We start from the raw sequence: 57671 nt of genomic DNA on the forward strand, positions 1-57671 counted from the left end.
GCGGCAGCGCCCTGCACGGCGGCGAACATGCCGTAGGCGGTGGCACGGCGTTCGCGTGGCACCAGGTCGGCGACGACCGCCTTCACCGCGGAGTCCTGAACGCCGACGGCGGCGCCCCACAGCAGGATTCCGGCGACGACCGGAAGCAACCCGGTGCGGAACGAGAGGGCCGCGGCCGTGGCTACCAGGAACGGCAGGATCGTCAGCGTCCGGCCGCCGGCCCGGTCGTAGATCAGGCCGGTGGCCAGGGCGGCCAGGGCGCCGGCGCCCATCGCCGCGGCGTACAGGACCGGAACCAGCGGCGCGGCCACGATCTGTGCCTCGACCAGGTGGAAGCCGATCAGGCCGTAGGTGACCAGACCCGCGGTGCAGAGCGCGGTGGCCGTGGCGAACCACCAGAAGCGCCGGGGGAGGGCGGCCGCCATCGCGGCCATGCTCTCCCGGGGCGCCGCCGCTGCGGCATCCGCCACCGCGCCGTCTCGGGCCGTGGTGTGGTGTGGTGCGTTACCCGCGTCGTCGTCTCGGGCCGCGCCGCGGTGTTCTTCGCTGCCCGCGTTGTCGTCTCGGGCCGTGCTGCGGTTTGCTGAGCTACGCGTGTTGTCGACTCGGGCTGTCGTTTGGTGTGCTGCTTCACCCGCGTTGTCGGTGCCGGTGCGGGCCCGTAGGACGAACAGCAGGATCATGGTGATCGCGCCCGGCACCGCGAGGACGGCGAGGGCCGGCCAGAGCTGGCCGGCGGCCGCCACCACGATCGCGGCGACCAGCAGCGGGCCGGCGAATGCTCCCACCTGGTCGAGCGCCTTGTGCACGCCCAGCCCGCGGCCCATGCCCACCCGACCGGCCGCGTCGGCGAGCAGCGCCGATTTGGCGGGGCTGCGGATCGCCTTGCCCAGCCGCTCGGCCAGGATCAGGGCGGCCGCCACGAACAGACCGGCCGCCCCGAGCGCCGGGGTGACCGCCAGCAGCGGCACGCAGACGGCGGTCAGGGTGTATCCGGCCACGGTCAACGTCCAGTAGCGACGGCTGCGGTCGGCCAGCGGCCCGGACACCAGCCGCAACAGCAGGGCGGCGGCCTCCCCGGCGCCGGCGATCAATCCGACCGCCACGGCCGACGCGCCGAGCGACGCCAGCAGCGGGCCGTAGATCGACCGCGCACCCTCGTAGACCATGTCGGCTGTCAGGCTGACCAGCCCGAACGCGACCACCGTACGCCACGGCGACCACGCCCGTGCCTGCCGAGTACCGACCGTCACCGAGATCCGTCCTCCGTGTTCGACTCGTCCCCGGTAGGCGACCCTACCGATGCTGATCCGCCCACCCCCGGCCGCCTCGGATGCTCCGGGACAGCGCCCACGACCAGCCGGACAGGATCGACCACCGGTGGGGATGGGGCGGCCCCGAAGCGCCGGGCGTTCGTCCGCATCCGATGGCGGCAAGCGTGCCTTCGGCCGCCGGGCCATCGTCCGATGGCGTGCGATCGGCGCGGAGCGCAGGGGAGCCGGCCTCGGATGGCGTGCGAGCGGCGTGGGAGGTGGGGGAGCCGGCCTCGGATGGTGTGCGAGCGGCGCGGGACGGTGGGGAGCCGAAGGAGGAGCGGGCGCGGCCCCAGCGGGCCAGGAGTTCGAACGCGTCCAGGATCATCGGGGGTCGCTGTCCGGGAGAGTGGTGGCCAGGTCGGCGAGTGCCTGTAGGGCGGTGGTGTGGGGTTCGAAGTAGCCGTCGTGCCCGTCCACGTCGTCGCAGGGCAGGGCAAGCGCGCCGAACTCGGGGTCGGAGGGCAGGAGGCCGTGGCCGAGGCCGAGGATCCGTACGCCCGGGACGCGGCGGATCCAGTCGCCGGGGGAGGCGCAGGCCCACACCCGGGCGCCGGTGTGCAGGCCGGATCGGTCGGGGACGCCCATGCCGGGGCTGCCCAGCGCGACGATGTCGGTCACCTGTGCGGGTAGCCCGGGTGCGGCGAGACCGGCCACGGTGGAGCCGTAACTGTGCCCGACCACGACGATCGACCGGTCGGCGTGGCCGAGCGCCAGGCCGTCGGCGAACCGCTGGAGGGCCAGTGCCCCGGCGGCCGCGCGATCCTCCCGTACGGCGTCCCGGCCGACGCCCTCGGGCGGGTCGTATCCCAGCCAGGCCACCACGGCGACCCGCGCGCCCGGATTGTCGGCCCGGATCCGGTCGTGGAGCTGGCGGGCCTGCCACGCGGGCGCCCGGCGCCGGACGCCACCGAGGCCGGTGTCGAACCTGGCCAGATCGGTGTCCACACCGGGCACCAGGATCACCACGCGGTCGGCGGTGTCCAGATCGCCCAGCACCTCGAGGATGCGCCCGTCGGCCCGGTCGTCGAACCCGAGGATCTGCCGGGCCGCCGTCTCCGGATGTGCCAGCCGGTTCGCCAGGTAGCGCAACTCCGTCGGCACGCCGTCGAGGTTGCCGGTGACCTGCGGGAAGCGGCGGGCGAGCGTCGTGGCGTCGGCCGGTGCGAGGCCGGCGAAGAAGGCAGCCACCCGGGCCGGGGTGGCGGTGACGGGGTCGGGTGGGGCGAGCGGGTCGGCGAGCCAGCCGGCGGCCCCCACCGGGGTCGGCGGCGGTGTCGCGCGGGCCGGGCCGAGCACGGAGCCGCCGAGGAGGGCCAGCCCGGAGAGGGCGGCCGCGAGTACGGTTCTACGAGGGGTGACCAGTCGGCGAGGCATGCCGTTCAGCCTGGTCAGAGCCGGGGTCCGGCACAGTCGGGCGAGCCCGCTCCCGATGGTGCGGAAAACCGGCCGGTCGGGCGGCAGGTAACCCCATGGCGCGGGGTTGCGCCGAGCGGGAATGCTGGCTGGCGATGAGAAGGATAGTGACCGCCATCGTCGAGCCGCAGTCGTGGCGCGAGGTGGCCTACCTGTTGCTGGTGCTGCCGATCGACCTGGTCAGCGCCGTACTGCTGATGTACGCGACCGTGTTCGGCGTCATTCTCTCGATCACTCCGCTGGGGCCGTGGCTGCTGGCCGGGGTGCTGCGGGCCGCGGCGGGCCTGGGCGCCAGGCGGCGCGGGCTGGCCGCGCTCCTGATCGGCGAGCAGGTGCCGGCGCCGGTCCGGTCACCGGCCGACCCGGGTGCGTTCGGTTGGCGGCGGGCCGTGCTCAGCGATCCGGCGGGCTGGCGGGCCCTGGCCTACCCGCTGGCCAAGGTGGTGGTGGCGCCACTGTCCTTGCTGGCCGGTGCCGGCTTCTACGCGTACGGATTCTCGACGTTGACCTTCTATCCGTTTCAGGAGCACGACTTCCAGGGGTGGGTGCCCGTCACCTGGGTCTTCGGGCTGGTCATCATCCTGCTCGCTCCCTGGATGGTGCGGCTGGTCCTGGTCGGTGAGCGGATGCTGATCCGTGGGCTGCTCGGGCCGAGCCGGTCGAGTCAGCGGATGAGCGACCTGAGGGAGTCCCGGGACCGTGCGGTGAAGGACGCCGACGTCACCCTGCGGAGGATCGAGCGGGACCTGCACGACGGGGCGCAGGCCCGGCTGATCGGGGTGGGGATGCACCTGGCGATGGTCCGGGAGCTGATCGCGGCCGACGCGTCGCCGGAGAGCGTCGTCGAAGCGGTCGACACCGCGCAGGACACGCTGGCCACGGCGGTTTCCGAGCTGCGGGATCTGGTCCGCGGGATCCATCCGCCGGTGCTGGACAACGGCTTGGACGCGGCGCTGGCGACCGTGGCGGCCGGCAGTCCGGTGCCGGTGACGGTCGAGGTCGGCCTGCCCCGGCGGCCACCGCCGGCGGTGGAGAGCATCGCCTACTTCACGGTGTGTGAGCTGCTCACCAACGCGGGACGGCACAGTGGGGCGGCCGCCGCTACGATTCGGGTCGATCTTCGGGGGGATGTTCTGCGGCTGCGGGTCCACGACGACGGGCGCGGTGGCGCCTTCCTGCGGGCCGGTGGTGGGCTCGCCGGGCTGTCCGAGCGGATCCGGGTCGTCGACGGGCGGCTGTCGCTGGACAGCCCGGCCGGCGGGCCGACCACCGTCACCGTCGAGATCCCCTGCCCAGAGAGGCCGTGACGAGACATGCGCATCGTGATCGCCGAGGACTCCGCGATCCTTCGGGAGGGCCTCGCTCAACTGCTGACCGTTCGGGGGCATGAGGTGCTCGCCGCGGTGGAGGACGTTCCGGCGCTGTTCGAGGCGGTCGCCGCGGAGCCACCCGACGTGGCGATCGTGGACATCCGGATGCCGCCGAGCCACACCGACGAGGGCCTGCGCGCCGCGGTCCGGCTCCGCCGGGACTGGCCCGGCACCGGGGTGCTGATCTTCTCGCAGTACGTGGAGACGGCGTTCGTGGCCGAGCTGCTGGCGAGCGGCTCCGACGGGGTCGGCTACCTGCTGAAGGAGCGGGTCGCCAAGCTCGACGACTTCGTGGACGCCCTGCACCGGGTGGCGGCCGGCGGCACCGCGCTCGACCCGGACGTGGTCACCCAGCTGTTCGGCCGTACCCGGCACCGGGACCTGCTCGCCGAACTCACCCCACGCGAGCGCGAGGTGCTGGCGCTGATGGCGCAGGGCCGCACCAACACGGCGATCGCCGCCGCGATCCGCGTCACCGAGCGGGCGGTGGAGAAGCACGTCACGAACATCTTCGGCAAGTTCGACCTGCCGCCGTCCGACACCGACCACCGCCGGGTGCTGGCCGTCATCCGCTACCTGCAGAACTGACTCCGGCGTGGCGGACCGCCACGCCGGAGTCGCCAGGATCAGCCCTTGAGGCCGTGTTCGATGGCCTCGATGATGCGCGGGCGCAGCTCGGCGGTGCTCACGATGGCGTCGACCGAACCGACCTCGACCGCCCGCTGGATGCTGTGGACACGGTCGAACTCGGCGGCCACCTCACCCAGCTTCTCGGCCCGCACCGACTGCTGGACCTCGGCCAGGCGGGTGTTGAGCGCGGAACGCTCGGCGCCGCCCGCCACCGCGACCTGGGCCTGCAGGGAGCTGACCCGCGGGTCGTTGGCGGTGCGGTTGTTGACCTCGCCGGAGAAAACCACCGCGGCGGCCGGGGCGCCACCGAGCACCGAGGCGAACGAGCCCTCCAGGGCGAGCACCGTCATGTTCGGGTTCAGGGCCTTCGAGAAGACCACGAACGCGCCGCCGTGGTAGCGGGAGATGACCGTGAAGACGATCGGGCCCTCGAAGTTGACGATGGCCCGGCCGATCTCGGCGCCGTACTCCAGCTGAAGGTTGCGCATCGACTCGGGGGAGCCGTCGAAACCGGACAGGTTCGCGAGGACGACCAGGGGGCGGTTGCCGGAGGCGGCGTTGATCGCCCGGGCGGTCTTCTTCGACGAACGCGGGAACAGGGTGCCCGCGGTGTACGTGTCCGGGCCGTCGGTGGGCGGGAACCCACGCCGGGCCACCGACTTCGACTCGATGCCGATCAGGCAGACCGGGCGGCCGCCGATGTGCGCGTCCTGCACCACCGACGTGTCCGCGTCGGCCATGCCCGCCCACCGCTCCAGCACCGGGTGATCCTGGTCGGACACGGCGCGCATGACCGTACGAATGTCGAAGGCCTTTTTGCGGTCCGGGTTGTGGGCCGCCGAGAAGATCTGCCCGACCGTCGCGAAGTCGCTGCCGGCGACCGTGTGCGGGAAGCCGGAGACGTCCCGGCTGCTCGGGTCGGACGTGGTCGCCGGCCGCGGACCGGCCTCGCCGGGCGCGACGTACGTGTGGTCGTAGTGGGCCATCAGCACGTCACGGGCGGCCGGCAGGCTGGGCGCCCAGTACTGCGCCTGGCCGTTGGGACCCATCACCCGGTCGTAGCCGCCGATGCCGAAGTTGTCCTCGGCCGACACGCCGCCGGAGAAGTCCAGCGACTGCTTGCCGGTGAGCACCATGGCCGAGTCCGGCGTCATCACCAGGATGCCCTTGGTGTGCATGAGCATCGTGGCCTCGGCGTTCCAGTACGGCTGGGCGCCCACGTTGATGCCCGCCACCACGATGTTGATCTCGCCGCCGGCCTGGGTGAACGTGACGATCCGCTTGAGCGCGGCCGCCACCCAGTCCATGTTCTCGGTGCCGGAGGTCATCGAGATCCGGGCGCCGGCGGACAGGGCGAACCACTCCAGCGGCACCCGCATCGTCTCGGCGAGGTCGAGGGCCGCGATGACCCGGGCACACTCCGGCTCGGACAGCGCGCCGAGCGACTTGGTCGGGTCGCCGAGCAGCACCACGCGGGTGACGCCCTCGGGGTAGCGCTCGGTCGGCGTGGTCACCACACCGGCGACGAGCGCGGCCGAGTTCCTCCCCTTCGGCCGGTCGACCGGCTCCAGCACGCCGGACGAGGAGAGGTCGTACTCGGTGAAGCTGCCCAGCAGACCGGTCAGCTCGTACGGGTACACCGCCCCGCGCCGCGCCGCCCGCAGCACCTTCTGCCGGTAGTCGTCGAGCGGCTGCACCGGCTCGGTCGACGGCTCGCCCACGTGCAGCTGCGCCCCGTTGCCCGGTTCCAGGGTGATCCGCACCGACACCTCGGTGAGCTCCCCGCTGGAGCGCCGCTGCCGGGCGATGAACTGCACCTCCTCCAGGCCCGCGCCGCTGGCGGTCGGCAGGATCCGCTGGACCAGCGCGTTCAGTTCGTCGAGCGAGAGTTCGGTGACCGGCCAGACGTACATCATGATCCGGTTGGTGTCGAACCGCTTGTTCTGCGGACGCTGCGCCTGGATGTTGCGGATCGCGTCCAGGGTGAGCGTGACGCCCTGCTCCAGCGCGGGCAGCGCGACCAGGCGGCCGTCGGTCTCGCGCAGTGCGGTGAGGTCGCGCACCTGGTACATGGCGATCAGCCGCTCGTCGGCCGGGTTGCTCTTGGCGACCGCCTTGAACAGGTACATCTCCTCGTCGGTGGAGGGGAGCCTGGTCAAATCGAACTCGCGGAGCCGTTCCAGTTGGAGGCGCAGCGCGATCTGCGGGTGCAGACCCCGGATAAGCCGATCCTCCACGAAATTGCCCGAGTTATCGCGACGGAAGGTGAAGTGGTGGTGCATGACCGCGCCGCTCGTGCCGGCCACAGTGGTGGTGACCCGCCGGACCCCGGCGACCGGGAGCGAAGCGAACAGCGAACCGAGGTGGTGCGCCATCTCCTCGGCGGAAGGCTGCGAATCCCAGGCGACGTAAATGTCGGCCACATCAGCGTCAATAGGCCCGAGCGCGGCGATCGAATCCGACAAGTCGGAGATGTCGATGGCGGTGGCGGCCACCCGAGTCACCCGGTCAGCGGTGTGTGCTGTCGTGACGAAACGGATGTTCCCCACCGAACGCGTCTCGAAAGACGTCAGCCCACGATTGTCGTAGTAACGACGAGTCAACACCTCGAGCAGCGGAACATGGTCCCGCCCGGGCCGCCCGATCCGCTGCCCCAACAGCCGGACCAGCGGCTCCGAACAGGCCACCATGCTCTGGATCCGGGCCGCCCGGTCCGCGGCGTCCGGGTGGTGGTCCAGGTGCCGCAGGTCGGCGCGGACCGAGGCGTAGACCTCGGCCCGGGTACGCCGGAGCAGCGGCTGCGCGTACCACCGGAACACGATGCCCCGGGCCAGGTCGGACACCGACGGGAACCGCACCTGCGTCGCCTCGATCAGGTGCTCCAGCGCGATGCCGGACCGCTCGAACAGCGGCTCCTGCGGCGGGTTACCGGCGATCCACTGGCGCAGGATCTGCGTCACGATCCCGACGCTCGCCGCGGACCGCTGCAGGGCCAGGAAGATCCGGAAGACCGCGTCCTCCAGAGCCGGCGTACGCTCCAGCCCGTCCACCCCGTAGTGGGCCAGCACCCGGGTGAGCCGGTCCTGGAAATCCTGGGTGACCCCGGCCCGCTCGGCGTCGAGACTCTGCAGGTACGTGTGGAAGTACTCCCGGGGGCTGTGCACCGCGTCGCCCGGCTCGGGGTTCCAGCCCTCGCCCGGCTTGTTGCGGCTGAGTTCCAGCAGATCGGCGGCGATGGTGAGCAGCTCGATCTCACCGGCGAGCGGCCGGTGGTTCTCGACACGGGCCGCGAGGTACTCCTTCACGGCATCCGGCGAGACGTCGTAGCCGAGCAGCAGCGCCCGCAGGTCCGCCAGCCCGCGGTCCACCGAGTATCCGGACGCGGCCGGCAGTTCGATCTCGACGGCGGCGCCCGCGTCGGCGGCCTCCTCGGCGGCGGAGTCGTCCAGCGGCTCCAGGCGCATCAGCGGCGCGCCGGTCTCCACCTGGCTGCCCACGGCCACCGGGCACTCGCGGACCCGGGCCTTGAACGGAGCCCGCAGCACGTTCTCCATCTTCATGCTCTCCAGCACGAGGATCGGCGCGCCCGCCTCCACCTCGTCACCGACCGCCAGCGGCGTGGCCACCACCAGGGCGGGGGCGGGGGAGCGGACCACACCACCCTCGTCCCGGCTGACCCGGTGCGTGACGCCGTCCACCTCGATCGTGTGGATCGGCCCGTGCGTGGCCGTGACCAGCCGGAACCGGTGACCGTTGACCAGCATCTGGCCGCTGTGCGCGTCGAAGCGGTCGCTGACCACGTCGGCGTACACGAAATCGCCGCCCGCCGAGATGCCCACCCGGAACCGCTTGGCGCCCAGCCGGGACACCTGCACCCGGTAGCCGACACCGCGCAGCTTCAGGTCGAGCGGACGGCCGGTGTCGTGCTGCACCTGCGGACGGCCGCCGTGGGCCGTGGTGAGCAGCCGCCGCCGGGAGACGTCCTCCTCGTCCTGGTACGCCTCGATGCCGGCCGCGGCCAGCGCGATCGCCGAGTGCCGGTGGCTGACCAGCCGGCCCTGCGCGCGGACCCGGTCGATCCAGCCGGTGTCGGCGGAGCCGTCGATCACCTCGGGCTGGTCGAGCAGGTCCAGCACGAAGCTCTTGTTGGTGGATCCGCCCTCGATGATGACCGTGGTCTCGGCCATCGCCCGGCGCAGGCGGCCGAGCGCCTCGTCACGGTTTCGCCCGTACGCAATGATCTTGGCAATCATCGAGTCGAACGCCGCCGGAATGGTGTCGCCCTCGCTGACCCCGGTGTCCACCCGGATGCCCGGGCCGGCCGGCAGCTCGAGGCGGGCGATGCGGCCCGGCGACGGCGCGAAGTCGCGGTCCGGGTCCTCGGCGTTGAGCCGCGCCTCGACGGCGTGCCCCTGCTCGGGCGGCTGCGCGCCGGTCAGCTTGCCGCCGGAGGCCACGTGCAGCTGGAGTTTCACCAGGTCGGTGCCGGTGGTGATCTCGGTGATCGGGTGCTCGACCTGGAGGCGGGTGTTCACCTCGAGGAAGGCGAACAGCTTCTCACCCGGGTGGAACAGGAACTCGACCGTGCCCGCGCCCTTGTAACCGACGGCCAGCGCCAGCCGCACCGCGGACGCCTTCAGCTCGGCGGCCTGCTCCGGCGCCATCACGACCGAGGACGACTCCTCGATGATCTTCTGGTTGCGCCGCTGGACCGAGCAGTCGCGCACCCCCAGCGCCCACGCGGTGCCCTGCCCGTCCGCGATGACCTGCACCTCGACGTGCCGGGCGCCGGTGACGAGGCGCTCCAGGAAGACGACGCCGGAGCCGAACGCCCGCAGCGCCTCCTGACTGGTCCGCTCGTAGGCGTCGGTCAGATCCGCGCCCGAGTCGACCCGGCGGATACCGCGGCCACCGCCGCCGGCGGTCGCCTTCAACATGAGCGGATAGCCGATCTCGTCACCGGCGCGCAGCGCGTCCTCCAGGGTCGCGACCTCGCCGCGACTCCACGGAGCGACCGGAACGCCGACCTCCTCGGCGATCAGCTTTGAGCCGATCTTGTCACCGAGCTTGCGCATCGCCTCCGCGCTCGGCCCGACGAACGTCACCCCGATCCGGTCACACAGCTCCGCGAACAACGGATCCTCCGCGACGAAACCCCAGCCCACCCAGGCCGCGTCCGCGCCGGTCGCCCTCAGTGCCTCTTCGAGGAGGCCATGATTGAGGTACGGGCGGGCAGCCGCCGGACCGAGCGAGTAGGTGACGTCGGCCGCTCGCACGAACGTCGCGGTGCGGTCCTCATCGGTGTAGAGGGCGACCGTCTCGATCCGGGTCCCGGTCTCCGCGGACAGATCCCGTACGGCGTGGATGAGGCGCATCGCGCTCTCTCCACGGTTGATGATCGCGACACGCCTGAACACTTGCCGAGCCTCCCTGCAGCCCCGTCAGAATCCTTCGCCTCAACCTTCTCGGCTACTGTCCGTTCGAGCCATACGCCGGATCATGCATGTCGGGCACCGTAGTTTGTAGGAATCCCACAAACAGCGTTGTGCCTGATGGCCAGACCGGGGTGCAATCGTTCGATCGTCCAGACCCGGATCCGATGCACGGCCCATACCGGGAGCAGCGGAAACACTATCCCGCACCGGCGGGTGTCCGCGGCCCCTGTCGATACCCCTCAACCTGGCGGGCCCCTCACCCTGGGTGCCTTCACCGAAAAGCCCAAAACCCACTTTTCGTACGCTCCGGGCACCCCACAACCGCACGTCCCCCGCCCCGTGACCCGCCACGCGACCCTTCCGGCGGCTCCGGGCCCCCAGCGCGCCCGCCGACTGAATCGCAGCGCAAGCGCTGACGCGCAACCTCCCCCGGATGCCCCCGGCACCCGAATCACCCACTCCGGGCCTTGAAGCCGCTCGCCCTGTGCGGGTGGTCACGCTCTTGCTTCCCAGGCACCCGGGTTGCCCACTTCCGGCCGTGACGCCGCTCGCCGGGTGCGGGTGCTCGCATTTACCCGAGGGTGGGCGCGCACAGCGGTGGTGTTGTGGTCGCCTGCGTGACAAGGTCGCCTTCGCCCGGCCCTGGGGTTTCCCCATGCCGGACGGGACGGTGCCGGTGGGCGTCTGGTACGGCAGCGACGACCAGGCCGTGCCCGGCGAGCACGCCCGGTGGCTGCTCGACAACATCCCCGGAGCGCGGGAAAGCCGGTACACCGGCGGGCACGTGCCCGGCCTCGAGACCTTCCGGCAGATCTACGACTGGCTGCGCGCCCAGGCCGGGTGAGCGGGTGGTGGGAACGCGTTTCCAGGTGCAGGCGGCTGCGAGCAGGCAGGACAGCAGTCCGATGCCGACGGCGGCGATGCCCGCGAACGGGACCGCGACCGCCACCGTGACGCAGAACGCGAGATAGCACGGCAGGCTGCGGATCAGCCCGGTCAGGGTGTGCACGCCGGCCGCCGCGCCGTCGCGGGTGACCGCGACGACGGTCAGGATCGTGCACATCGTGGGGAACGCGGCGACCGTTCCGGCCGGGTCCGGCCCGGCCAGGCGGCTGGTCAGCACCGCCGCCGCGACGATGAGAGTGGCTCCGGCACAGGTGAGGGCGACGATGCGTCGGCTGCGAGGTGACGCGGGGCGCAGCGGCGCCGCTGGCATCACGCGCGGGGCAAGGCACAGCACGGCGACCGCAACGGCCACTGCGAGTGCCGCGGGCACCCCTGCGATCAGCAGCGACGCCGCGATGTAGGCGGCCAGGCCGGCGGCGAAACCGACGGCCAGGCCGCGGCGGCGCAGCACGTGGGCGAAGACCACGCCGAGCGCGACCTGAGCCGGTACGTGGGCGGCCGCGCTGAGCGCCATCGCGGCCGCCGCGCCGGGACCGATGTCGACGGAGACCGCGATCACGGCAACCGCGAAGGCGGCCGGCAGCGCGCCGACCCAACCTGCCGCAGACGGGCCGAGACGCTTTTCGATCAGGGTGGCGACGGCCATGACGGCGGGTGCGAGAAGGAGCGGGATCAATACCACGGGTCCAGCGTCACGCAGGTTATCGTTCGTTTCCAGTTCCGGTTCACGAACACGATTCGTAGGAGAATCCGAATGATGGAGCTGCGCCGACTTCGCCTGCTGGACGCGCTGGCCCGGCTCGGCACGGTGGCCGCGGTGGCCGACGCGCTGTCGTACAGCCCGTCGAGCGTCTCCGTCCAACTGGCCCAGTTGGAGGTCGAGGCCGGGGTCAAGCTGCTGCGCCGGGTCGGGCGTACCGTCGAACTGACCCCGGCCGGAAGGCGCCTCGCCGACCACGCCGCGGAGGCGCTCGCGTCCGACGAGGCGATTCGTGCCGAACTCGCCGGAATCGGCGACGGGCCACGCGGACGGCTGCGCATGACGATCGTGCAGACCCCGGCGCTCGCCCTGCTGCCGGCGACCCTGGACCGGCTCGCCGTCACCGCCCCCGATCTCCAGGTCGAGGTGTACCAGCGGGAGACCGCGCCCGCCCTCGACGAGCTACGCGCCCGCACCATCGATCTCGTCGTCGGCATCGAGTACGATCCCGTCCCCGTGAGCCGCCACCACGACATCGACCGCCAGGACCTGATGCGCGAGGATGTCCTCCTGGCCGTCCGGCAGTCGACCCCCGTCTCGCTGACCGATTATGAACAGCAATCGTGGGCCACCGGCCACCGCGGCACCGGCCTCGACGCCGTCCTGCGCAACGTCTGCAACCGCCTGGCCGGGTTCGAGCCCAGGATCCGGCACCGCAGCGACGACGGTCTCGTCCTCGGCGCCCTCGTCGCCTCCGGCCGTGCCGTCGCCCTGCTACCCGCCCTCCTGACCACGGCGTTACCGCAGATCACCGCCCATCGCATCGTCGAGGAACGCCTCCAGCGCACGATCTTCACCGCCACCCGCGCCGCCGCCGCGCACGCTCCCGAAATCGCGGTCACCCGCGCGGCGCTGCGCATGGCCGCGGCGACCATCGCCACCCGGCACGGCGATCTGGTCACCGTCTGAAAACCCTTTCCGGTACGCGCGACGCCCGTTTTCAACCGCAACCCACCCCGTCCCGCCCTGCCCCGCGAGCACCTGCCACTCCAGACCGTGCCGCGCCCGCCGGGCTCAGATCGGTGGCCGGGCATGCCCGGCTTCGCTCCGCCACCGGCATCTGCCGCCGGTCACGGGACTCACCCACCCAGCCCTGCGGTCACCCTGGGCGGGTGGTCGCGCTCTTGCTCCCAGGCGCGGGGGTTGCCCGCTTTCGGTCGTTGCGCCGGTCACCCTGGGTGGGTGGTCGCGGTTCCACCAGGGTGGGTTGGTGCACACGCTGGCGGTGTCGTGGTCGTCCCAGTGGCCTGTAGCCGCGGGGCCGCACACGTGGCGTCTTTCGTGTGCGCCCGCCACGGCTTCGGCCGCTCGAACGTGGGCGCCCGCCCGCTGTGGAACTCATTGTGTGCGCTCACCTCGGAAAGCCCGACCGGCCGCGACTCCGCGTGAGCAAGGAATCCCGCTCACCGGCTCATGGGGAAGTTGAAGTAGCCAGGAGGGCGTGTTTCTCGGGTGTGGATGGCCGCCATGCCAAGTCGCGCATTCGGATGGATGCGGCGTTACCGCGACTCGTTGACGATCTTGGGTGATGATGGCCTTCGGGCGGATCTTGATTCCTGGTCGCTATCCGGCGCTCAATCATCAGCCATGATCCATTCGCCCTGGAGGATTCTGGGCGGCGGGCGATCGGTGGATCGCTTAGCGTCGGCGGCTATGACCGAGACGATGGTGGCCGCCGGGCCGTTGCGCCTGTGGACGGAACGGACCGGGGACCCGGGTGACCCGGCCGTCCTGCTGATCATGGGGGCGTCGGCGCAGGGCTTCACCTGCCCGGACGCGCTGGTCGGCCGGCTCGTCGACCGTGGGGTGCAGGTGATCCGGTACGACCATCGCGACACCGGGCTCTCCAGCGTCGTCGACTTCGACCGGCATCCGTACGGGCTGTCGGACCTGGCCGCCGACGCGCTGGCGATCCTCGACGCCTACGGGCTGTCGTCCGCCCACATCGCCGGGGTGTCGATGGGCGGCATGATCGCGCAGTGGCTGGGCGTGCACGCGCCGGACCGGGTGCGGTCGCTGACCCTGCTGTCCACCACCCCGATGGGTGCCCGCCCCGGCGACCTGCCACCACCTGACGACCGCTTCCTCAAGCATCTCGCCGCCACGGCCGGAACCCGGCCCGGGGTGGAGTCCGACGTGGCCCTGTTCCGGGTGATGAACGGCGACGTCCGCCCGTTCGACGAACCGGCCTGCCGGGCGATGCTGGAACGCTGCTGGGCCCGGGCGGTCGACCCGTCGGCGGCCGCCCATCACGGGCCGGCCTGTCAGCGGGACAGCCCGGACCTGCACGCGCCGCTGTCCACGATCACCGCGCCGACGACGATCGTGCACGGCGACCAGGATCCGGTCGTCACGCTCGCCCACGGTGAGGCGCTGGCGGCCGCGGTCCCGCACGCCGAGCTGCGTGTCGTGCCGGGCATGGGGCACGTCTACTGCTCGTCGGGACTCCCGGAACTGCTCGCCGGCCTGATCCGGCTCTGAGCGGTGGCGGAGTCGTGCCTTGGCGTGACTCCGCCACGGTCAGGTATTCACCGGCGTCGACCGTACCGATAGAACTCCTTGCATGTCTTCCCCCTTGATGCGGCGCCGGCTGCTGGCCGCCGTCGCCGCGGCCGGTCTGCTCAGCGGCGCAGCCGTCGCGGTGCAGGCCCCCGCCACCGCGGCCTCCCCCGGAACACCGACGAAGACCGAAACCACCACCGCCACCCACACGATCACCCTGATCACCGGTGACGTGGTCACCGTGCGAGGCTCCGAGACCGTCGACGTCGAACGGCCCGACGGCGCCCCCGGTGGCGTCCGGCTCCAGCGCAGCGGCGGCGACCTGTTCGTCCTGCCCGACGAGGTGCTGCCGCTGCTCAGCGCCGACCGGCTGGACCGCCGCCTGTTCAACGTCACCGACCTGCTCGAGATGGGGTACGACGACGCGAAGACCGGCGTCGTACCGGTGATCAGCACCGTGCCCGCCGGTGCGGCCCGCACCGCCGCACCGGCCGTCCCGCGCGGCGCGAAACTGGTCCGCGACCTGCGGACGGTGGGCGCCGCCGCGCTCACCGTGGACAAGAGCCAGACCCGCCCGTTCTGGACCGCCCTGGGCGAGAAGCCGGGCAAGCTCTGGCTGGACGGGAAGGTCACCGCCAACCTCGCGGACAGCGTCCCGCAGATCGGCGCGCCCGAGGCGTGGGCGGCCGGCTACGACGGCTCCGGCGTGAAGGTGGCGGTCCTCGACACCGGCATCGACGCCACCCACCCCGACCTCGTCGACCAGATCGACGACAAGGTCAGCTTCGTGCCCGATCAGGACACCTCCGACGTCAACGGCCACGGCACCCACGTCGCCTCGACGATCGTCGGCACCGGCGCCGCCTCCAGCGGTGTCAACAAGGGTGTCGCGCCCGGCGCGGACCTGATCGTCGGCAAGGTGCTCGACGACAGCGGCTCCGGACTCGACTCCTGGGTGCTCGCCGGCATGCAGTGGGCCGCCGAGTCCGGCGCCGACATCGTCAGCATGAGCCTCAGTGACCCGACGCTGTCGGACGGCACCGACCCGATGGCGGTCGCGGTCGACACCCTGTCCGCCAGGTACGGCACCCTGTTCGTGATCGCCTCCGGCAACAGCGGGCCGGAGACCATCGGCACCCCGAGTTCGGCGGCCAGCGCGCTCACCGTCGGCGCCGTCGACAAGCAGGACAACCTGGCGTACTTCTCCAGCACCGGCCCGCTGATCCGCAGCGGCGCCCTCAAGCCGGACATCACCGCGCCGGGCGTCGACATCAACGCGGCCCGGTCGCAGCAGATGACCAGTGGCAGCGGCCTGTACCGCAGCATCAGCGGCACCTCGATGGCCACCCCGCACGTCTCCGGCGCGGCCGCGATCCTGGCCCAGCGGCACCCCGGCTGGACCGGCCCGCAGCTCAAGGAGGCGCTGATGAGCAGCGCCAAGGCGCTGCCCGACTACACGCCGTACGAGGTCGGCACCGGCCGGGTCGACGTGGCCGCCGCCGTCGACGGGCAGGTCCGGGCGACCGGCTCGGTGTTCTTCGGCAACTTCGACTGGCCGCACGAGCCCACCGACGAGCCGGTCACCAAGCAGGTCACCTTCACCAACACCGGCACCACCGGCGTCACCCTGAACCTGGCCGCCACCGGTCCGTTCGAACTCGGCGGCACCTCTGTGACGGTGCCCGCGGGCGGCACCGCCACGGTTCCGGTCAGCGGCGACCCGACCAAGCCGGGCACCGGCCGCTACACCGGCTACCTGGTCGGCACCGATGCCGCCAGCGGCGCCGCCGTCACGCGTACCTCGCTGGGTTTGATCAAAGAGGACGAGCGCTATGACCTGAGCGTGAAGTTGATCGGCCGGGACGGCAGGCCCGCCACCGCGAACGTCGTGATCAAGCAGGAGGGCGAGTACTACCCGTACGTTCTCACCGTCACCGGCGAGCAGACACTGCGGATGCCGCCCGGCACCTACACGGTCGAGTCCTTCCTCGAAGGGCGGGGTGAGCGGGCCGACTCCCTCGGCTACGCCATCCTGGTCGACCCGGAGACCGTGCTCGACGGCAAGTCCGCCACGGTCGTGCTGGACGCGAGCAAGGCCCGCCTGCTCGACACCACCACGCCGCAGCGCACCGAGAACCGGCAGCGCAAGGTCGACTACACGGTCACCTACCCCAGCGGCGACAGCTTCCGGGACGCCTTCCTGATCCCGACCCGGTTCGACGACGTCTACGTCTCGCCGACCGAGCAGGTCGAGGACGTGACGTTCACGATGGTCAACCGGTGGCGCAAGGGTGAGCCGCTGCTGACCGTCAGCGCGCTCGGCCTGCCGCCGCTGGACGTCACGGTCCAGCCCGGCAGCACCCTCGACGCGGGCCGCGACGTCCTGCCGCTGGTCTACGCGGGCACCGGCGCCCCCGGCGAATACCCGGACACCAAGGGCAAGGCGGTCGTGGTGACCCGCAGCGACGCGATCAGCGCCGTCGACCGGGCCGCCGCCGCGGTCGCCGCCGGAGCGAAACTGCTGCTGGTCGTCAACGACGGCGTGGGCACCCTCAACGAGGTGGTGGGGGACTCGCCGATCCCGGTCGCCACCGTGCACCGCGACGCCGGGGCACGTCTCATCGACCTGGCGAGGTCGGGCCGGCGGCACATCGCCGCCCACCAGGTGCCGTACGCCACCTACCTCTACGACCTGACCCGCACCTACACCGGAAAGGTGCCGAACAGGCCGCTCACCTACCACCCGCGCGCCACCGACCTGGCCCGGATCGACGCCCGCTACCTGAACCCGACCGAGCCGGTGGAGGGCAGCGGCGGCCGGTACGACGTGACGTTCCTCCCGGGCCTCGGTTTCCCGGAGCGGGAGTGGCACCCGTCCACCCGTACCGAATGGGTCACCCCCGGCCAGGACTGGGCCGAGGTCCATGCGCAGGGCACCTGGACCGTCTCGACCAACCGCCACGCCTACGCCAAGGGCGCCACCCGCCTGGACTGGTTCGCCCCGGCGATCCGGCCCGCGTTCAGCCGCACGTTCGCGGTGCAGAACAGCCGCTACCAGGACTACATGACCATCAACGTGCAGGCGTGGACGCCGTCCGGGGACACCCTCGAATACGGCGGCAACCTGGAGTGGGGTTCGGTGCCCACCAACCTCAAGCTCTACCAGGGCGGCAAGCTGCTGCACGAGAACACGCTGTCGTCGTCGCTGCAGTGGAAGGAGGTGCCGTCCGGGACACTGCCGTACCACCTGGTTCTGGACGCGTCCCGCCCGGCCGAACAGTGGCGGCTCTCCACCCGCACCCACACCGAATGGGACTTCGTCTCCAGCTCCAACGACTCGGACAACTTCGAGCCGATGGCGCTGCTGCAGATGGAGTACCGCCTCGACACCGACCTGCACGGCGACCTCCGGGCCGGCGGCACCCAGAAGATCCGGGTGAAGCCGATCCCGCAGGCGGGTGGCGGCCCGGGCACCGGCACCGTCACCTCGGTGGGCCTGGAGGTGTCCTACGACGACGGCGCCACCTGGCAGAGGGCGGCGCTGCGTAAGGACGGCGGCTGGTGGGCCAGCACGCTGAAACTGCCGAGGCGGCCCGGCGGCTTCCTCTCGGTGCGCGCCTCCGGGGCCACCGACGCCGGGTTCAGCATCAACCAGGAGATCATCCGGGCGTACGGCCTCCGATGATCCCACTCGCGGGGCCCTGGGACGGCGACGTCCCGGGGCCCGGCATATCCTCTCCGCACCCCCGGGTGGAGAGGAGACGGCCACCGATGCTCGCCGCTCTGGGCCTGAGCCCCGACCACGAGTCGGTCTACAGTGTCCTCGCCGGTCGCGCCCAGGCCGACCTGGCCGAGCTCACCGTCGCACTGCAACTCCCGGTCGAGGTGATCGACGACGCGCTGTGCCGGCTGACGGCGTGCGGGCTGGTCAAGTCCACACCCGACGGCGTCTTCGCGGCGGCGCCCCCGGCAGTCGCGCTGGGCGCCATGATCAGCGAACGGCGGGCCGAGCTGCGCAACGCCGAACTGGCCCTGGTCACCCTCGCCGAGGAACACCGCAAGGCGATGGCCGGCCGCACCATCAGCGAGCTGATCGAGGTGGTCACCGGGGTCGAGGCGATCCGGCACCGGTTCGCGCAGGTGCAGCACGCCGCCCGGCGACAGGTCCGGAACTTCGTCACCACCCCGTTCGTGGCCGTGCCGCCCGGCGCCAACCCGGTCGAGTCGCAGATGGTGGCCCAGGGGGTGCGCTACCGGGTCGTCATCGACCAGCCGGCACTGGCGGCCCCCGGCATGGTCGCCGAGACGACGGAGTCGCTGCGCCAGGGCGTCGAGATCCGGGTGACCGAGTCCCTGCCGATCAAACTGATCCTCGCCGACGACGAGCTGGCCCTGGTGCCGCTGACGGTCGCCGCCGGTGAGGAGCCGGGCGCCGTCCTGCTGCACCGGTCCGGCCTGCTCACCGCCATGGACGCGCTCTTCGAGACGGTGTGGGGCCACGCCCACCCGCTGGATCTGGCGGGCCTCGGCGAGCCGGCCGCGGACGTCATCACGGCACTGGACCGGACCATCCTGGCGCTGCTGCTCGCCGGGCTCACCGACCAGGCCGTCGCCACCCAGCTCGACCTCTCGCTACGCACCCTGCAACGGCGCCTGCGGCACCTGATGGACCTGGCCGGCGTCCAGACCCGCATGCAACTCGGGTGGTACGCGGCCCGCCACGACTGGACCTGACGGCGGCGCCCTTCATCGCGACTGCCGGTTGAACAGTGTCGCGATTCGGTGCTGCCAGGCCGGCATGAACCGGGGAGGGCGGGTGGGTGCGTGGTTCCACCGGTGGTTGAGCGAGAGGTGCGGGGTGGCGCCGGGTCGCCGGTCGGCGTGCGCGGGAACTCCGGTCACCGCCCGAGCCGGATCAGCACTGGCGGGGCTGGTTGAGCGGCCTGGCCGAGCGGCTGCGCCGAGCGCTGCTCGCCCATCCGGACGGCGCCCGGGTGGTCTCCGCCGCCCAGCTCTCCCGCGCCATGGCGGCGATCTCCGAACTGGCCATGAGCACTCTCGTGGCCCGCGGCGTGTCGCTGCATCAGGATCGCGTGATCGTCCTGACCGTCGAGCGCTTCACGGTCGGCCATGTCCTCGAGGAGCAGGCCCCCGCCCAGCCCCCGAGGCGCTGAAAGGCTTCGACATGGACACGTTCACGCGGCGGCACCCGACCGTGGTCGCCGCGATCGACGAGTACTTCCAGCCCGGCCGCACCGTGGACGACCTGTTCCGTGACTGCCTGGAGGTGGTCATCGAGGGCGCCGCGGTCAAGGTCACCTGACGGGACGGGCTTCCTATAAGGTACAAAAGTGGTATATCTGCTGGCTGTCGGTCTGGCCGCGATGGTGACGACCGGGCAGCCGCCGTCGAGCGATCTGAACGCGCTGGTCAACCTCTCGGCCGAGCGCCTGCTGCTGGCCGACCGGGTCGCCGCCGCCAAGTTCGGCACGGACCAGCCGATCGAGGATCCGGTCCGCGAACGGCAGGTCCTCGATCGGGCCGCCGCGATGGCCGCCGAGGCCGGGCTGGACGCTACCGAGACGGTCGCCTTCTTCCGGGCGCAGATCGAGGCGAGCAAAGCGGTGCAGCGCGGCCTGTTCGACCGGTGGGCCCGGCACCCGGAGCGGGCCCCGAAGCATCGACCCGACCTGGCCGCCGAGGTCCGCCCGCACCTGGACCGGATCACCGCCGCCTTCATCAGCCGGCTTGCTGCCGCCGAGGATCTGCGCGCCGCCACCCTCCGGTGCGGTGAACTGCTGGTAAGCGCGAAACGGGCGGCCGACCGCCGGCACCGGCTCGACCCGCTGCACGAGCGGGCCCTTCACGGCGCGATCGCCCCGGTCTGCACCGGTTGATCCTCTTGGCCCACGCGTGCAGGTCGCGCCGCCGACGAACTGGTGGCATCAGCCGATGACGGTGACGGCGAACGACGGCGTCTCGGCCGCGACATCGGCGCCCACCCTGATCACGATGTCGTCGCCGGGCATCGTCCCGTGCCCGGTGACCTGAGCGCCCGCCGTCTCGTTCCAGACGGCGACGATGGGACGCCCGCCGAGGGTCGTCGGGTTCTTGAAGCGGAACTCCACGAACTGCTTGCCGCCGTCGGTCACCCGATCCCCGTCAGCGGTGTTGATCAGTATCGAGAACCGCAGTACCGGCGCCGGTCCGGTGACCTCGAGCCCTTTCGTCATCGAAAACCTCCGTGGAAACCCCCGGCTTCAGCCGTGGGGAGGAAACGGATTCCCTGCGGAGCAGGACGGGGAGAGCCGGTTCGCCGCCGAGGCGGATCCGGCGTCCCACCCGTGGGGCGCAAGTGAACAGATGTGCTAACGTTCGGCACGTCCGGCCGGTGAGAACCAAACCGGCTGGAATGAATGCGTGTTGTCGAAGTTTTGCCACGGCGGAGCGTGACCGTGCCAGTGCTGCGGCTCGACTCTCTTCGGGGTGGTGGGTCGGATGCGGTCTGAGCTGGGAAATCCCCCGGATTTATCCGTGGGGATGACGTTAACTCCCGAGTGTGCCGGTTGTCGTCACCTTACGAAAGCGGAACCGTCCGGGATGCCGGACCGCGCCTTCACCGTCCTCGTCCCGCTATCCGCGGCGGCCGGCGGTGGAGGCCAGGGTGTCGCCGACCGCGGCGAGCAGTTCGACGGCGGTGAACGGTTTCGGCATGATCCGTGCCGAGTCGTCGAGGTGGTAGCGGTAGCGCAGGTCCCGTTCGCTGTAGCCGGACATGAACAGCACCCGCAGGCCGGGGTGGTGGCGGCGCAGGCGGGCGGCGACCTCGGGTCCGGAGCTGTGGCGCAGCGCGATGTCGGCGATGAGCAGGTCGGCATCGTCCAGGACGGCGGCGATCGGATCCTGTTCGTGCAGGACGGTGGTTCGGAAACCGTTCTCCCGCAGTATCCGGACCACCGCGTCGCGTACGAAATCCTCGTCCTCGAGAACGACCACGTGCTCACCGTGACCCGGCGACGGACCCGCCGCCGACGTCCCGGCCGCTTCGAGGGCCCGGCCGTCGGCCCGCGGCAGCTCGATGGTGAAGGTGGTGCCCGCCCCCGGCGACGATTCGACGCCGATGCGGCCGCCGGCGTCCTCGACGATGCCGTAGACGGTGGCCAGGCCGAGCCCGGTGCCCTGGTCAGCGGGTTTCGTGGTGAAGAACGGTTCGAAGAGCCGGTCGCGGACCTCGGCGGTCATCCCGCAGCCGGTGTCGGTGACCGACAGCCGCGCGCCGCCGTCGGGTGTCTGGTCGGTCCCGACGACGATCATGCCGCCGTCGGGCATCGCGTCGCGGGCGTTGATCACCAGATTGAGCAGGATCTGGTCGAGGCGGCCGCGGTTCGCGCGTACCGGAAGGGGCTGGTCGTGGGTGCGGCAGACGAGCCGGATGTTCGTGCCGATGCTGCGGCTGAGCAGTTCGCTGGAGCTGACGACGACCTCGTTGAGGTCGACGTTCTCGACCTGGGTGGGTTCCTGCTTGGCGAACAGCAGAAGTTGGCTGGTCAGGGAACGGGCCCGGTCGGCGGCGTCGCGAATGCGGTCGAGATCCCGGCGGCCGTCGGCGGTGACCTCCTCGGTGAGGAAGTCGGCGTAGTTGAGGATGATGGCGAGCAGGTTGTTGAAGTCGTGCGCCACCCCGCCGGCCAGTTGTCCCAGGCTCTCCATCCGTGCCGCCTGGACGGTCCGCTCCAGGGCCTGCCGTTCCTCGGCCTCGCGCCGCTTTTTGGCGGTGATGTCGCGTTCGGTGGTCGCCGAGGCGATCACCTCACCGGATTCGTCGCGGATCGGCGCCGCCGCGACCGACACCAGGAACTCCGTGCCGTCCCTGCGTATCCGCCGCGCCTCGTCCTGGATCACGTGTTCGCCGGCGTTCAGTTCGGCGAGCGATCGCTCGTAGTGCGGCAGCCGCTCCGCCGGCACCATGCGGGTGAATCTTTCGCCGACCATCTCGACGGCCCGGTAGCCGTAGAGACGTTCCGCGCCGGCGTTCCACTTCAGCACCGTGCCGTCGAGGTCCAACATGATGATCGCGTCGGTGGACTGCTCCACGATCGCGGCGAGCATGCCCCGTTCGCTGGCCGCCTCCGCGGCGGCCCGCAGCAGCAGTCGCAGGTTGGCGGCGATCACCCAGCTGATCGGGATGATCCCGGCGACCAGCAGCAGCCGCAGGATCTGATCGGGGGTGCCGAGCATCCCCTGCCAGGTGGAGACGGCGAAGGCCGCGGCGAACGCGTAGCAGCCGACGGCCAGCACCCCGCGCGGGTTCGCCGAGGCGGCGGCGAAGGCGGTTCCGATCGCCACCATACCGAAGAGGAGCATGTGCGGCGGTGACAGCGCGGAGACGACGGCCAGCACGGTGACCGTCACGAAGGCCACCATGAGGTGCGTCGAACGCGGGCCGGCCGATGCCTCGGACGCCGGTCTCAGAGGCCTCATGTCGGCAGCCCTCCGCCCCCAGTCTCGCCGGATACCGGAAGACTATTCCCGCCTCACCGCACCCGCCGGGAAACGGCCGATCGTGTCAGCTCGCCTCCTCATCCCACCGGGATGATCCGGGAACGGTCGCCGGACTGCGACGATCGCCGCATGAACGGATGGCTGATGTGGGGACTGTTCCTGCCCCTGTTGCTGGTGGTCGCGGGCGTGGTGGTCATTATCCGCAAGCGCAACGACCGCCGCTGACATGCGGGCCCGCGTACCGATCCTGCTTCTCGGCGGGATTCTCGCGGTGACCGGATGCGGCAGCGGCGACGGCGACGCCCGGGTGACGGTCGCCGAACGGCAGCTCGCCGACGCGCAGGAGGCCCTCGCCGGGGCACAGGCCGAACTGGCCGGCCAGATCGAGGCCTTCTGCCGGACCGGCTCCTCCTACGTGACCGCCCTGGACCGGTACGGCGACCTGATCACCGGCACGGCGCCGACCGTCGGCGACGTGAAGGAGGCCGGCGCGGACCTGGCCGAACCCCGGTCGCAGGTGGTCACCTCGATCGAGAAGCTGGCCGAGGCCCGCCAGGCGGTCGCGGACGCCGAGAAGGAGCTGGCCGAGGCGGCCGCGGCCCTGGCGTCCGCCCGCGCCGGCGCGTCGCTGCCGCCGGCCCCGTCGCCGTCGCCGTCGCCGTCGAAGCCGCCCGAGCCGGGGGCGTCCGTCGCCGACACCACGGTCAGCCGGGTGAGACAGGCCGACGCCGACTTCACCGCGGCGCAGGCGGGCATCGCCGACCAGACACCGCTGCGGCAGGCGTCGGAGCGGTTCAACTCGGCCGCCGTCGCGCTGGAGATGTCCTGGCTGGATCTGCTGGGCGAGGCCGGCTGCGCCACCGAGGAGCAGCGCGGCCAGGCCCGCGACTACACGCTGGCGGTGCAGAAGTCGCTGTCCACGGCCGGCTACTACAAGGCCGAGGTGGACGGCGTCTACGGTCCGACCACGGTCGACGCGGTGCGGGCCCTGCAGAAGGCGCACGGCCTGACCGAGACCGGCGCCGTCGACAAGGCCACCGACGCGGCGTTGCAGAGCGATCTACGGGCCAGGGGCGGTGCGGCCGCCGACGAGGCGATCGCGTCCACCGCGGCCGTGCAGCAGACCTTGAAGCTGGCCGGGTTCTGGACCGGGCCGGTCGACGGCACCTGGACCGACGAGTTGACCGAGGCGCTCAAGGCCTTCCAGAAGGACCTGGGGATCGAGCCCACCGGAACCGTGGACGCGGCCACGATCGCCGCCGTCGAGCACGCCCGCGCCGCGAAGCCCTCCCCGGCTCCCTCGGTGTCGCCACCCTGACCGGTCACCACCAGTAGTTGTCCTGCGGGGTGTACCAGTTCTCCAGCTCGGCGCGTTCCTCGTCGGTGAGCCGGAGGTCCAGGGCCGCGACGGCGTCCTGGAGGTGGTGCGGCGCGGTGGCGCCGACGATCGGGCAGGACACCACCGGCCGGGACAGCACCCAGGCCAGGGCGACCCGCGCCATCGGGACGCCGCGTGCCCCGGCCACCCGCTCGACGGCCTCGACCACCGCCCGGTCGGCGTCGCGGTCGAACGTCTCGGCGACGGTGTCCGATGACGATCGCGCGGTCTGCTCACCCCACGGGCGGGCCGCCCGGCCCTTCGCCAGCGGCGAGTACGGCGTCAGGCCCACCCCCTGGTCGAGGCACATCGGGATCATCTCCCGCTCCTCCTCGCGCTTGAGCACGCTGTACTGGTCCTGCATGGCGGAGAACGTGGTCCAGCCGTTCACCACGGCGGCGTGCTGCATCTTCGCGAACTGCCACGCCCACATCGACGACGCGCCGAGGTAGCGCACCTTGCCGGCGCGTACCAGGTCGTGCAGCGCGGACATGGTCTCCTCGACCGGGGTCTGCTCGTCGTACCGGTGCACGTAGTAGACGTCGATGAAGTCGGTGCCGAGCCGGCGCAGCGACGCGTCCGCCTGTTCGAGGATCGCCCTGCGGGAGAGGCCGCTGCCGCCCGGGCCGTCGTGCATGCGGCCGCTGACCTTGGTGGCGAGCACGATGTCCTCGCGGCGGGAGAATCGGGTGATCGCCCGGCCGACGTATTCCTCCGACGTGCCGCCCTGGTAGACGTTCGCGGTGTCCCAGAACGTGACGCCCAGGTCGACGGCCTGCCGGAAGAAGGCGGCCGCGTCGTCCTCGCCGAGCGTCCACCGGTGCACGCCCGCGGCCGCGGCGCCGTAGCTCATGCAGCCCAGACCGATCCGGCTCACCCGCAGGCCGGTCCGGCCCAACCGTGTGTACTCCACCGTGGCATCCCTCCGTCGAAGACCATTCTTTTGTACGCGTGGAGCACGGCCGCCCACCGCAGGTGTTACGACCAGCCACCCGCACGGAGTGCACTTATGCGTGTAATGACCGTTTTGTCGGATATCGGGCTAGCCTCTGATGGTTCCGTTACATCAGCCCGAGGAGGACACCCGGATGCGCAGGATCGTCACCGTCGCCGGGGTCGCCGTCATCACGACGTTGCTGCCACCGCCCATCGCCCGCAGCGGCGGTCCCGTCCCGGACCCGGCACCCGATGCCGACGCGTTCGTGCTGCGTATCCTCGATTCGCAGGGCAACCCGGTCAAGCCCGTGCCCACCGTCACGCAGGCGAGTTCTCCCACCCCCACCGTCACGCAGGGGGTGCCGGCCACGAGTTCACCCACGCCCACTGTCATGCAGTCGGTGCCGGCCACGAGTTCCCCCACGTTCACTGTCACGCAGGTGGTGCCGGCCACGAGTTCTCCCGTACCTACTGTCGCGCAGGCGGTGCCGGCCCAGCCGTCGCGGCCCACCGGATATTCCACGCCTTCCGTCGTCCAGCCGTTGCCGGTCACGACCTCCTCGGCGCCCACCATCACCCGCCCGGCCGTCGGCAAGCCGTACCCGACCCGTCCGGCGCTCACCGCGAAGCCGGGCCCGAGCCGCCCGGCTGTCGTCGTCAAGCCCAGCCCGGTCCGCCCGGCGCCGGCCACCCCGAGGCCCGCGATCAAGCCGATCGCGGCACCCACGCGCGCGCCCGCAGCGAAGCCAACGGTCAGGTCCACCGCCGGCAAGCCGAGTCGGCAGCGCCCGAGGCCGCACCGCGATCACCGTGACCGGCCGTTGATCGTCGGCGGCCCGGACGGCCCGGGGATCCACTACGACGGCCTGGGCCTGGACATCCGCGACCTGCTGCCGGACTTCTGTCACGGGTCGTTGCACTGCCCGATCTCGCCCGCGCAGTGGCCGGGACTGCCGCCGGCCGTACCCCTGGGCGGTTGGGGTTTTGGTTTGAAGGATCTTGCTTGAGAGGTGACCTGCCCGAGCTTTTGCAGGATCTGTCGAAAGTTTGAGATGGATCAGCCGGAAGCTATGGACAGCCAGAACAATCACTTCTACTGTGGCGCATGTAACACATCGACATGACATCGATGTGACATCGGCGGACGCGGCACGCTCTGACGTGCGGATGTGGAGCCAACGTGCGTGTGACGATCGATCCTCCCTACCTGCGGCTGCTACGCCTGCTGCGGAACGAGGGCGCCATCTCGCGGGCCGAGCTGGCCGATCGGCTGCAACTGCCCCGCCCGCGGCTGCTGGCCGAAGTGGAACGTCTGGTCGCCGCGGGCTACCTGGTCGAAGCCGGGATGGCCGCCTCCCGGGGCGGCCGCCGCTCGACGCTCGTCGAGTTGCATCCCAGGCTTCGGTTCGCCGCGGTCGACCTGGGCGCCAGCTCGATCGACGTCGAGGTGACCAACGGCCGCCTGGAGCCGGTGGCCAACTACACCGAAGAGGCCGACATCCGCTCCGGCCCCAAGGTGATCCTGCACCGCGTCAACGAACTGCTGGCCAAGGCCCGGGTGGAGGGCGCCTACGACCGGCTCGACGCGATCGGGATCGGGGTGCCGGGGCCGGTCAGCTTCCGCGACGGGGTGCCGGTCTCGCCGCCGATCATGCCGGGCTGGGACCGGTTCGGCGTCCGGGAGCTGCTCACCCGCGAGCACGGCTGCCCCGCGGTGGTCGACAACGACGTGAACATCATGGCCGTCGGCGAGCAGCACGGCGGTGTCGCGCACAGCGTGCAGGACTTCCTGTTCGTGAAGATCGGCACCGGCATCGGCTGCGGCATCTACCTCAACGACGGCGTCTACCGCGGCACCGACGGCTGCGCCGGCGACATCGGCCACATCCAGGTCGACCCGCACGGTCCGATGTGCTCCTGCGGCAACGTCGGCTGCCTCGAAGCCCTGTTCAGCGGCACGGCGCTGGCCCGCGACGCGATGGTCGCGGCCCGTGCCGGGTCGCCCGCGCTCGCCGACCGGCTGGCCGCCCGCGGCGTGCTCACCGCCCGCGACGTGGCCGAGGGCGCCACCGAGGGGGACGTCGCCTGCATCAAGCTGATCCGCGAGGGCGGCCACCGCCTCGGCTCGGTGCTCGCCTCCCTGGTCAGTTTCGCCAACCCCTCCATGATCGTCATCGGGGGAGGGCTCGCCCAACTGGGTCACATCCTGCTCGCGGAGATCCGCAGTGCCGTCTACCGCCGGTCACTGCCCCTGGCCACCGGCAACCTCCCGATCGTGCTCTCCGAACTCGGCTCCCGCGCCGGGGTCACCGGAGCGGCCGTCCTGGCCAGCGACGTCGCCTTCGAGCAGGCGTCGTGAGCGAGCCGGACGTGGTGCTGCGGCTGACCGATCTGGTCAAGACGTTCCCCGGGGTGCGGGCCCTCGACGGGGTGCAGTTGGAGGTGCGGGCCGGTGAGGTGCACTGCCTGCTCGGGCAGAACGGCGCCGGCAAGTCCACGCTGATCAAGGTGCTGTCCGGGGTGCACCGGCCGGACGCCGGCACGGTCGAATGGCTCGGCCAGCCGGTCGCGTTCGCCAACCCGCAGGCCGCCATGAAGGCCGGCATCGCCACCATCTACCAGGAACTCGACCTGGTCGACGACCTGTCGGTGTCGGAGAACGTCTTCCTCGGCCACGAGCCGCGCCGGCTGGGGTTCATCCGGCGAGGCGCCATGGCCGACCGGACCCGGCGGATCCTCGGGTCGCTCGGGCACGAGGAGATCCCGGCCCGCCGGATGGTCCACGCGTTGCAGGCCGCCGGGAAGCAGGTGGTCAGCATGGCCCGGGCGCTGTCCCAGGAGGCCAAGCTGATGATCATGGACGAGCCCAGCGCGGTGCTCGCCCACGACGAGGTGGAGAACCTCTTCCGGATCATCCGCAGCCTCACCGCCCAGGGCATCGCCGTCATCTACATCTCGCACCGGCTCGAGGAGATCCGCGAGATCGGCGACCGGGTCACCGTGCTCAAGGACGGCCGCACCACGGCCGCGAACCTGTCCGCCAAGGAAACCCCGACCAGCGAGCTGGTCAGCCGGATGACCGGCCGGACCATCGAGTACGTGTTCCCGCCCCGGCCGGAGGAGCCGCCCCAGCGCGAGGAGCTGTTGCGGGTCGACGGCCTGACCCGGGCCGGCGAGTTCCGCGACGTCTCGCTCAGCGTCGCCGCCGGGGAGATCGTCGGCATCGCCGGGCTGGTCGGATCCGGCCGTTCCGAACTGCTCGAAACCGTCTACGGCGCGCGCCGAGCCGACACCGGCACCGTCACGCTCGGTGGGCGCACGCTGCGGCCCGGGAGCGTCGGCTCGGCCGTTCGGGCCGGCATGGGCATGGCCCCCGAGGAGCGCAAGAGCCAGGCGCTGCTGCTCGGCGAGCCGATCTACCGCAACATGACCCTGGCGACGTTCAGCGGCCTGGCCCGTCTGGGTTTCACCGACGCCGGGCGCGAACGCGCCGAAGCCGACCGGATCGCCGCGTCGCTGGATCTGCGCCCGCGTGACGTACGCCGGCCGGTGGGCACACTGTCCGGCGGCAACCAGCAGAAGGTCGTGGTCGGGCGCTGGCTGCTCGGCGACACCCGCCTGCTGCTGCTCGACGAGCCGACCCGCGGCGTCGACGTCGGCGCGCGGGCCGAGCTCTACCGGGTGATCCGCCGGCTCGCCTCGGAAGGGGTGGGCGTGCTGCTGGTCTCCAGCGAGGTGCCCGAGGTGCTCGGCCTGTCCGATCGCGTGCTGGTGATGCGCGAGGGCCGGGTCGTCCGCCAGGCGCCCTCCCACGAACTCGACGAAGACACGGTGCTCGACCTCGTGATGGCGGGGTCGTTGATGGAAGGGACGCCAGCGTGACGCTCAGTGAAGGCACCGGTCTGGCGGTGCCCGGCGCCGCCACGGAACCACCGGGCGGGGCCGCGCAGAAGCGGTCGTGGGCCGGCGAGTCCGGCGAGTCGGTGGCCCGAAACCTGGTCCTGGTCGGCGTGCTCGTCGCGCTGATCGTCATCGGCGCCATCACCCAGCCGCAGCTCTACAGCGATTCCACCTGGGTGTGGAACAACATGGTGTCGATCCTGCAACTGGCGTCGGTCGTCGGCGTGGTCACGGTCGGGATGACGTTCGTCATCATCGGCGGCGGGATCGACCTCTCGGTCGGCGCGATCGTCGCCCTGGCCGGGGTGTGGTGCACGACGCTGGCCACCCAGTCGTACGGCACCGTCGGCATGATCTTCACGGCGATCGTGGTGGCCGTGTCCGTCGGCCTGATCAACGGGGTGCTCATCTCGTACGGCCGCCTGGTGCCCTTCATCGCCACCCTGGCGATGCTCGTGTCGGCCCGGGGCCTGGCCGCGGCGATCTCCGGCAAACAGACGCAGATCTCCGCCAACACCTTCATCAACAGTCTCGCCAGCGACCGGGTCCTGGGCGTCCCGCTGCTGGTCTACATCCTCGCCGTCGTCGCGGTGGCCGGCTGGGTGCTGCTGAACCGCACCACGTTCGGCCGGCGCACGGTGGCGGTCGGCGGCAACCCGGAGGCCGCGCGCCTGGCCGGCATCGACGTCAAACTGCACACCATGCTGCTCTACGGGCTGTCCGGTCTGTGCTGCGGCATCGCCGCGATCATGCTGACGTCGCAGGCGACCTCCGCGCAGGCGGCCATGGGCAACCTGTACGAGCTGGACGCCATCGCCGCCGCGATCATCGGGGGCACGCTGCTCAGCGGGGGACGGGGCACGATCGTCGGTTCCATCCTGGGCGTGCTCATCTTCGCGACGATCACCAATCTGTTCGCCATCAACGGTCTCTCCACCGAGGCCCAGAACATGGTGAAGGGCGGCATCATCGTCGCGGCGGTCCTGGTCCAGCAGTTCCGCTTCAAGTCCGTCACGCAGTTCTTCGCCCGGAACCGGGCGACCACCACCAGCTGAATTCCGCTTCTTCCGCGAGGTGACCGTCCGTCGGACGGCCGCCGGGTCTCGCACACCCTTCACACCCCCGTCCTCGAGACGAGACATAGGAGATGGCCATGGAAAAGAACAACTCCGACCTGTCGCGGCGCCGGCTGCTCTTCGGCGGCGCCGCGGTGGGTGCGGGAGCCCTTCTCACCGCGTGCACCAGCAACGAAGCGGCGCCGACCCCGGCGCAGACCAAGGACTCCGGAAACGCCGAGGGCAACGCGGCGCCGGGTCAGAAGGTCGTCATCGGCTTCTCCGCCCCCGCGGCCGACCACGGGTGGATCGCGGCCATCACCAACAACGCCAAGGCGCAGGCCCAGGCCTACTCGGACGTCGAGTTCAAGTCGGTGGAGGCGGGCGCCGACGCCGCCGCCCAGCGTGCGGCGCTGTCCACGCTGCTCGGGCAGAAACCCAACGTCATCGTGCTGCTGCCGCACGACGGCAAGGAGCTCAACTCGTTCGGCCTCGAGGCGATGGCCGCCGGCATCCCGGTGGTCAACCTGGACCGCGCCTTCCCCGACGCCCGCGCCTACCGCACCCTGATCAAGGGCGACAACTACGGCATGGGTGTGGCCGCGGCCGACTACATCATCACCCAGATGAAGGTGAAGGGCGTCACCGCCCCGATCATCGGCGAGATCGCCGGCATGGACGAGCTGGAGCTGACCCAGGAGCGGTCCAAGGGCTTCACCGACACGCTGACGGCGGCCGGGTTCAAGGTGGCCAACCGTCGTGCGGCCCGGTTCACCGTCGACTCCGGCCAGCAGGAGGCGGCACAGCTGCTGCAGGCGCTGCCGAAGATGGACGCGCTCTGGAACCACGACGACGACCAGGGCGTCGGCGTGCTGGCCGCGATCAACCAGGCCGGCCGCAGCGAGTTCATCATGGTCGGCGGCGCCGGCTCGAAGCAGGCCATCGAGACGATCCAGGCCGACAACACGGTGCTCAAGGCGACGGTCACCTACAGCCCGTCGATGGCCTCGTCGGCCATCTCGCTGGCCCGGCTGATCGGCCAGAACAAGGGTATGTCCGACCTGGTGGAGCTCCAGGTGCCCAAGGACATCGTGCTGGCCTCGGAGACCATCACGAAGGGGAACGCGAGCAGCTACATCAAGCTCGGGTTCTGACCGCGTACGGGGGGAGACCCATCTTGTCCACGCAATCGCAACTGCGGGTCGGCATGGTCGGCTACGCGTTCATGGGCTCCGCGCACTCACAGGCGTGGCGCACCGTGAACCGCGTGTTCGACCTGCCCCTGCATGCCCGGATGACGGCGGTCTGCGGCCGTGACGAGGCGAACGTCGCCGCGGCGGCGGCCCGGCTCGGCTGGGAGCAACACACCACCGACTGGCGGGCGCTGGTGTCCCGCGACGACATCGACCTGATCGACATCTGTACGCCCGGGGACAGCCACGCCGAGATCGCGATCGCCGCACTCGCCGCCGGCAAACACGTCCTCTGCGAGAAGCCGCTGGCCAACACGATCGACGAGGCCCGGCAGATGGCCGCCGCCGCGGAACGGGGCGCGGCGGCCGGCGTCCGGTCGATGTGCGGATTCAACTACCGGCGGGTGCCCGCGGTCGCGCTGATGCGGCGGATGGTGGCCGACGGGCGGATCGGCGACATCCGGCACGTCCGCGCCGTCTACCTCCAGGACTGGATCACCGATCCCCAGTTCCCGTTGGTCTGGCGGCTGCAGAAGGACAAGGCGGGCTCCGGTGCGCTCGGCGACATCGGCGCGCACATCATCGACCTCACCCAGTTCGTCACCGGTCAGCGCATCACCGGGGTGACCGCGCTGACCGAGACGTTCGTCAAGGAACGGCCGCTGCCGCAGGCGTCCAGCGGGCTCAGCGCGGCGGCCGGGGACGGCAACGGCACGGTCACCACCGGGCAGGTGACCGTCGACGACGCCGCGCTGTTCCTGGCCCGGCTCGACGGGGGTGCGATCGCCACGTACGAGGCCACCCGCTTCGCGACCGGCCGCAAGAACGGGCTGCGTGTGGAGATCAACGGATCGCTGGGGTCGATCGCCTTCGACTTCGAGCGGATGAACGAGCTCGAGTTCTACGACGCCACCGAGCCGTCCACCGAACAGGGCTTCACCACGATCCTGGTGACCGAACCGGATCACCCGTACCTGTCCGCCTGGTGGCCGCCCGGCCACGGGATCGGTTACGAGCACTCCTTCACCCACCAGGCCCGTGACCTGATCGAGGCGATCGCCACCGGCGCCGACCCGGCCCCGTCGTTCACCGACGCGCTCCAGGTGCAGCTGGTGCTGGACGCCGTCCTGCGCTCGGCCGGGCACGGTTCCGGCTGGACCGACGTGGAGCCGATCTTCGCGGAGGTGGCCGCCTGACCACTGCTGCACGACCGGGCTCTTCCACCACCCGCGAGGGTCCGGACACGGTGCGCCCCGTGTCCGGACGGGCGGCGGGAGAGACGACCGCCACCCGGTGCGGCACGGACGGGATTCCCGCGCCGGGCCGGGTGACCCCCTGAACGGCAGGCGGAGCCGGAACGCCGCACCGGTTCCGCCTGCCTGCCCGCCGCCGGCGTCCCGGCGGCACTGTCCGGCACCGCCAACGAATTCGGAGGAGTCATGTCCCTGGGTGTCTGGCTGGTCGGCGGTCGCGGCAGCGTCGCGGTCACCAGCATTGTCGGAGCACTGGCCATGCGCGCCGGCCTGGCCGCGCCGACCGGGTGCGTCACCGAGCTGCCCGGCCTGCGGGCTGCCGCCCTTCCCGGTTTCGGTGATCTCGTCTTCGGCGGCCACGATCCGTCCACGGTGCCGCTGACCAAGCGGGCCGAGGCCCTGGCCGACGCCGGGGTCGTCCCGGCGCGCCTGGTGGCCGCCGTGCAGGCCGACCTGGCCGCGGTGGACGCCCGGATCCGGCCGCTGCTGGCCGGCAGCACCCCGGCGGGGACGGCCGGCCTCATCATCGCCGACCTGGTGGAGTTCCGGGAACGCCACCGGTTGGACCGGGTCGTGGTGGTGAACGTCGCCTCCACCGAGCCGGTCGCCGAGCCGGATCCGGCGTACGCCGAACTCGCGCTGCTGGAGGCCGCCCTCGCCGCGGGACGGCCGGTGCTGCCGCCGAGCGCGCTGTACGCCTACGCGGCACTGCGGGCCGGCTGCCCCTACGTCGACTTCACCCCGTCCACCGGCGCCCGGCTGCCCGCCCTCGACGAACTGGCCCGGCGGCAGGGGCTGCCGTATGCCGGGCGCGACGGCAAGACCGGGGAGACCCTGCTCAAGTCGGTGCTGGCGCCCATGTTCGCCCAGCGCAACCTGGACGTGCTCACCTGGTCCGGCATCAACCTGCTCGGCGGCGGCGACGGGGCGAACCTCGCCGATCCGGCCGCCAACGACGCCAAGACCGCGAGCAAGCAGCGGGTGCTGCGGGAGACGCTGGGACAGCAGCCACAGGGCACGGTCCGGATCGAGTACGTCGAGGACATCGGCAACTTCAAGACCGCCTGGGACCTGGTGACGTTCGCCGGTTTCCTCGGCACCCGGATGCGCTTGGAGTTCACCTGGCACGGCTGCGACTCGGCACTGGCCGCCCCGCTCGTCCTGGACCTGGCCCGGCTGACCGGCGCCGCACACGCCGCCGGACGCTCCGGGGCGCTGACCGAGCTGGCCTTCTTCTTCAAGGACCCACCGGGCTACGTCCCGCACGGCCTGGCCGACCAGTTCCGGCTGCTCACCGAGTTCGTCGCCGGCCTCGATCAGGCACCCGGCATGACCGACTGCACCGAGCGGCAGCCACCGCGAGATGCTCCGCCGGCCGCAGGCGAGGGCCGGGAGGGCATGCCCAAGGAAGCACTGCCGTGACGGGCTGGCGGGATCTGGCCGAGCTGGTACGCGCGCCCGCCGCCCTGTCGGTGCCCGGTGACGTCGTCGCCGGAGCGGCCGCGGCCGGCACCCTGCGCCCACGGACACTCGCGCTGGCCGGCGCGTCGGTCTGCCTCTACTGGGCGGGCATGGCCGCGAACGACCTCGCGGACCGGAAGATCGACGCGGTCGAACGGCCCGGGCGGCCCATCCCGTCCGGCCGGGTCCGGCCCGGCACCGCACTGGGCGTCGCCGCGGCCCTGACCGGCGCCGGGGTCACGATCGCGGCGCTCGCCGGGGGCCGCCGGGCCGCCGCTGTCGCGGTTCCGCTGGCCGGCGCGGTCTGGGCGTACGACCTCATCGCCAAGAAGACCGCCGCCGGACCGGCCGTGATGGCCGCCTGCCGCGGGCTCGACGTGCTGCTCGGCGTCGGCCCCGGGCGGTACCGGGCAGCGGTTCCGGCCGCCGCCACGGTCGCCGCGCACACGTACCTGATCACGCTGTTGTCCCGCCGGGAGACGACCGGCGCCACCGCGTCGCTGCCCGCCTCGACCCTGGCCGGCACCGCGATGGTCGCGGGCGCCGCCGCCTCGCCGGCGACGACCGTCGGCGGATTGCTCTCGGCCTGGTACGCGGCCCGTTTCGGCGCCGCCCAGCAACGTGCCCTGACCAGCCCGGACGCGGCGACGCTGCAGGGCGCGGTGACGGCCGGGATCACCGCGTTCCCGGCGTTGCAGGGCGCCCTGACCGCCCGCGCCGGCCGTCCGACGGCAGGCGTCGCGGTGGCCGGCGCCGCGCTCCTGGCCGCACCGCTGGCCCGGAAGGTGAGCCCCACTTAACGTCATCCCCACGGGTAAATCCGGGGGATTTGCCAGCTCAGACCGCATCCGACCCACCACCCCGAAGGGAGTCGAGCCGCATGTCTTACATCGTCAGCACTGGCACGGTCACGCTCCGCCGTGGCAAAACTTCGACAACACGCATTCATTCCAGCCGGTTTGGTTCTCACCGGCCGGACGTGCCGAACGTTAGCACATCTGTTCACTTGAGCCCCACGGGTGGGACGCCGGATCCGCCTCGGCGGCGAACCGGCTCTCCCCGTCCTGCTCCGCAGGGAATCCGTTTCCTCCCCACGGCTGAAGCCGGGGGTTTCCACGGAGGTTTTCGATGAGCGAGCTTGCGAGCGAATCATCGGGCTCAGTCGTGAACTCATGGCGGCGCCGGAGCGCAGCGGAGGTGACGACATGAGCGGCCTGCGGTTCGGCTACGGCACCAACGGGTTCGCCAACCACCGGCTCGACGACGCGCTCGCCGTGATCGCCGACCTGGGCTACGAGGGGGTGGCGCTCACCCTCGACCACGACCACCTGGATCCGTTCTCCGGCGACCTGGCCCGCCGGGTCGGCGAGGTGTCCGCCCGGCTGTCGTCGCTGGGCCTCGCGGTGGTGATCGAGACCGGTGCCCGGTACCTGCTGGATCCGTGGCGCAAACACTCGCCGACCCTGCTCGACGACGACCGGGACCTGCGGCTGGAGTTCCTGCGCCGGGCCGTCGACATCGGCGCGGACCTGGGCGCCGAGGCGGTGTCGTTCTGGGCCGGTGTCCGTCCCGCCGACGTGGACGAGGCCACCGCCTGGGACCGGCTGGTCGACGGCTGCGCTCGGATCGTGGCGGCAGCCCAGGACCGCGGTGTGACGCTCGGCTTCGAGCCGGAGCCGGGCATGCTCGTACCGGACATCGCCGGCTGGCGGCGGCTGCACACCGACCTCGGCGCGCCGGCCGGGTTCGGTATCACCCTCGACATCGGGCACTGCCGCTGCCTGGAGCCGATCCCGGTGCCCGACTGCGTCACGGCGGTGGCCGAACACCTGGTCAACGTCCAGATCGACGACATGCGGCGCGACGTCCACGAGCACCTCGAATTCGGTACCGGGGAGATCGACTTCCCGCCGGTGCTGGCGGCCCTGTCCGCCGCCGGGTACGAAGGGCTGGTCGCCGTGGAACTGCCCCGGCACTCGCACGCCGCCCCCACGGTCGCGGCCCGGTCACTGGACTTCCTGAGGGCCGCCGGGAAGTAGACGAGGAGGCGCCATGGATCAGAACCCCTGGCTCACCGACGCCGTCGCGAGAGTCGCCGACAGCCCACCGGCGATCGTGCGCCTGTTCGCGGCGGCCGGCCGCCACACCCGCCCCGAGGAGGACGGCAGGACCCGGCTGCTGCTCGCGCTGCCACCGGAGACGGTGCCCTACTGGGTCGACGACCTGTACCGGCACGGCGACGCGGGCGAGAAGCTGGCGATCCTCACGGCGCTGCCGGCGCTGCCGCTCGGCGCCGAGGCGGTGCCGCTGCTGCACGACGCGCTGCGCACCAACGACACCCGGCTGATCACGGCCGCGCTCGGCCCGTACGCCCGGCATCTCGACCAGCACGCCTGGCGGCACGCCGTGCTCAAGTGCGTCTTCATCGGCGTACCCCTGGAAAAGATCGACGACCTGGACCGGCGCGCCGACCGTGAGCTGGCCGCGATGGTCTCCGCTCTGCGCGCGGAGCGCGAGGCGGCCGGACGCCGGCTGCCCGACGACGCGCGCCGCCTGCTCGACCGCATCCCCTGACCCGTCCCCCTGGGAGGTCCCGTGCGCATCTTCGACCCGCATATCCACATGACCTCACGCACCACCGACGACTACGGGCGGATGGCCGCCGCCGGAGTCCGGGCCGTCGTCGAACCGGCGTTCTGGCTCGGCCAGCCACGGACCAACCCGGGCTCGTTCACCGACTACTTCGACTCGCTGCTCGGGTGGGAGCCGTTCCGGGCCGCCCAGTTCGGCATCCGGCACCACGCCACCATCGCCCTGAACCCGAAGGAGGCCAACGACCCGCGCTGCCGGCCGGTGCTCGACCTGATCCCGCGCTACCTCGACAAGGACACGGTGGTGGCGGTCGGCGAGATCGGGTACGACGCGATGACCCCGGAGGAGGACGAGGCGTTCGCCGTGCAGCTGGCGCTGGCCGTCGACCATGAACTGCCCGCACTCGTGCACACCCCGCACCGGGACAAGGCGCAGGGCGTGAAACGGACCCTCGACGTGGTGCGGGAGAGCGGTATCCACCCCGGCCGGGTGGTCGTCGACCATCTCAACGAGGTGACCGTCGGCGACGTGCACGACACCGGCTGCTGGATGGGCTTCTCGATCTACCCGGACACGAAGATGTCACCACCACGGATGGTGGAGATCCTGCGTTCGCACGGCCTGGACCGGATGCTGGTCAACTCCGCCGCCGACTGGGGCCGCTCGGATCCGCTGCTGACCCGGCGCACCGGCGAGGCGATGCTCGCGGCCGGGTTCAGCGACGACGACGTGGACCGGGTGCTGTGGCGCAACCCGGTCGAGTTCTACGGACAGTCCGGGCGCCTCGATGTGAGCGAGACCGGCGACACCGGGCCGCTCTTCGAGGGCAGCTCGATCCTGCGAGGGGGCAGCTGATGCGGGTCCGCCGTCAGGACGGCCGGCCGGTCCATCTCAGCTACTGCACCAACGTGCACCCTGCCGAGGACCTGCCGGGGATCATCGGGCAGCTCGACACGTACGCCGTCGCGGTCCGGGAACGGCTCGGCGCCGACGTGCTCGGGCTGGGCCTGTGGCTGGCCGCGCCGGTCGCGGCCGCGCTGGCCGACGACGGTGAGACCCGTCTTCGGTTGCGCCAGGAGCTGGACGTGCGCGGTCTGGAGGTGGTCACCCTCAACGGCTTCCCGTACGAGGCGTTCCAGGCGCCGGTGGTCAAACATGCCGTCTACCGGCCCGACTGGACCACCCCCGAGCGTCTGGACTACACCCTGGACCTGGCCCGGATCCTGGTCGACCTGCTGCCCGCCGACGCCGACCGGGGTTCGGTGTCGACGCTGCCGCTGGCCTGGCGTGAGCCGTGGACGACGGAGAGCCACGACGCCGCCCGGCGGATGCTGGACCGGCTCGCCGAGGGCCTGTCCGAGATCGCCTGGCAGACCGGCCGGGTGGTCCGGGTGGCGTTCGAACCGGAGCCCGGCTGTGTCGCCGAGACCACCGCCCAGGCCGTCGACATGCTGGCCGGCACGAACACCGACCGGCTCGGCGTCTGCCTCGACCTGGCCCACCTGGCGTGCGCCTGGGAGGACCCGAAAGCCGCGGTGGACCGGCTGGCCACGGCCGGGGTCCCGATCGTCAAGGTGCAGGTGTCGGCAGCCCTGGAGGTCACCGACCCGGTCGCGGCCCGGCCGGTGCTGGTGCGGTACGCCGAACCCCGGTTCCTGCACCAGACCCGTACCGCCGCCGGCCACGCCTGCGACGACCTGGACCTCGCCCTGGCCGAGAACCCGCCCGGCCCGTGGCGCATCCACTTCCACGTGCCGCTGCACACGCCACCCGCGCCACCGCTGACCGCCACCACACCACTGCTGCGTGACGCGCTCGCCGTCGTGGACTGCGACCACTACGACGTGGAGACCTACACCTGGGACGTCCTGCCGGCCGGGCAGCGGCCCACCTCGCCCGCGGAACTGGCCGACGGCATCGCCGGTGAGCTCGCCTGGACCCGCGACCAGCTCACCGGAGGGCACGCATGACGAAACTCGTGGTCCTCGACGTGGTCGGGCTGACCCCGCGCCTGCTCGAACACATGCCCCGGCTGCGGGCGATCGGCTCCGTCAACCGGCTCGACCCGGTGCTCCCGGCCGTCACGTGCAGCGTGCAGGCCAGCCTGCTGACGGGGGAGACCCCGGCCGGGCACGGGATCGTCGGCAACGGCTGGTACTTCCGGGGCCTGGGCGAGGTGCTGCTGTGGCGCCAGCATCACGCCCTGGTCGGCGGGGAGAAGGTGTGGCAGGCCGCCCGCAAACGGTCGCCGGGCTACACGGTCGCCAACATCTGCTGGTGGTACGCCATGGGCGCGGACGTCGACTGGACGGTCACCCCACGGCCGGTCTACCACGCCGACGGCCGCAAGGAGCCGGACTGCTACACCGACCCGCCGGAGCTGCACGACGAGCTGACCGCGAAACTGGGCACCTTCCCGCTGTTCACCTACTGGGGACCGGGCGCCGGCCTCGCCTCGTCCACGTGGATCTGCCGGGCCGCCGAACACGTGATGGCCGCCCACGACCCGGACCTGACCCTGGTCTACATCCCACACCTGGACTACGACCTGCAACGGTACGGCCCGGACGACCCGCGCGCGGCGGCCGCCGCGGCCGAACTGGACACCGTGCTCGGCCCGCTGCTGGACGCCGCCGCGGCCCGCGGTGCGACGATCGTGGCGCTGTCGGAGTACGGCATCACCCCGGTGCACCGGCCGGTCGACGTCAACCGGCGGCTGCGCGAGAAGGGCCTGCTGCGGGTCCACACCCAGGCCGGCATGGAGTACCTGGACCCGTGGACCTCTACCGCGTTCGCCGTCGCCGACCACCAGATCGCCCACGTCTACGTGCGGGACCCGGCGGACGTGCCGGTGGTGGCCGCGCTGCTCAAAGGACTGCCGGGGGTCGCCGAGGTGCGCGACGGTCTCGGCCACGCCCGCTCCGGTGAGCTGGTGCTGGTCGCCGAACCGGACGCGTGGTTCACCTACTACTACTGGCTCGACGACGCCCGCGCCCCGGACTTCGCCCGGCTGGTGGACATCCACCGCAAGCCCGGCTACGACCCGGCCGAACTGTTCTTCGATCCCGCCGGGCCGGCGGCCGCGAAGCGCCGGGCCGCCGTCGCGCTGGCCCGCAAGAAGCTGGGCATGCGCTACCTGATGCGGGTGGTCGGCCTGGACGCCGGCGCGCGAGCGGTCCGCGGCTCGCACGGCCGCCTGCCGGACCGCGCCGAGGACTCCCCGGTCCTGCTCTGCTCGGACCCGGCCGGGGCCGTCGGCCGGATCGCCGCCACCGAGGTGAAGAGCCTGCTGTTGCGCCTGGCCGAGCGGTAGGGGAGGGGATCGTGACATTGCGGGCCCGGTTCGACGCCCAGCTCGCCGGCTTTCTCACCGGACAGGGCCCACAGTGGCCCGAGGGGGCGCCGCGGGGGCTGTTCAGCACACTGCAACGGTTCCTGCTGTCCGGCGGCAAGCGGCTGCGGCCGACGTTCTGCTACTGGGGCTGGCGCGGCGCGGACGGCGAGGACGATCCGGGCATCGTCACGGCGGCCGCGGCGCTGGAGATCTTCCACGCCTTCGCGCTGATCCACGACGACATCATGGACGGCAGTGAGCGGCGCCGCGGCGAGCCGTCGGTGCACGCGTTCTTCGCCGACCTGCACACCCGGTCGGCGTGGCGCGGTGACGCGGCCCGGTACGGGCGCAGCACCGCGCTGCTCTGCGGCGACCTGTGCGCGGCCTGGGCGGACCAGATGTTCCTGGGCTGCGGGCTGAGCGACGAGCAGGTGAGCCGGGGTTACGCGGTCTTCGGCGCCATGCGCACCGAGGTGATCGCGGGCCAGTACCTCGACCTGGTCTCCGGGGTGGGCGACGGCTCGACCGCGAGCGCCCTGACCGTGATCCGGCTCAAGTCGGCCCGGTACACGGTGACCCGGCCGTTGCAGATCGGCGCGGCCCTGGCCGGCGCCGGGGAAGGGCTGCTGGCGGATTTCGCCGAGTTCGGTGATCCGCTCGGCGACGCCTTCCAGTTGCGTGACGACGTGCTCGGGGTGTTCGGTGATCCGGCGGTGACCGGCAAGCCGGTGCTCGACGACCTGCGCGAGGGCAAACGTACGGTGCTGACGGCGCTGGCCCGCGAGGCGGCCGGGCACCGGCAGGCGGCCCGGATCCGGGCGCTGCTGGGCAGCCCGGACCTGGACGAGGAGGGCGCGGCCGAGCTGCGCCGGATCATCGTCGACACCGGCGCGCTGGACGGCGTGGAACGACTGATCAAGCTGAGGGTGGAGTCCGCCCTGGCGGCGCTGGCCGGATCGGGGATCGCGCCCGAGGTGGCGGCCCGGCTGACGGCGCTGGCGCACGAGTTAGTTGACCGTCAGCGTTGAAAAGTTCCGTACGTAGTGACAAAAGTCGATGGCTTCTTTACTGTTTCGGGCAGGTGAAGTCGGCGGCGCGACCACCCATTCCGCACGTTCCTCAGCTCTGAAGGGATGGCCGCACCATGCCCGTTTCGTCCCGCCGCCGATGGTGGACCGCCGGCTCCATAGCCGCTCTGATCCTCGCGACCGCCCAGGCTCCAGCCCAGGCGCACCCCGTGAACCCCGCCGACTTCCAGCAGGTCACCCTCGCCAAGGGGGAACCCGAGGTCGGCGAGCCGATGAGCCTCGCCGTGCTGCCGGACCGCTCCGTGCTGCACACCGCCCGCAACGGCACGCTGCGCCGCACCGACGCCGCCGGCAACACCGCCGTCGTCGGCACCCTCGCCGTCTACACCCACGACGAGGAGGGGCTCCAGGGCGTCGGCGTCGACCCCGGCTTCGCCACCAACCGGTTCATCTACCTCTACTACGCCCCGCCGCTGAACACGCCGGCCGGCGACGCCCCGGACACCGGCACCGACTTCTCCGCCTGGAACGGCGTCAACCGCCTCGCCCGCTTCACCCTCACCGCGGACTGGAAGCTCGGCGCCGAGCGCACGATCCTCGACGTGCCGGCCACCCGGGGCATCTGCTGCCACGTCGGCGGCGACATCGACTTCGACGCGGCCGGCAACCTCTACCTGTCCACCGGCGACGACAGCAACCCGTTCCAGTCCGACGGCTACACCCCGATCGACGAGCGCGCCAACCGCAATCCGGCCTTCGACGCCCAGCGGACCGCGGCGAACACCAACGACCTGCGCGGCAAGATCCTGCGCATCAAGGTCAACGCGGACGGCACGTACAGCTCGCCGGCCGGGAACATGTTCGCCCCGGGCACGGCCGGGACCCGCCCGGAGATCTACGCGATGGGCTTCCGCAACCCGTTCCGGATGACCGTCGACAGGGCCACCGGCGTGGTCTACGTCGGCGACTACGGCCCGGACGCCGGATCGTCGTCCACCCGCGGACCCAGCGGCCAGGTCGAGTTCAACCGGATCACCGCGCCCGGCAACCACGGCTGGCCGTACTGCACCGGCACCAACACCGCCGCCGAGACGTACGCCGACTTCAACTTCGCCACCGGCGCCGTCGGCGCCAAGTTCAACTGCGCGGCCGGGCCGGCCAACAACTCGCCCCGCAACACCGGCCTCGGCACCCTTCCGGCGGCCAAGACCTCCTGGATCCGGTACGGCGGGGACGCCGGCACGCCACCGGAGTTCGGCGGCGGCTCCGAATCGCCGATGGGCGGCCCGGTCTACCGGTACGACGCCGCCAACCCCTCCACCACGAAGTTCCCGCAGTCGCTGGACGGGCACTTCTTCGCCGCCGAGTTCGGCCGCGGCTGGATCAAGCCGATCCACGTCGGCGCCGACGGCTCGGTCGGCGAGATCTCGGCCTTCACCTGGAACGGCAAGCAGGTGATGGATCTGGCGTTCGGGCCGGACGGGGCGCTCTATGTGCTCGACTACGGCACCGGCTACTTCAACGGCGACGAGAACTCGGCGCTGTACCGGTACGACTACGTCGGCGGCGGCAACCGGGCCCCGACCGCGGTGGCGAACGCCAACCAGACCTCCGGGCAGGCGCCGCTGACCGTCCAGTTCTCCTCGGCCGGCTCCACCGACCCCGAGGGCGGGGCGCTGACCTACCGGTGGGACTTCGGCGACGGCGGCACCTCCACGGCGGCCGGCCCGTCGCACACGTTCACCGCCAACGGCGCCTACGACGTCAAGCTCACCGTCACCGACCCGCAGGGCGCCACCGGCACCGACAGCGTGCAGGTCGGGGTCGGCAACACCGCGCCCACCGTACGGATCGGCGCGCCCGGCGACGGGCAGGTCTTCGCCTTCGGCGACACCGTCGCCTACTCGGTGACGGTCACCGACCCGGAGGACGCCACCATCGACTGTGCCAAGGTCAAGATGACCTACGTGCTCGGCCACGACCAGCACGGGCACCAGATCACCTCGAAGACCGGCTGCTCCGGCACGCTCACCATCCCGGTCGACGGCGAGCACGACACCGCGGCGAACATCTTCGCGGTGTTCGACGCCGAGTACACCGACGCCGGCGGCCTGACCACGCACACCCAGCACACCCTGCAACCCGCGCACCGGCAGGCCGAGCACTACAAGACCTCCGCAGGCGTCGCCCCGATGAACAAGCCGGAGGCCGAGGGCGGCAAGACCGTCGGGGACATCCACAACGGCGACTGGATCGCGTTCCAGCCGTACCAGCTCGGCAACGTATCGCGCTTCAGCGCCCGGGTCTCGTCGGCCGGCGTCGGCGGCACGATCCAGGTGCGGGCCGGCTCGGCCACCGGGACCGTGCTCGGCTCGGCCACCGTGCCGGTGACCGGCGGCTGGAACGTCTTCACCGACGTCAGCGGCGCCCTCACCAACCCGCCGGCCGGCGCCACCACGCTGTACCTGACGTTCAGCGGCGGCGCCGGGGCGCTCTTCGACGTCGACGCGTTCACCCTGACCGCGGCCCGGACCGGCCCGGTCGTCGGCCTCGCCGGCAAGTGCCTGGACGTCAGCGGCGGCGGCACCGCCGACGGCACCAAGATCCAGCTGTGGACCTGCAACGGCTCGGCCGCGCAGGTGTGGACGGTCAACGGTCAGGTGTGGCGCAACCCGCAGTCGGGCAAGTGCCTCGACGTGGCCGGCGGCGCGACCGCGAACGGCACCAAGGCGCAGCTGTGGACCTGCAACGGCACCGGCGCCCAGAACTGGACGGCACAGGCCGACAAGACGGTCCGGAACCCGGTGTCCGGCCGCTGTCTCGATGTGTCGCAGAACAGCTCCGCCGACGGCCAGCAGATCCACATCTGGGACTGCCTGGGCGCCGCCAACCAGCAGTGGAACCTGTGAGGAGGGATTCCATGCGCAGCAGACTCTCCCTGGTGATCGCCGCAGCGCTGACCACCCTGGCCTGCACCGCGGCGCCCGCCCCGGCCGTCGCGGCCGACACCCCGTACGACGTCCTGGTCTTCTCCAAGACCACCGGCTTCCGGCACGACTCGATCGCCGCGGGCATCCAGGCCATCCGTGACCTGGGCGCGGCGAACAACTTCACGGTCACCGCGACCGAGGACTCCACCGCGTTCAACACCACGAACCTGGCCCGCTTCGAGACCGTCGTCTTCCTGAACACGACCGGCGACATCCTCGACGCGACCCAGCAGAGCGCCTTCGAGGCGTACATCCGTGGCGGTGGCGGATACACCGGCATCCACTCGGCGGCCGACACCGAGTACGACTGGCCGTTCTACGGACAGCTAGCCGGCGCCTGGTTCGCCTCGCACCCGGCGGTCCAGCAGGCCACCGTCAGGGTCGAGGACCGGGCGCACGCGGCCACCGCACACCTACCGCAGACCGTGCAGCGCACCGACGAGTGGTACGACTACCGCACCAACGCCCGCAGCACCGCACACGTGCTGTCGACGCTCGACGAGTCGTCGTACTCCGGCGGGCAGATGGGCGCCGACCACCCGCACTCCTGGTGCAAGACCCTCGACTCGGGCCGCTCGTTCTACACCGGCGGCGGGCACACCCAGTCCGCGTACAGCGAGCCGGCGTTCCGGGCGCACCTGCTCGGCGGGATCCGCTACACGGCCAAGCGGACCCACGCCGACTGCCGCCCGGAGACCGGCTACACCGCCCTCTACAACGGCTCCACCACCGGCTGGTCGCAGGCCGGGCCCGGCGCCTTCACCAGCACCGACGCCACCCTGACGTCCACCGGCGGGATGGGCCTGTACTGGTACTCGGCCAAACAGTTCACCAACTACTCGCTCAAACTCGACTGGCGGCTGGCCGGGGACGACAACACCGGCGTCTTCCTCGGGTTCCCGCCGTCGAGCGACCCCTGGTCGGCGGTGAACAACGGCTACGAGATCCAGATCGACGCCACCGACGCGGCCGACCGCACCACCGGCTCGGTCTACACGTTCAAGGCCGCCGACATCGCGGCCCGGGACGCGGCGCTCAACCCGCCGGGGGAGTGGAACACCTACGAGATCCGGGTCGAGGGCGAGCGCCTCCAGGTCTTCCTCAACAGCGTCAAGATCAACGACTACACCAACACCGATCCGGTACGGTCGCTCGCCGGCCACATCGGCATCCAGAACCACGGTGACGGGGACGAGGCGTCGTTCCGCAACATCCGGATCAGGGAGCTGGGCGGCCCCACCGGTGGCACCGGGCCGGTCGTCGGCCTGGCCGGCAAGTGCCTCGACGTGAGCAACGGCGGCTCCGCCGACGGCACCAAGATCCAGCTGTGGACGTGCAACGGCAGCGGCGCGCAGAACTGGACGGTCAGCGGCCAGGTCTGGCGCAACCCGCAGTCGAACAAGTGCCTGGACGTGTCCGGCGGCGGCACCGCCAACGGCACCAAGGTGCAACTCTGGACCTGCAACGGCAGCGGCGCGCAGAACTGGGCCGCGCAGGCCGGCGGCACGGTCCGCAACCCGCAGTCGGGCCGGTGCCTGGACGTGTCGCAGAACAGCTCCGCCGACGGCCAGCAGATCCACCTCTGGGACTGTCACACCGGCGCGAACCAGCAGTGGCGTCTTCCCTAGACGTACCACCGCTACTAGGGTGGGTTGCGGCGACCGTGGACACAGCGGTGTCCGGGACGGGAGGCGCAACCCACCCCGGCATGCCCGCCGCACCCTGCCCTGACCGCTCGCCTCACTCCGGCTCCTCGCGCCGGGCATCGAATCCCCTTTCGAGACACTGCTGCGAGGAAGTGACACCATGGCACGACCGATCACCCTGTTCACCGGTCAGTGGGCCGACCTGCCGTTCGACGAGGTGTGCCGGCTGGCCTCCGGCTGGGGTTACGACGGCCTGGAGATCGCCTGCTGGGGCGACCACTTCGAGGTCGACAAGGCGCTCGCCGACGACGGCTACCTCGACCGTAGACGCGAGACCCTGGCCAAGCACAACCTGAAGGTCTTCGCGATCTCCAACCACCTGGTCGGCCAGGCGGTCTGCGACCACCCGATCGACGAGCGCCACCGGGACATCCTGCCGGCCCGGATCTGGGGCGACGGCGAACCCGAGGGGGTCCGCCGGCGGGCCGCCGAGGAGATGAAGGACACCGCCCGTGCGGCCGCCAAGCTCGGCGTGCGTACCGTCGTGGGTTTCACCGGGTCGTCGATCTGGCACACGCTGGCCATGTTCCCGCCGGTGCCGCCGTCGATGATCGAGCGTGGCTACGCCGACTTCGCCGACCGCTGGAACCCGATCCTCGACGTCTTCGACGAGGTGGGCGTCCGGTTCGCGCACGAGGTGCACCCCAGCGAGATCGCCTACGACTACTGGACCACCAAACGCGCGCTGGAGGCGATCGGGCATCGGCCCGCGTTCGGCCTCAACTGGGACCCGTCGCACTTCGTCTGGCAGGACCTGGACCCGGTCAACTTCATCTTCGACTTCGCCGACCGCATCTACCACGTGGACTGCAAGGACGCTAAGGTGCGCACCGGCGACGGCCGGCGTGGCCGGCTCGCCTCCCACCTGCCGTGGGCGGACATGCGGCGCGGCTGGGACTTCGTCTCCACCGGTCACGGTGACGTGCCCTGGGAGGACTGCTTCCGGGCGCTGAACGCGATCGGCTACGACGGCCCGATCTCGATCGAGTGGGAGGACGCCGGCATGGACCGGCTCGTCGGCGCCCCGGAGGCTCTCCAGTTCGTGCGCGGGCTGGCGTTCGACGCGCCGTCGGCGGCGTTCGACGCGGCCTTCTCCTCCAGCCAGTAGCCCTCACCTCCTGGTCAGAGTCCCGGCCGGGCGCCCGCGCGCGCCCGGCCCGGCCCGTCATGCCCTTTCGTCGAAGTCAACGAAAGTTCCATTGATCCATGCGGATGTTTCTCTAGAGACGATTGTGAATACGCGGTAACGTGCGGTACGGAAACCGCTCTGCACGAAAGTTGCCGTCTGCGGGCGCTCCTCGCAGGCCATCCGTGTTCACTGCCGTAACCGGAGGCACCACCATGCATGAGTCACCATCCCGTCCGTCCGCCCTGAGCCGCCGCAACCTGCTCGGCGCCGCGGCTGCCGGCGCCACCGCCACAGCTATCGGATCACCCGCCGCGGCCGGGGGCGGTGGCGCCGCGCACCGGGTTCCCCGCGACCAGATCAGCGTGCAGCTCTACACCCTGCGCAACCAGCTCGCCATCGACCTCGAGGGGAGCCTCGCCGAACTCGCCGAGATCGGCTACACCCGCGTCGAGCACGCCGGATTCGTGGGCCGCACCGCCGCCCAGTTCCGGGCCGCCCTCGACAACGCCGGCCTGCGCGCCACCTCCGGCCACGCTGGCATCCCGCAACCGTGGAACGCCGATACCTGGAAACGCACCCTGGACGACGCCGCCGTCGTCGGCAACAGGTTCATCGTCCACCCGTACTTCGGCACCGGGCCTTCCGGGCCGATCCGCGACGGCGCCGTCTACCGCGCCTTCGCCGCCGACCTCAACTCCGCCGGCGAGCTGGCCCGCAAGGCCGGGCTCAGCTTCGGCTACCACAACCACCACAACGAGTTCCTGCGCCAGACCGGCACCGAGATCACCGGCTTCGACATCCTCACCGGCGAGACCGACCCCCGCCTGGTGCACCTGGAGGTCGACATCTACTGGGCCTGGCGCGGCGCCGCCGACCCGGTCGACCTGATCGAGCGCAACCGCCGCCGGATCAAGCAGGTGCACGTCAAGGACATGACCGTGAGCAGCGGCTTCGCCGACCCCGGCGACGGTCTGATCGACTTCGAGCGGGTGTTCCGCCGCGCCCACGAGGCCGGCCTCATCGAATACATCGTGGAACGTGACGACGCCGGCAGCCCGCCCCGCACCCCGGAGCAGGCCCTCGACACCGCCCGCGTCGGCTACCAGTACCTCGCCGGACTGAGGTACTGACATGCGACGGCTCGTCACCGGCGCCGCCGCGGCCCTGCTCGCCACCACCCTGGTCACCGGCTTCGGCAACCCGGCCCAGGCCGCCCCGCCGGACACCGACTTCCAGAAGGTCACCCTCAACGACTACCCGGGCGAGCCGATGGCCCTGGCCGTCCTGCCCGACAAACGGGTGCTGCACACCGCCCGCCGCGGTGAGGTACGCATCCATGAGCCGCGGACCGGCCGCAACGTCCTGGCCGCCACCATCCCGGTCTACCTGCACGACGAGGAGGGTGTGCAGGGCATCGCCGTCGACCCCGGCTTCCGCCACAACCACTGGGTGTACGTCTACTACTCGCCGGTGCTGAACACCCCGGTCGACGACCCGGCCACACCGAACGTCAACGAGGGCAACGCCCCGGAGAACGGCGCCGCCGCCGACTTCGCCCCGTTCAAGGGGCACCTGCAACTGTCCCGGTTCAAGCTGCGCGGCAACACCCTCGACCTGCGTAGCGAACAGCGGATCCTCCAGGTCCCGGTGGACCGGGGCATCTGCTGCCACGTCGGCGGAAAGATCGACTTCGACCGGCACGGCAACCTCTACCTCTCCACCGGCGACGACACCAACCCGTTCGCGTCCAGCGGCTACACCCCGATCGACGAGCGGGCCGGGCGCAACCCCGCGTTCGACGCCCAGCGTAGCTCCGGCAACACCAACGACCTGCGCGGCAAGCTCCTGCGGATCACCGTCAAGCCGAACGGGACCTACAGCATCCCGCGCGGAAACCTGTTCAAACCGGGCACTCCGAAGACCCGTCCCGAGATCTACGCCATGGGGCTGCGCAACCCGTTCCGGTTCGACGTCGACGAGAAGACCGGCGTCGTCTACCTGGCCGACTATTCGCCGGACGCGCGCAACGCCGACCCGGCGCGCGGGCCGGCCGGGCACGGGCGCTGGATGGCCATCGACAAACCCGCCAACTACGGATGGCCGTACTGCGTGGCGCCCGACATGCCGTACGTGGACTACGACTTCGCGACGAGCACCTCCGGCGCGCCGTTCAACTGTGCCCAGCCGGTCAACGAGTCGCCCAACAACACCGGTCTGCGGAACCTGCCGCCGGTGGAGAAGGCGGAGGTCGTCTACACGTACACGGCGAGCACCCAGTTCCCCGAGCTGGGCACCGGCGGCATCGGCCCGATGGGCGGGCCCGCCTACCAGTACGACCGGCGCAACACCTCACCGTTCCGCTGGCCGGCCGACTTCGCCGGGAAACCGCTGTTCTACGAGTGGACCCGCGACTACGTGAAGTCCTTCACCCTGGACCGCCGCAACCAGGTAACGGCCGTCGAGGCGGTGCTGCCGTCGATCGTCTTCGACAACCCGATGGACCTGGAGTTCGGGCCCGACGGCGCGCTCTACGTCCTCGAGTACGGCGACGGCTACTTCGCCGAGAACCCGGAGGCACAGCTCGCCCGGATCGACTACGCGCCGAGGAACCGGACGCCGATCGTGAAGATCAGCGGGTCACCCACGGTCGGGTCGGCGCCGTTCACGGTGAACTTCACCAGCGCGGGCACGGTCGACCCGGACGGCGACGCCCTCCGGTACGCGTGGGACTTCGACGCCGACGGCGACGTCGACTCCCGCGAGGCCGACCCGTCCTGGACGTACACCGAGAACGGTGACTACCGGGCCACCCTCAAGGTCACCGACTCGACCGGGCGTTCGGCGTCCGCCGAGTTCCGGCTGCACGTCGGGCCGGTGGCGCCCTCCGTGTCGTTCGTGACACCGACCGAGGACCAGCCGTTCGAGTTCGGCGACACCGTCGCCTTCCAGGTGAACGTGGTCGACGACCAGCCGGTGAACTGCGCGAACGTGCAGGTCTCCTACATCCTCGGCCACGACGAGCACGGCCACCCGCTGTCCACGACCTCCGGGTGCAGCGGCTCGATCACCACGTTCATCGACCCCGGGCACGCCGGGGCGGAGGGCCTGGTGGCGGTCTTCGTCGCCGAATACACCGACGGCGACGGGCAGACCGGCTCCGCCGAGGTGGTCCTCACACCCAGCGAACCCTGATGCCCGTGACGGGCCCGGCCCCTACTCGGCCGGGCCCGTCACGATGGGGGCCGGCTGGACCACCGATCTACGCCCGGCGCGGGCGGCACAGGCGGGAGTGGGCAGCCGGGTCGCTTCCTGCACGAGGGGGTGCACGTAGGCGTACCGGAGAAGTTATGTATTTGCATGTATCTACTAGAACGGGATGCATGCGTGGACTTTCGGTTGCCATCGCCGCGATCGTGCTGGGTCTCGGAGTGTCGGGGCCCGCGTCGGCGGACCCGCCCCGGCCCGCGCCCACCGGGCTGCCACCCGGATGGTCCTTCGGCGAGGGGGCGCTCACCTGGACCAGCGAGCGGATCATCCCGCCCGGGGACGCCGCGGTGGAGTTCTGGTCGGGGGAGCGGCTGCTCGGGAGAGCTCGCGGTGGTCCTGACCTGCGGACCTTCGTGCTCAGCGGCGGGGTGTCGGGGCGGCTGACCGACCTGCGGGTCCGGATCGGTGGCAAACGCGTGGATGCGGCGGCGCCATCGGGGGCCCGGACCGCGGGCACGCCCTCCGCCGTGCCCGAGCAGCCGGCCCACCCGACCGATCCGGGGATCCCGGGGCCCTATGCGACCACCACCGGTGAGTACACGCTGCCGGGCATCAGGCTGTCCACCTATCCGGAGCCGGTCGAGATGCAGGGGGTCGTGGTGGCGCCGAAGGGGGCGCCGGGGAAGCGGCCGCTGGCGCTGTTCCTGCACGGGCGGCACTGGACCTGCTTCATCGAGGGCGACGACGACACGATCATCATGGACTGGCCCTGTTGGGGAGAGTCCGAGCCGGTGCCCAGTCATCGCGGCTACCTCCAGGCGCAGCGACTGCTGGCGTCGCAGGGCTACGTCACCGTGTCGATCTCGGCCAACGGAATCAACGGGCAGGACGACGCGGACACCGACGGCGGCGCCCGGGCCCGGTCGGCGCTGATCCGCACCCACCTCGCCCACTGGGCCGACTGGTCCGGCAGCGGCCGGAACCGGGCGCCCGCGGCGGTGAAGGCGGCACCCCGCGCCGACCTGGACCGGGTGTTCCTGATGGGGCACTCGCGCGGCGGTGAGGGCGTGAACCGGGCCGCTCTCGACAGCCTCGATCCGCCGGCGGCCGGACAGGACGGCTACCGCGGGCGGGTGCGCTGGACGATCCGCGGACTGTTTCTCGTCGGGCCCACCATTTTCGGCCACAACCCGCAACCCGACGTGCCATCGGCCACGATTCTGCCCGGGTGCGACGGGGACGTCGCCGATCTCCAAGGGCAGATGTACGTCGACGCCACCCGGGGTGTCAGTGCCGGGCGGGCGCTGCACAGCGCGCTGTACATGGTCGGGGCGAACCACAACTACTTCAACACCGAGTGGACCCCGGGGCAGGCGGTCGCCCCCGCGTTCGACGACGTCTACGCCGAGGACGACCCACTGTGCACGGCCGGACTGTCCCCGGCACGGCTCAGTCCGCAGCAGCAGCAGACGGCGGGCGCCACCTACATCGCCACGGCGGCCCGGCTGTTCGTCGCCGGCGACGACCGGGCGCGGCCGCTGCTCGACGGGACCGGGGTGCGTGCGCCCTCGGCCGGTCCGGCCCGGGTGCCAGCCCATGCGATCGGCGCGAACCGCGGCGCCGCGATCATTCCGGACACCGACCTGACCCTGCGCGGCGCCCGGCTGTGTGAGCAGGTCCCCGCGGACCCGGAGCAGGCCTGCGGGGACATCGATCGGTACGCGCAGGGGTCGCCCCACTTCGTGCCGTTCTGGGAGCCGGAACCCGGGCGGTACGCGATCCAGCTCGACCGGGCGGCGACCATTCAGCCGGCCACACCGATGGCGGTCGCCGGGGCGGAGGCTCTCGCGATGCGGCTCATCGTGCCACCCAACGCGCCCGCCACCACGTTCACCGTCGCCGTCACCGATGATCGCGGCCGGCGGACCGGGCTCGGCACGGCCACCGTCACGGGGCTACCGGGTAGCGACGGAACCATGTCGTACTGGGCGCAGGAGGTGCGGCTGCGACTGCCGGCGCACGTTCGTACCATCGCGGGTCTGGAAATCGTCGCGGAGGGTGACCGGCCCGCCTGGCTGATCGACGCCTGGGGCTGGCGGCCCGGCACCCCGGCGCCGCGACCGGCCGATCTCGACCGTATCGACGTCGGCACCCTGGCCGTCGACGAGAACGACGAGGCGTCCACCACCTACACCGTCCCGGTGCGCATCGATGGTGACCGGCCGGCGCGGATCCGGCTGTTCCTGACCGATGCGCGCACCTACGAGACGAGGAACTGGGTGGCCGACATCGTGCCGGGGACGACCAGCATCACCGTGCCGGTCGCGGTGGCCGGCAACACGACCTACGGCGGCGACCGGCGATACGTCCTGTCCGCGAAGGCCGTCCACGGTGCGGTGGTCGGCGATCACGGCGGCGGTGTCCTCGTCCACGACGACGAATCGATACCGGAGGTCACCATCACCCCGGCCGTCACCGCGGCTGAGGGAACGCCCCTGACCTGGACGATCAACCTGTCCGCCCCGGCCGACGAATACCTGTACCTGCGGTTCCTGGCGTGGCCGTCGGCGACCGGACCGGAGTTGTCCTCGACCGACGTCGACCCTGCCTGGTTCACCGAGAACTCCGGCGAGGACCCGGAACCCTCCCGGCCGCTGTCCGGCACCGCTCTCCGGCTGTACGTGCCGATCGAGCCGGGCACGACGACGCTCGAACTGACCGTGCCGACCGTCACCGACACGACCGTCGAAGGCCCGGAGCACCTGCGGCTGCTGCCGCTGCTCGACCTGCCGGACACCTGGTGGCCGATCGAGCTCCCGATGGTCGACGGCACGGTGACCGGCTGACGCGAGGCGTGCCCGGGGCTTTCCGTCCCCGGGCACCTCGATCATTGCAGGACACCGGCGCGGAAGGCCTTGGCCACCGCGTGGGCCCTGTCGTTGGCGTCCAGTTTGCGGAAGACGTTCTTCAGGTGGCTGTGGATGGTCGCCGCGCTCAGGTAGAGGTGGGCGCCGATCTGCTTGTTGGTCTTACCCTCCGCCACCAGGGTCAGGATCTGTACCTCCCGGTGGCTGAGCGAGTCGATGTCGATGGGGGAGAGTCGGCGCGAGGTCCGAAAGAGTTCATCCATGGATCTCACTGTCCAGCCGGTCAGTGGCCCGTTCGTGTCACGTACCGGGTGGCCATCGTGCCGTTTCTGGTTTGACATCCCCCGGTCGGCCGGTGAAATGAATGTGACATACGTTCGTGTCCGTAGACTGCGTCGGGTGAGCATCGGCAAAGGCGACATCGCACCCGACTTCGAGCTGTCCGACCAGAACGGCACGCCCCGGCGGCTGACCGACCTGCTGGCGGACGGGCCCGTCGTCCTCTTCTTCTACCCCGCGGCCATGACCAAGGGCTGCACCGCGGAGGCCTGCCACTTCCGGGACCTGGCGGCGGAGTTCCGCGCGGCCGGCGTGCAGCGGGTCGGCATCAGCAGGGACACCGTCGAGAAGCAGAAGCTCTTCGCGGAGACCCACACCTTCGACTACCCGCTGCTGTCCGATCCCGATTCGGCGACCATCGCGGCGTACGGCGTGAAGCGCAAGCTGAACCTCGGCCCGCTGAGCACCAAGCGGATGACGTTCGTGATCGGCACCGACCGGAAGATCCTCGACGTCATCCACAGTGAGCTGGACATGAACCAGCACGCCGCCGAGGCTCTCAGCGTGGCGGCCGCCGCCGAGTCCTGACCCGCTCCGCGCGGTGGAAGGCCGCGCAGAGCGCCACCAGGGTCACGGCGAAGACCGGCAGCCACAGCAGGCGGTGCAGTGGCCACATCCCGGCGGGCGCGTCGGACAGGCCGGGCAGCGGGCCGGCGAGCAGCCCGCCGAAGGTGACCAGCAGCAGGGCGCTCTGGTGCCAGCAGTAGACGGTCATCGCCGACCGATTGAGCACGGCGACCGGCGCCCCGACGACCGGTCGCCGCAGCCATCCGGCCAGCCGGTCCCGCACCAGCAGGAACACCCCGATCTGCGCGGCGGCCAGGGCCAGGGCGAACAGCGACGGGGGATCGAGGTTCGACCAGCCGTCGCCGGGGACGCCCACCGCGCTGGCCGGATAGCCGGCGAGCAGCACCAGGGCGGCGCCGGCCAGCACACCCGCCGGCGCCAGGATCCGGCCGGCCCGGCGGGGGAGGGACCCGTCGGCCAGGGCGACACCCAGCAGATACGGCACCGCCCAGCCCGCCACCGTGGCCAGTGGATGCAGCCACGTCGCCACATCGAGGTGACGGGTGACGTCACAGGCCGCCACCAGCGCGATCGCCGGGGCCAGCGGCCACAGCCGGAATCGGCCGACCGCGGCCCGCAGCAGCGGAGCGATCACGGTCAGGATCAGATAGACGATCAAGAACCAGAGCGGATGTACGAGCAGCGAGCGCACCACGTGCAGGGTGCTGTCCGGTGCGCCGGTTGCCTTCAGCAGCAGCCAGGCGGGCAGCCACACGGCGGCCAGCAGTGCGACCGGACGGGCTAGCCGGACAAATCGGGCGGCGAGTCCGGGGCGGTTGCGCGCGGCCGGGTCACGGCGGCCGCGGGTGGCCCGCTCACGGCGGCTGCGGGCGGCCGCGAATCCGCCGGCGAAGAAGAACAGGCCCAGGGTCTGTAGCACCCATGTCGCCGGGGTCAGCGCGGGGAACGCCGCCAACGGGCTCGCCCCGTGCCACGCCGCGGGCCGGGACGGATCGCTGACCACGGCGGAGACCAGCCAGTGACCGGCGACGACGCCCACGATTGCCACGGCCCGGAGCGCGTCGATCGTACGATCGCGGGTCTCAAGGTTTGTGGATCTTGAAAGAGTCATGGCAGATCACCGGCGATCCGGGCCAACGCCGCCAGCGAATCGGTGCCCGGTGACAGATAGTGATCGTGATCGTGGACGTCCGCGGTGGCGAAAACCCGGGCGCCGAACCCCGGCCCGGCCGGCTTGGCCCCGTGACCCAGCCCGAACAGCCGCGCCGCCGGAACCCACCGCACCCAGTCCTGATCGCTCTGCCCCGCCCACACCCGGGCGCCCGTGCCCAGACCGGCGACGTCGTCGACCCCCATGCCGGCGCTGCCGAACACGGCGATGTCGGTCACCTGCGGCGGCAGCCGGGGCGCGGCGTGCCCGATCACCACCGACCCGTAACTGTGCCCGAGCAGCGCGATCGTCGCCCGCGGGCGAACCGCGACCAGACCGGCCACGAACCGTTCCAGCTCCGCGGCCCCGGCCCGCGCCAGGTTCGCCCGGCCGGCCTCGTCGAACCCCTGCGGCGTGTCGTAACCGAGCCAGGCGATCACCGCGAACCCACCGGATCCCGCCCCGGCCCGCTGGAGGTCGGCGGCCTGCACGGCCGGTGACCGGTACGACTTCCCGCCCACGCCCCGCCAGAAATTCGCCAGCCGGTTGGTCATGCCGGGCACCAGCACCGCGATCCGCCGTGCCGTCGACAGGTCACCGAACACCTGGGCGACCCGGCCCCGCCCGTTCGGGTCGAACAGCAGGAAGTCGCCGTCCGGGCGGTCGATCCCGGCCGCCAGCATGGACCGCCGGTTCGCCTCGTAGCGCAGCGTGATCGGCGCCGTCGGCTGCGCGGCTGCGCTCACCGGGGCCGGAACCGAGGGCGCGGCCAGCACGGTACCCCCCGACGGCGCCACGATGACCGCGGTGACCGCCAGAACCGTCCGCAATCGATTGATCAGGATCATGCCGTTCACGGTGCCGGGCGGCCGGGCGCCGCCACATCGGCCCGGGGACGGCAACGGGATCCGCCCGTGGGCGTAAGCCCGCGAGCCGATGCGCCGGTGATCTTCACGTCGATACAGTCGGCCGCATGCCTACCCCACCGAACCGGACGGGTGGCGTGCTGGCCTGGAGCGCCGCGCTCCTGTTCCCGTTCGCCCTGTTCGCCACGCTCACCCTGCCGGGCGGCGGCGCGAACCTGCTCCAGGTGCCCCTGGTCGCCCTCGCGCTGCTGCTGCCCCTGGGACTGGCCCGCCGATCCCCGCTGCCGGCTCTCCTGGTGCTGCTCGCCGGTGGTGTAGCCGTCCTGTTCATCGTCCAGAACGAGTCCCTCGTCAGCATCCTCCTCATCGTCCTGGTCATCGTGGCCGACGGCATGGTGGGCAACGTGGCGGCGACCCGGCCACGGCGCCTGTCGTTGCCGGCGGCAGCCCTGACCGCGGTCGTGGCGGGAACCCTGGCCGTGACCGTCGGCCGGGCCGGCGACGTGGCGACGGTGCTCACCGCGATCCTGCTGGGGGTCATCACCGCCTGGGTGATCGGCGACTCGATCCGGCAGCGCCGCCGGCACGCCGCCACCCAGCGGGAGCAGGCCGAGGCCCGGGCCGTCGAGGCGGAACGGCTGCGGATCGCCCGTGAGCTGCACGACATGGTCGCGCACAGCATCGCCGTCATCGCCGTACAGGCCGGCATGGGCCGCCGCGTCATCGACACCCGGCCCGCCGAGGCCCGCAACGCCCTGGCCAACATCGAGGACACCAGCCGGGAGACCGCGGCCGCCCTGCGCCGGATGCTCGTCAGCCTGCGCCGCGGCGACGGCGACTCCGGCCCGGCGCCACGGGACCCCGCTCCGGGCCTGGCCGACCTCGACGACCTCGTCACCCGCAGCGCCCAGGCCGGTGTGGAGGTCCGGCTGCGCCGCCACGGCGACCGGACGCCGCTGCCGCCCGACATCGACCTGTCCGCGTTCCGCATCGTCCAGGAGGCGGTGACCAACGTGATCCGGCACGCCGGCACCGGCCACTGCGACGTCGGCGTCCACCAGGACGACCGTGCGCTCGCCATCGAGGTCACCGACGACGGCCCCGGCACGGGCGTGCCCGCCGTCGCCGGCAGCGGGAACGGCCTCACCGGCATGCGCGAACGCGTCAGCCTGCTGGGCGGCGAGTTCGCCTCCGGCCCCCGGCCCGGCGGCGGATTCCGGATCGCCGCGACCATTCCGATCCCGGAGGCCACCCGATGAGCGTGCGCGTGGTGCTCGCCGACGACCAGCCGCTGATCCGCAGCGGGCTACGGGTTCTCATCGACGACACCGAGGACCTGCGGGTCGTCGGCGAGGCCGCCACCGGGGCCGAGGCCGTGCGCCTGGTCCGCGAACAGGAACCCGACGTCGTCGTCATGGACATCCGGATGCCGGTCATGGACGGGATCGAGGCCACCCGGCACATCACCGCCGGAACCGGCCCGGCCCGGGTGCTCATGCTCACCACGTTCGACGACGACGAGTACGTCTACTCCGCCCTGCGTGCCGGAGCCAGCGGGTTCCTGGTCAAGGACATGGCACTCGACGACATCCTCGGCGCCATCCGGGTGGTCGCCGCCGGGGACGCCCTGATCGCCCCGAGCGTCACCCGCCGCCTCATCGAGCATTTCGCCGCCGCCCCCACGCCGGCCCCGCCGCCGGTCCGGCCACGCGCCGACGACACGATCACCGAGCGGGAGCGTGAGGTGCTCACCCTCGTGGGCCGCGGCCGGTCGAACGCCGAGATCGCCGAGGAACTGCACATCAGCCCGGCGACCGCCAAGGCCCACGTGGCCCGGCTCTTCACCAAGCTCGACGCCCGCGACCGGGTCCATCTGGTGATCCTCGCGTACGAGATGGGTCTGGTCGCCCCCTCGTAGGGTGCCC

Annotated in this window: 44 protein-coding genes (1 of these 44 cut by a window edge); 33 read left to right on the forward strand and 11 right to left on the reverse strand. The window is 71.6% G+C overall.

The features are described from left to right. Both IEZ13_RS09850 and IEZ13_RS09855 read right to left on the reverse strand, forming a co-directional pair. On the reverse strand, positions 1-1259 hold the 5' portion of the coding sequence (locus IEZ13_RS09850) for an MFS transporter (protein ID WP_372441860.1). It extends 124 nt beyond the left edge of the window; the window shows 1259 of its 1383 coding nt (coding positions 1-1259); it begins with the start codon at positions 1257-1259; its stop codon lies beyond the left edge, outside the window. Positions 1260-1637: 378 nt separating this feature from the next. Beyond that, positions 1638-2690 (reverse strand): alpha/beta hydrolase, encoded by a 1053-nt coding sequence (locus IEZ13_RS09855; RefSeq protein WP_183220487.1) that lies wholly within the window; start codon positions 2688-2690, stop codon positions 1638-1640. A 146-nt stretch (positions 2691-2836) separates the two neighbouring features. On the opposite strand from IEZ13_RS09855, the gene IEZ13_RS09860 reads away from it, so the two are divergent. Then, positions 2837-4036: a sensor histidine kinase gene (locus IEZ13_RS09860; protein ID WP_229794583.1), complete on the forward strand. Its 1200-nt coding sequence runs from the start codon at positions 2837-2839 to the stop codon at positions 4034-4036. Positions 4037-4042: 6 nt separating this feature from the next. Next, complete coding sequence (locus tag IEZ13_RS09865) at positions 4043-4687, forward strand: response regulator transcription factor (RefSeq protein WP_183220490.1); 645 nt, start codon at positions 4043-4045, stop codon at positions 4685-4687. A 38-nt stretch (positions 4688-4725) separates the two neighbouring features. Here IEZ13_RS09865 and IEZ13_RS09870 read toward each other — a convergent pair whose 3' ends face one another. Further along, positions 4726-10146, reverse strand: coding sequence for an ATP-binding protein (locus IEZ13_RS09870; RefSeq protein WP_183220491.1), 5421 nt, complete (start codon positions 10144-10146; stop codon positions 4726-4728). Positions 10147-10735: 589 nt separating this feature from the next. Further along, a complete protein-coding gene (locus IEZ13_RS09875) occupies positions 10736-11752 on the reverse strand; it encodes a hypothetical protein (RefSeq protein WP_183220492.1) in 1017 nt (338 codons plus the stop codon). A gap of 72 nt (positions 11753-11824) precedes the next feature. Between IEZ13_RS09875 and IEZ13_RS09880 the strand changes: the two genes are divergently transcribed. The 7 genes from IEZ13_RS09880 (at position 11825) to IEZ13_RS09905 (ending at position 20229) form a co-directional block, all read left to right on the forward strand. After that, positions 11825-12739, forward strand: coding sequence for a LysR family transcriptional regulator (locus IEZ13_RS09880; RefSeq protein WP_183220493.1), 915 nt, complete (start codon positions 11825-11827; stop codon positions 12737-12739). Between the two features lie 744 nt (positions 12740-13483). Further along, positions 13484-14311, forward strand: a complete 828-nt coding sequence (locus IEZ13_RS09885) for an alpha/beta fold hydrolase (RefSeq protein WP_183220494.1) — start codon at positions 13484-13486, stop codon at positions 14309-14311. Between the two features lie 82 nt (positions 14312-14393). Then, positions 14394-18017: a S8 family serine peptidase gene (locus tag IEZ13_RS09890; RefSeq protein ID WP_183220495.1), complete on the forward strand. Its 3624-nt coding sequence runs from the start codon at positions 14394-14396 to the stop codon at positions 18015-18017. 86 nt (positions 18018-18103) lie between these two features. Continuing rightward, positions 18104-19066, forward strand: a complete 963-nt coding sequence (locus IEZ13_RS09895; protein ID WP_183220496.1) for a helix-turn-helix domain-containing protein — start codon at positions 18104-18106, stop codon at positions 19064-19066. Between the two features lie 200 nt (positions 19067-19266). Then, positions 19267-19506 (forward strand): TetR/AcrR family transcriptional regulator C-terminal domain-containing protein, encoded by a 240-nt coding sequence (locus IEZ13_RS46380; RefSeq protein ID WP_203833755.1) that lies wholly within the window; start codon positions 19267-19269, stop codon positions 19504-19506. A gap of 11 nt (positions 19507-19517) precedes the next feature. Then, on the forward strand, positions 19518-19655 hold the full coding sequence (locus IEZ13_RS46385; RefSeq protein WP_203833756.1) for a hypothetical protein: 138 nt from the start codon (positions 19518-19520) through the stop codon (positions 19653-19655). 28 nt (positions 19656-19683) lie between these two features. Further along, the gene (locus tag IEZ13_RS09905; protein WP_203833757.1) at positions 19684-20229 is read left to right on the forward strand and encodes a chorismate mutase; all 546 of its coding nucleotides are present in this window, start codon (positions 19684-19686) and stop codon (positions 20227-20229) included. A gap of 48 nt (positions 20230-20277) precedes the next feature. Here the strand turns inward: IEZ13_RS09905 and IEZ13_RS09910 are convergent, their stop codons facing one another. After that, on the reverse strand, positions 20278-20565 hold the full coding sequence (locus IEZ13_RS09910) for a hypothetical protein (protein ID WP_183220498.1): 288 nt from the start codon (positions 20563-20565) through the stop codon (positions 20278-20280). Positions 20566-20965: 400 nt separating this feature from the next. Beyond that, on the reverse strand, positions 20966-22744 hold the full coding sequence (locus tag IEZ13_RS09915) for a hybrid sensor histidine kinase/response regulator (protein ID WP_229794584.1): 1779 nt from the start codon (positions 22742-22744) through the stop codon (positions 20966-20968). A 316-nt stretch (positions 22745-23060) separates the two neighbouring features. Between IEZ13_RS09915 and IEZ13_RS09920 the strand changes: the two genes are divergently transcribed. Further along, positions 23061-24152 carry a peptidoglycan-binding domain-containing protein gene (locus IEZ13_RS09920; RefSeq protein ID WP_183220502.1) on the forward strand — a complete coding sequence of 364 codons (1092 nt, stop codon included), beginning with the start codon at positions 23061-23063 and terminating at the stop codon, positions 24150-24152. 4 nt (positions 24153-24156) lie between these two features. On the opposite strand, the gene IEZ13_RS09925 is transcribed toward IEZ13_RS09920, so the two are convergent. Then, positions 24157-25125 (reverse strand): aldo/keto reductase, encoded by a 969-nt coding sequence (locus IEZ13_RS09925; protein WP_183220504.1) that lies wholly within the window; start codon positions 25123-25125, stop codon positions 24157-24159. 153 nt (positions 25126-25278) lie between these two features. After that, a complete protein-coding gene (locus tag IEZ13_RS09930) occupies positions 25279-25911 on the reverse strand; it encodes a hypothetical protein (RefSeq protein WP_183220506.1) in 633 nt (210 codons plus the stop codon). 58 nt (positions 25912-25969) lie between these two features. Between IEZ13_RS09930 and IEZ13_RS09935 the strand changes: the two genes are divergently transcribed. The 20 genes from IEZ13_RS09935 (at position 25970) to IEZ13_RS10030 (ending at position 52842) form a co-directional block, all read left to right on the forward strand. Next, positions 25970-26155, forward strand: coding sequence for a hypothetical protein (locus IEZ13_RS09935; RefSeq protein WP_183220508.1), 186 nt, complete (start codon positions 25970-25972; stop codon positions 26153-26155). A gap of 173 nt (positions 26156-26328) precedes the next feature. Beyond that, positions 26329-27507, forward strand: a complete 1179-nt coding sequence (locus tag IEZ13_RS09940; RefSeq protein ID WP_203833758.1) for an ROK family protein — start codon at positions 26329-26331, stop codon at positions 27505-27507. Beyond that, complete coding sequence (locus IEZ13_RS09945) at positions 27504-29030, forward strand: sugar ABC transporter ATP-binding protein (protein WP_229794585.1); 1527 nt, start codon at positions 27504-27506, stop codon at positions 29028-29030. The genes IEZ13_RS09940 and IEZ13_RS09945 overlap by 4 nt, the downstream gene beginning before the upstream one ends. 101 nt (positions 29031-29131) lie before the next feature. Beyond that, positions 29132-30103, forward strand: a complete 972-nt coding sequence (locus IEZ13_RS09950; RefSeq protein ID WP_372441861.1) for an ABC transporter permease — start codon at positions 29132-29134, stop codon at positions 30101-30103. A gap of 98 nt (positions 30104-30201) precedes the next feature. Continuing rightward, positions 30202-31257 carry a substrate-binding domain-containing protein gene (locus tag IEZ13_RS09955; RefSeq protein ID WP_183220512.1) on the forward strand — a complete coding sequence of 352 codons (1056 nt, stop codon included), beginning with the start codon at positions 30202-30204 and terminating at the stop codon, positions 31255-31257. Between the two features lie 53 nt (positions 31258-31310). Continuing rightward, positions 31311-32492, forward strand: a complete 1182-nt coding sequence (locus IEZ13_RS09960) for a Gfo/Idh/MocA family protein (protein ID WP_183220792.1) — start codon at positions 31311-31313, stop codon at positions 32490-32492. Positions 32493-32735: 243 nt separating this feature from the next. Next, positions 32736-33971 (forward strand): inositol-3-phosphate synthase, encoded by a 1236-nt coding sequence (locus IEZ13_RS09965; protein ID WP_183220514.1) that lies wholly within the window; start codon positions 32736-32738, stop codon positions 33969-33971. Continuing rightward, positions 33968-34810 (forward strand): SCO3242 family prenyltransferase, encoded by an 843-nt coding sequence (locus tag IEZ13_RS09970; protein WP_183220516.1) that lies wholly within the window; start codon positions 33968-33970, stop codon positions 34808-34810. The genes IEZ13_RS09965 and IEZ13_RS09970 overlap by 4 nt, the downstream gene beginning before the upstream one ends. 405 nt (positions 34811-35215) lie before the next feature. Beyond that, positions 35216-36049: a sugar phosphate isomerase/epimerase family protein gene (locus tag IEZ13_RS09975; RefSeq protein ID WP_183220517.1), complete on the forward strand. Its 834-nt coding sequence runs from the start codon at positions 35216-35218 to the stop codon at positions 36047-36049. A gap of 13 nt (positions 36050-36062) precedes the next feature. Continuing rightward, positions 36063-36584, forward strand: coding sequence for an EboA domain-containing protein (locus tag IEZ13_RS09980; protein WP_183220518.1), 522 nt, complete (start codon positions 36063-36065; stop codon positions 36582-36584). Positions 36585-36605: 21 nt separating this feature from the next. Next, a complete protein-coding gene (locus IEZ13_RS09985; protein WP_183220519.1) occupies positions 36606-37457 on the forward strand; it encodes a TatD family hydrolase in 852 nt (283 codons plus the stop codon). Next, positions 37457-38572 carry a metabolite traffic protein EboE gene (eboE, locus tag IEZ13_RS09990; protein ID WP_183220520.1) on the forward strand — a complete coding sequence of 372 codons (1116 nt, stop codon included), beginning with the start codon at positions 37457-37459 and terminating at the stop codon, positions 38570-38572. The genes IEZ13_RS09985 and eboE overlap by 1 nt, the downstream gene beginning before the upstream one ends. Continuing rightward, the gene (locus tag IEZ13_RS09995) at positions 38569-39915 is read left to right on the forward strand and encodes an alkaline phosphatase family protein (protein ID WP_183220521.1); all 1347 of its coding nucleotides are present in this window, start codon (positions 38569-38571) and stop codon (positions 39913-39915) included. Before eboE ends, IEZ13_RS09995 begins: the two co-directional genes overlap by 4 nt. An 11-nt stretch (positions 39916-39926) precedes the next feature. Beyond that, a complete protein-coding gene (locus IEZ13_RS10000; protein ID WP_229794586.1) occupies positions 39927-40964 on the forward strand; it encodes a polyprenyl synthetase family protein in 1038 nt (345 codons plus the stop codon). Positions 40965-41080: 116 nt separating this feature from the next. Then, on the forward strand, positions 41081-43873 hold the full coding sequence (locus IEZ13_RS10005) for a PQQ-dependent sugar dehydrogenase (RefSeq protein WP_183220522.1): 2793 nt from the start codon (positions 41081-41083) through the stop codon (positions 43871-43873). Between the two features lie 11 nt (positions 43874-43884). Continuing rightward, positions 43885-45582, forward strand: a complete 1698-nt coding sequence (locus IEZ13_RS10010; RefSeq protein ID WP_183220524.1) for a ThuA domain-containing protein — start codon at positions 43885-43887, stop codon at positions 45580-45582. A gap of 178 nt (positions 45583-45760) precedes the next feature. Next, a complete protein-coding gene (locus tag IEZ13_RS10015; RefSeq protein ID WP_183220526.1) occupies positions 45761-46768 on the forward strand; it encodes a sugar phosphate isomerase/epimerase family protein in 1008 nt (335 codons plus the stop codon). 233 nt (positions 46769-47001) lie between these two features. Further along, positions 47002-47919: a sugar phosphate isomerase/epimerase family protein gene (locus tag IEZ13_RS10020; RefSeq protein ID WP_183220528.1), complete on the forward strand. Its 918-nt coding sequence runs from the start codon at positions 47002-47004 to the stop codon at positions 47917-47919. A 1-nt stretch (position 47920) separates the two neighbouring features. Next, positions 47921-49981: a PQQ-dependent sugar dehydrogenase gene (locus IEZ13_RS10025; RefSeq protein WP_183220530.1), complete on the forward strand. Its 2061-nt coding sequence runs from the start codon at positions 47921-47923 to the stop codon at positions 49979-49981. Positions 49982-50169: 188 nt separating this feature from the next. Then, positions 50170-52842: an alpha/beta hydrolase family protein gene (locus IEZ13_RS10030; protein ID WP_183220532.1), complete on the forward strand. Its 2673-nt coding sequence runs from the start codon at positions 50170-50172 to the stop codon at positions 52840-52842. Between the two features lie 41 nt (positions 52843-52883). Here the strand turns inward: IEZ13_RS10030 and IEZ13_RS10035 are convergent, their stop codons facing one another. After that, positions 52884-53126 (reverse strand): response regulator transcription factor, encoded by a 243-nt coding sequence (locus IEZ13_RS10035; protein WP_183220534.1) that lies wholly within the window; start codon positions 53124-53126, stop codon positions 52884-52886. A 136-nt stretch (positions 53127-53262) separates the two neighbouring features. Between IEZ13_RS10035 and IEZ13_RS10040 the strand changes: the two genes are divergently transcribed. Continuing rightward, positions 53263-53730 (forward strand): peroxiredoxin, encoded by a 468-nt coding sequence (locus IEZ13_RS10040; RefSeq protein ID WP_229794587.1) that lies wholly within the window; start codon positions 53263-53265, stop codon positions 53728-53730. On the opposite strand, the gene IEZ13_RS10045 is transcribed toward IEZ13_RS10040, so the two are convergent. Both IEZ13_RS10045 and IEZ13_RS10050 read right to left on the reverse strand, forming a co-directional pair. Further along, positions 53702-54841: an acyltransferase family protein gene (locus IEZ13_RS10045; RefSeq protein WP_260179109.1), complete on the reverse strand. Its 1140-nt coding sequence runs from the start codon at positions 54839-54841 to the stop codon at positions 53702-53704. The two genes, IEZ13_RS10040 and IEZ13_RS10045, sit on opposite strands and share 29 nt — an antisense overlap. Beyond that, positions 54838-55728, reverse strand: coding sequence for an alpha/beta hydrolase (locus IEZ13_RS10050; protein WP_221245471.1), 891 nt, complete (start codon positions 55726-55728; stop codon positions 54838-54840). Before IEZ13_RS10050 ends, IEZ13_RS10045 begins: the two co-directional genes overlap by 4 nt. Before the next feature lie 125 nt (positions 55729-55853). On the opposite strand from IEZ13_RS10050, the gene IEZ13_RS10055 reads away from it, so the two are divergent. Both IEZ13_RS10055 and IEZ13_RS10060 read left to right on the forward strand, forming a co-directional pair. Continuing rightward, positions 55854-57005 (forward strand): sensor histidine kinase, encoded by a 1152-nt coding sequence (locus IEZ13_RS10055; protein ID WP_183220540.1) that lies wholly within the window; start codon positions 55854-55856, stop codon positions 57003-57005. After that, on the forward strand, positions 57002-57664 hold the full coding sequence (locus IEZ13_RS10060) for a response regulator (RefSeq protein ID WP_183220542.1): 663 nt from the start codon (positions 57002-57004) through the stop codon (positions 57662-57664). The genes IEZ13_RS10055 and IEZ13_RS10060 overlap by 4 nt, the downstream gene beginning before the upstream one ends. Positions 57665-57671 lie beyond the last annotated feature (7 nt).

The sequence above is a fragment of the Actinoplanes campanulatus genome (assembly GCF_014647795.1).
Classification (GTDB): domain Bacteria; phylum Actinomycetota; class Actinomycetes; order Mycobacteriales; family Micromonosporaceae; genus Actinoplanes; species Actinoplanes campanulatus.

Bases quoted from the DNA above. Each gene is read 5' to 3' on its own strand.
- IEZ13_RS09855 (WP_183220487.1), bottom strand. From the start codon at position 2,690: ATGCCTCGCCGACTGGTCACCCCTCGTAGAACCGTACTCGCGGCCGCC.
- IEZ13_RS09865 (WP_183220490.1), top strand. From the start codon at position 4,043: ATGCGCATCGTGATCGCCGAGGACTCCGCGATCCTTCGGGAGGGCCTC.
- IEZ13_RS09880 (WP_183220493.1), top strand. From the start codon at position 11,825: ATGATGGAGCTGCGCCGACTTCGCCTGCTGGACGCGCTGGCCCGGCTC.
- IEZ13_RS09885 (WP_183220494.1), top strand. From the start codon at position 13,484: ATGACCGAGACGATGGTGGCCGCCGGGCCGTTGCGCCTGTGGACGGAA.
- IEZ13_RS09890 (WP_183220495.1), top strand. From the start codon at position 14,394: ATGTCTTCCCCCTTGATGCGGCGCCGGCTGCTGGCCGCCGTCGCCGCG.
- IEZ13_RS09895 (WP_183220496.1), top strand. From the start codon at position 18,104: ATGCTCGCCGCTCTGGGCCTGAGCCCCGACCACGAGTCGGTCTACAGT.
- IEZ13_RS46385 (WP_203833756.1), top strand. From the start codon at position 19,518: ATGGACACGTTCACGCGGCGGCACCCGACCGTGGTCGCCGCGATCGAC.
- IEZ13_RS09910 (WP_183220498.1), bottom strand. From the start codon at position 20,565: ATGACGAAAGGGCTCGAGGTCACCGGACCGGCGCCGGTACTGCGGTTC.
- IEZ13_RS09920 (WP_183220502.1), top strand. From the start codon at position 23,061: ATGCGGGCCCGCGTACCGATCCTGCTTCTCGGCGGGATTCTCGCGGTG.
- IEZ13_RS09955 (WP_183220512.1), top strand. From the start codon at position 30,202: ATGGAAAAGAACAACTCCGACCTGTCGCGGCGCCGGCTGCTCTTCGGC.
- IEZ13_RS09960 (WP_183220792.1), top strand. From the start codon at position 31,311: ATGGTCGGCTACGCGTTCATGGGCTCCGCGCACTCACAGGCGTGGCGC.
- IEZ13_RS09965 (WP_183220514.1), top strand. From the start codon at position 32,736: ATGTCCCTGGGTGTCTGGCTGGTCGGCGGTCGCGGCAGCGTCGCGGTC.
- IEZ13_RS09975 (WP_183220517.1), top strand. From the start codon at position 35,216: ATGAGCGGCCTGCGGTTCGGCTACGGCACCAACGGGTTCGCCAACCAC.
- IEZ13_RS09980 (WP_183220518.1), top strand. From the start codon at position 36,063: ATGGATCAGAACCCCTGGCTCACCGACGCCGTCGCGAGAGTCGCCGAC.
- eboE (WP_183220520.1), top strand. From the start codon at position 37,457: ATGCGGGTCCGCCGTCAGGACGGCCGGCCGGTCCATCTCAGCTACTGC.
- IEZ13_RS09995 (WP_183220521.1), top strand. From the start codon at position 38,569: ATGACGAAACTCGTGGTCCTCGACGTGGTCGGGCTGACCCCGCGCCTG.
- IEZ13_RS10005 (WP_183220522.1), top strand. From the start codon at position 41,081: ATGCCCGTTTCGTCCCGCCGCCGATGGTGGACCGCCGGCTCCATAGCC.
- IEZ13_RS10010 (WP_183220524.1), top strand. From the start codon at position 43,885: ATGCGCAGCAGACTCTCCCTGGTGATCGCCGCAGCGCTGACCACCCTG.
- IEZ13_RS10015 (WP_183220526.1), top strand. From the start codon at position 45,761: ATGGCACGACCGATCACCCTGTTCACCGGTCAGTGGGCCGACCTGCCG.
- IEZ13_RS10020 (WP_183220528.1), top strand. From the start codon at position 47,002: ATGCATGAGTCACCATCCCGTCCGTCCGCCCTGAGCCGCCGCAACCTG.
- IEZ13_RS10025 (WP_183220530.1), top strand. From the start codon at position 47,921: ATGCGACGGCTCGTCACCGGCGCCGCCGCGGCCCTGCTCGCCACCACC.
- IEZ13_RS10030 (WP_183220532.1), top strand. From the start codon at position 50,170: ATGCGTGGACTTTCGGTTGCCATCGCCGCGATCGTGCTGGGTCTCGGA.
- IEZ13_RS10035 (WP_183220534.1), bottom strand. From the start codon at position 53,126: ATGGATGAACTCTTTCGGACCTCGCGCCGACTCTCCCCCATCGACATC.
- IEZ13_RS10045 (WP_260179109.1), bottom strand. From the start codon at position 54,841: ATGACTCTTTCAAGATCCACAAACCTTGAGACCCGCGATCGTACGATC.
- IEZ13_RS10050 (WP_221245471.1), bottom strand. From the start codon at position 55,728: ATGATCCTGATCAATCGATTGCGGACGGTTCTGGCGGTCACCGCGGTC.
- IEZ13_RS10055 (WP_183220540.1), top strand. From the start codon at position 55,854: ATGCCTACCCCACCGAACCGGACGGGTGGCGTGCTGGCCTGGAGCGCC.
- IEZ13_RS10060 (WP_183220542.1), top strand. From the start codon at position 57,002: ATGAGCGTGCGCGTGGTGCTCGCCGACGACCAGCCGCTGATCCGCAGC.